This is a genomic window from Arthrobacter sp. 2MCAF15 (assembly GCF_052115605.1).
Taxonomy (GTDB): domain Bacteria; phylum Actinomycetota; class Actinomycetes; order Actinomycetales; family Micrococcaceae; genus Arthrobacter.
On the sequence record NZ_JBFRGZ010000006.1, the window covers coordinates 167814 to 215841 of the forward strand.

General features: G+C 67.0%; 39 protein-coding genes (1 of these 39 running past the window's edge). 15 read left to right on the plus strand and 24 right to left on the minus strand.

The genetic code is table 11. The annotated features are described in order from the left end of the window. On the minus strand, window positions 1–441 hold the 5' end (the start) of the coding sequence (locus AB4089_RS09515; protein WP_441409035.1) for a DUF222 domain-containing protein. Its footprint begins 1116 nt before the window's first position; the window shows 441 of its 1557 coding nt (coding positions 1–441); the start codon lies at window positions 439–441; its stop codon lies beyond the left edge, outside the window. Window positions 442–1563: 1122 nt separating this feature from the next. Between AB4089_RS09515 and AB4089_RS09520 the strand changes: the two genes are divergently transcribed. From AB4089_RS09520 to AB4089_RS09540, 5 genes are all read left to right on the plus strand, one after another. After that, window positions 1564–4077, plus strand: coding sequence for a galactose oxidase-like domain-containing protein (locus AB4089_RS09520; RefSeq protein WP_441409036.1), 2514 nt, complete (start codon window positions 1564–1566; stop codon window positions 4075–4077). Further along, complete coding sequence (locus tag AB4089_RS09525) at window positions 4074–4805, plus strand: hypothetical protein (RefSeq protein WP_441409037.1); 732 nt, start codon at window positions 4074–4076, stop codon at window positions 4803–4805. The genes AB4089_RS09520 and AB4089_RS09525 overlap by 4 nt, the downstream gene beginning before the upstream one ends. Window positions 4806–4947: 142 nt before the next feature. Continuing rightward, window positions 4948–6237 carry a glycosyltransferase gene (locus AB4089_RS09530; protein ID WP_441409038.1) on the plus strand — a complete coding sequence of 430 codons (1290 nt, stop codon included), beginning with the start codon at window positions 4948–4950 and terminating at the stop codon, window positions 6235–6237. A 37-nt stretch (window positions 6238–6274) separates the two neighbouring features. After that, window positions 6275–7915: an ArnT family glycosyltransferase gene (locus AB4089_RS09535; protein WP_441409039.1), complete on the plus strand. Its 1641-nt coding sequence runs from the start codon at window positions 6275–6277 to the stop codon at window positions 7913–7915. Between the two features lie 25 nt (window positions 7916–7940). Beyond that, a complete protein-coding gene (locus AB4089_RS09540; RefSeq protein ID WP_441409040.1) occupies window positions 7941–9194 on the plus strand; it encodes a glycosyltransferase in 1254 nt (417 codons plus the stop codon). A 19-nt stretch (window positions 9195–9213) separates the two neighbouring features. Here the strand turns inward: AB4089_RS09540 and AB4089_RS09545 are convergent, their stop codons facing one another. Both AB4089_RS09545 and aspS read right to left on the minus strand, forming a co-directional pair. Then, window positions 9214–10107, minus strand: coding sequence for a GNAT family N-acetyltransferase (locus AB4089_RS09545; protein ID WP_441409041.1), 894 nt, complete (start codon window positions 10105–10107; stop codon window positions 9214–9216). A gap of 92 nt (window positions 10108–10199) precedes the next feature. Then, window positions 10200–11984, minus strand: coding sequence for an aspartate--tRNA ligase (gene aspS / locus AB4089_RS09550; RefSeq protein WP_441409042.1), 1785 nt, complete (start codon window positions 11982–11984; stop codon window positions 10200–10202). 126 nt (window positions 11985–12110) lie between these two features. Here aspS and AB4089_RS09555 point away from each other — a divergent pair, with 126 nt between their 5' ends. Beyond that, the gene (locus AB4089_RS09555) at window positions 12111–13457 is read left to right on the plus strand and encodes an APC family permease (protein ID WP_441409043.1); all 1347 of its coding nucleotides are present in this window, start codon (window positions 12111–12113) and stop codon (window positions 13455–13457) included. A gap of 15 nt (window positions 13458–13472) precedes the next feature. Here the strand turns inward: AB4089_RS09555 and hisS are convergent, their stop codons facing one another. After that, entirely contained in the window at window positions 13473–14816 is a 1344-nt protein-coding gene (hisS, locus tag AB4089_RS09560) for a histidine--tRNA ligase (RefSeq protein ID WP_441409044.1), read from the minus strand. A 275-nt stretch (window positions 14817–15091) separates the two neighbouring features. On the opposite strand from hisS, the gene AB4089_RS09565 reads away from it, so the two are divergent. The 3 genes from AB4089_RS09565 to AB4089_RS09575 all read left to right on the plus strand — a co-directional run bounded on the left by AB4089_RS09565 (window position 15092) and on the right by AB4089_RS09575 (window position 18532). Beyond that, entirely contained in the window at window positions 15092–15898 is an 807-nt protein-coding gene (locus AB4089_RS09565) for a peptidylprolyl isomerase (RefSeq protein ID WP_441409045.1), read from the plus strand. Between the two features lie 61 nt (window positions 15899–15959). Continuing rightward, window positions 15960–17744 (plus strand): DUF349 domain-containing protein, encoded by a 1785-nt coding sequence (locus tag AB4089_RS09570; protein ID WP_441409046.1) that lies wholly within the window; start codon window positions 15960–15962, stop codon window positions 17742–17744. 275 nt (window positions 17745–18019) lie between these two features. Beyond that, window positions 18020–18532 (plus strand): hypothetical protein, encoded by a 513-nt coding sequence (locus tag AB4089_RS09575; RefSeq protein WP_441409047.1) that lies wholly within the window; start codon window positions 18020–18022, stop codon window positions 18530–18532. Here the strand turns inward: AB4089_RS09575 and AB4089_RS09580 are convergent. The 9 genes from AB4089_RS09580 to pdxT all read right to left on the minus strand — a co-directional run bounded on the left by AB4089_RS09580 (window position 18529) and on the right by pdxT (window position 28677). Then, complete coding sequence (locus tag AB4089_RS09580; RefSeq protein ID WP_441409077.1) at window positions 18529–20847, minus strand: RelA/SpoT family protein; 2319 nt, start codon at window positions 20845–20847, stop codon at window positions 18529–18531. The two genes, AB4089_RS09575 and AB4089_RS09580, sit on opposite strands and share 4 nt — an antisense overlap. 271 nt (window positions 20848–21118) lie before the next feature. Further along, window positions 21119–22138, minus strand: coding sequence for a protein translocase subunit SecF (secF, locus tag AB4089_RS09585; RefSeq protein ID WP_441409048.1), 1020 nt, complete (start codon window positions 22136–22138; stop codon window positions 21119–21121). Continuing rightward, window positions 22139–23914: a protein translocase subunit SecD gene (secD, locus tag AB4089_RS09590; protein WP_441409049.1), complete on the minus strand. Its 1776-nt coding sequence runs from the start codon at window positions 23912–23914 to the stop codon at window positions 22139–22141. A 105-nt stretch (window positions 23915–24019) separates the two neighbouring features. After that, complete coding sequence (gene yajC, locus AB4089_RS09595) at window positions 24020–24442, minus strand: preprotein translocase subunit YajC (RefSeq protein ID WP_441409078.1); 423 nt, start codon at window positions 24440–24442, stop codon at window positions 24020–24022. Window positions 24443–24702: 260 nt separating this feature from the next. Then, window positions 24703–25851, minus strand: a complete 1149-nt coding sequence (ruvB, locus tag AB4089_RS09600) for a Holliday junction branch migration DNA helicase RuvB (RefSeq protein WP_441409050.1) — start codon at window positions 25849–25851, stop codon at window positions 24703–24705. Continuing rightward, window positions 25844–26497: a Holliday junction branch migration protein RuvA gene (ruvA, locus tag AB4089_RS09605; RefSeq protein WP_441409051.1), complete on the minus strand. Its 654-nt coding sequence runs from the start codon at window positions 26495–26497 to the stop codon at window positions 25844–25846. The genes ruvB and ruvA overlap by 8 nt, the downstream gene beginning before the upstream one ends. 106 nt (window positions 26498–26603) lie before the next feature. Then, a complete protein-coding gene (ruvC, locus tag AB4089_RS09610; RefSeq protein ID WP_441409052.1) occupies window positions 26604–27182 on the minus strand; it encodes a crossover junction endodeoxyribonuclease RuvC in 579 nt (192 codons plus the stop codon). A gap of 34 nt (window positions 27183–27216) precedes the next feature. Next, entirely contained in the window at window positions 27217–27972 is a 756-nt protein-coding gene (locus tag AB4089_RS09615) for a YebC/PmpR family DNA-binding transcriptional regulator (RefSeq protein ID WP_390202728.1), read from the minus strand. Between the two features lie 3 nt (window positions 27973–27975). Next, a complete protein-coding gene (gene pdxT, locus AB4089_RS09620; protein WP_441409053.1) occupies window positions 27976–28677 on the minus strand; it encodes a pyridoxal 5'-phosphate synthase glutaminase subunit PdxT in 702 nt (233 codons plus the stop codon). Between the two features lie 103 nt (window positions 28678–28780). Between pdxT and AB4089_RS09625 the strand changes: the two genes are divergently transcribed. Genes AB4089_RS09625 through AB4089_RS09635 form a run of 3 tightly spaced genes read left to right on the plus strand, consistent with a single transcriptional unit; the run spans window position 28781 to window position 31358 of the window. Next, window positions 28781–30070 (plus strand): MurT ligase domain-containing protein, encoded by a 1290-nt coding sequence (locus tag AB4089_RS09625; RefSeq protein WP_441409054.1) that lies wholly within the window; start codon window positions 28781–28783, stop codon window positions 30068–30070. Then, window positions 30067–30864, plus strand: coding sequence for a type 1 glutamine amidotransferase (locus AB4089_RS09630; RefSeq protein WP_441409055.1), 798 nt, complete (start codon window positions 30067–30069; stop codon window positions 30862–30864). Before AB4089_RS09625 ends, AB4089_RS09630 begins: the two co-directional genes overlap by 4 nt. 5 nt (window positions 30865–30869) lie before the next feature. Beyond that, a complete protein-coding gene (locus AB4089_RS09635) occupies window positions 30870–31358 on the plus strand; it encodes a GNAT family N-acetyltransferase (protein WP_441409056.1) in 489 nt (162 codons plus the stop codon). Between the two features lie 45 nt (window positions 31359–31403). Here AB4089_RS09635 and AB4089_RS09640 read toward each other — a convergent pair whose 3' ends face one another. Together AB4089_RS09640 and AB4089_RS09645 are read right to left on the minus strand one after the other, a co-directional pair. Then, complete coding sequence (locus AB4089_RS09640) at window positions 31404–32174, minus strand: alpha/beta fold hydrolase (RefSeq protein WP_441409057.1); 771 nt, start codon at window positions 32172–32174, stop codon at window positions 31404–31406. Window positions 32175–32249: 75 nt separating this feature from the next. Further along, window positions 32250–33143, minus strand: a complete 894-nt coding sequence (locus AB4089_RS09645; RefSeq protein WP_441409058.1) for an alpha/beta fold hydrolase — start codon at window positions 33141–33143, stop codon at window positions 32250–32252. A gap of 144 nt (window positions 33144–33287) precedes the next feature. Between AB4089_RS09645 and AB4089_RS09650 the strand changes: the two genes are divergently transcribed. Then, window positions 33288–35300: a M3 family metallopeptidase gene (locus AB4089_RS09650; RefSeq protein WP_441409059.1), complete on the plus strand. Its 2013-nt coding sequence runs from the start codon at window positions 33288–33290 to the stop codon at window positions 35298–35300. A 138-nt stretch (window positions 35301–35438) separates the two neighbouring features. Here AB4089_RS09650 and pdxS read toward each other — a convergent pair whose 3' ends face one another. The 6 genes from pdxS to AB4089_RS09680 form a co-directional block, all read right to left on the minus strand. Continuing rightward, a complete protein-coding gene (gene pdxS, locus AB4089_RS09655; RefSeq protein WP_441409060.1) occupies window positions 35439–36365 on the minus strand; it encodes a pyridoxal 5'-phosphate synthase lyase subunit PdxS in 927 nt (308 codons plus the stop codon). Between the two features lie 208 nt (window positions 36366–36573). Continuing rightward, entirely contained in the window at window positions 36574–37212 is a 639-nt protein-coding gene (gene pgsA / locus AB4089_RS09660) for a phosphatidylinositol phosphate synthase (protein WP_441409061.1), read from the minus strand. Next, complete coding sequence (locus tag AB4089_RS09665; protein ID WP_441409062.1) at window positions 37205–37825, minus strand: HIT family protein; 621 nt, start codon at window positions 37823–37825, stop codon at window positions 37205–37207. The genes pgsA and AB4089_RS09665 overlap by 8 nt, the downstream gene beginning before the upstream one ends. A gap of 19 nt (window positions 37826–37844) precedes the next feature. Then, window positions 37845–39854, minus strand: coding sequence for a threonine--tRNA ligase (gene thrS, locus AB4089_RS09670; protein ID WP_441409063.1), 2010 nt, complete (start codon window positions 39852–39854; stop codon window positions 37845–37847). Between the two features lie 106 nt (window positions 39855–39960). Next, complete coding sequence (locus AB4089_RS09675) at window positions 39961–43461, minus strand: DNA polymerase III subunit alpha (protein ID WP_441409064.1); 3501 nt, start codon at window positions 43459–43461, stop codon at window positions 39961–39963. Continuing rightward, complete coding sequence (locus AB4089_RS09680) at window positions 43458–43793, minus strand: DUF6504 family protein (RefSeq protein ID WP_441409065.1); 336 nt, start codon at window positions 43791–43793, stop codon at window positions 43458–43460. The genes AB4089_RS09675 and AB4089_RS09680 overlap by 4 nt, the downstream gene beginning before the upstream one ends. Window positions 43794–44013: 220 nt before the next feature. Between AB4089_RS09680 and AB4089_RS09685 the strand changes: the two genes are divergently transcribed. Beyond that, window positions 44014–44400: a hypothetical protein gene (locus AB4089_RS09685; protein ID WP_441409066.1), complete on the plus strand. Its 387-nt coding sequence runs from the start codon at window positions 44014–44016 to the stop codon at window positions 44398–44400. 163 nt (window positions 44401–44563) lie between these two features. On the opposite strand, the gene AB4089_RS09690 is transcribed toward AB4089_RS09685, so the two are convergent. Together AB4089_RS09690 and AB4089_RS09695 are read right to left on the minus strand one after the other, a co-directional pair. Next, a complete protein-coding gene (locus AB4089_RS09690) occupies window positions 44564–46075 on the minus strand; it encodes a GMC family oxidoreductase (RefSeq protein ID WP_441409067.1) in 1512 nt (503 codons plus the stop codon). 141 nt (window positions 46076–46216) lie between these two features. Next, on the minus strand, window positions 46217–46543 hold the full coding sequence (locus tag AB4089_RS09695) for a chorismate mutase (protein WP_441409079.1): 327 nt from the start codon (window positions 46541–46543) through the stop codon (window positions 46217–46219). A gap of 14 nt (window positions 46544–46557) precedes the next feature. Here AB4089_RS09695 and AB4089_RS09700 point away from each other — a divergent pair, with 14 nt between their 5' ends. Further along, the gene (locus AB4089_RS09700; RefSeq protein WP_441409068.1) at window positions 46558–46980 is read left to right on the plus strand and encodes a VOC family protein; all 423 of its coding nucleotides are present in this window, start codon (window positions 46558–46560) and stop codon (window positions 46978–46980) included. Between the two features lie 67 nt (window positions 46981–47047). Here AB4089_RS09700 and AB4089_RS09705 read toward each other — a convergent pair whose 3' ends face one another. Further along, window positions 47048–47794, minus strand: a complete 747-nt coding sequence (locus AB4089_RS09705) for an SOS response-associated peptidase (protein ID WP_441409069.1) — start codon at window positions 47792–47794, stop codon at window positions 47048–47050. Window positions 47795–48028: the final 234 nt, after the last annotated feature.

Genomic DNA, 48028 nt, shown 5'->3' on the forward strand with positions numbered 1-48028 from the left:
CTTGGCCCGGAACCTTGACGCCACGAGGTCCCCGGCCCGGCACCCGCGGGCGGGGTTCGGTGCGGCTGGGTCCAGGAAGTGAGCCTCCAGCCCGGCGGCCCCGGCCTCCTCCAGGCCGGCGGTTTCCTCGACGATGATCCGGGCGTGTTGCCAGGAGATCGTCCCGGCCTGCAGGGCGGCCAGGGTCAGTGGCAGGGCCGTGGTCAACGCCAGGGCATCGGAGAGCAGGGCGCCGGCGCTTCGTTCGCTGACGGTCAGGACACAGCCGACCTCGGCAACCAGCGCCATGGCCTGCGCGGCGCGGTCCTGCGGGGATGCCTCCGGCGGGACCAGTGCCCCGGCGGACCGGGCATAGCCGGCGGCCAGCTTCGCCTTCAGCGCGGCCGTCCGGGCCTCCAGCCGGGCTACCTCGGCCAGCCCGTCCAGGCAAGCATCCGCCATACAACGCAACGGATCCGCGCCACGCAACCGGTCCGCCCCGGACTGAACTGGGCGGGCTGAAACCGTGCGGGCATGAACAGTGCGGTCAGCCTCGTCGCCCGCGAGGGCAATACACGCCGCGGCAGATGCGGCGACGGCCTCCACGGCCTCTCGAAGGTCCCCGCTCCAGCTTTCCGCGCTGCAGGTTTCCGCACTGCAGCTTTCTGCACTGCAGGTTTCCGCACTGCAGGTTTCCGCACTGCAGCTTTCTGCACTGCAGGTTTCCGCACTGCAGGTTGCCGCACTGCAGGTTGCCGAACTGCAGGTTTCTGCGCTCCTGCTTTCTGCGCTCTGCGCTGTTGCGCTTTCCATACCCAAAGCATCGCAGGAGGCTATGACACTTTTGAGTTGAGCAGGATGCGGGGCAACTCCGCGACTGGCTGTTTGGCCGGCCGGCGGCGGCGGGCTCACGGCCGTCGTCCCCCAACACCGCTTACACAGACACACAGACACACAGACACACAGACACACAGACACACAGACACACAGACACACAGACACACAGACACACAGACACACAGACACACAGACACACAGACACACAGACACACAGACGATCATGTCTCCAGAACGCCGCTGGCCACATCGAGACAGACCGCCCCCACCGCCAATGCAGGGCCGCCGGCCCCGAGATCGGCGTCGCCTCCCGGTTCCCGCCTTGACGGAAACCGGTACTTTGCCGCAGTTTCTGCCATTTTCGCTGCGTTCCCGCCGTTTTGCTGTGCCCCGGCCGTTCCCCGCCGTTGCGCTGCCCGCCAACGCCGTCCGGACGCCGGCCAGCCGGACGGGCCGCTGACCTTGGCCTCCACAAAATATCCAAGTAGTTCAGCAGCTTCGGCCGCCACCACCTGAGTACCCGCCGCTGTCCGCGCCTGGGGAATTCGAGTAATTCCTACTCGTTTCCCCTGCTTTTTGCCGCCCATAGACTCGGGCACATCCCTTGCCACTGACATCAATCGCTATTGGGGAATTCAATGTGCAACATTGACCAACCGGTTCCCAGAATGACAAATACGGAATCACCACTCGCCGCAACCCACATCGGCAGCAGAAGAATATGCAACGCACAGAATGCGACCGACGGTGGATAACCAAAAAAGCACCCGGCGATTCATTGCACTCATCCTGGCGCTCCTTATTCCCCTGAACTTCTTAGTGGGCGCTGTTGCCGTGGCGGCAGACGCCGTCAACCTCGTGAAGAACCCGTCTCTGGAGGAGGGTACCGTGGACGCGACTTGCTTCAAGCGGGCCGGCTGGGGAACTGAAGGGAACTGGAATTTCGTCGCCGGGCGGCTCGGCGGCCGGGCGGCCTCTGTCACGCTCCAGGGCCACACTGCAGGCGACCGGAAGCTGCTCCAGGAGGAAAGTGCCCAGTGCGCTCCCTCCGTGGTCGCGGGCCACGGCTACACCATTCAGCTCTGGTACAAGTCCACGGCACCCGCATCACTCACGCTGTTCCGTCATTCCGCCCAGGGATGGAGCTACTGGGGCGACATCGCGCAACAGGCACCGGCACCGGACTGGACGCTGGCCACTGCCCTTACACCCGCAATCCCGGACGGAACGGACTACATAAGTTTCGGGCTTTCACTTGGAACCGACGGGACCCTGGCCACGGACGACTATTCCCTGACTGAAATTCCTGCACCGACACAAAACACCAGCGAATTGATAATAAATGGGAATCTCGCCGACGGCACCCCAACACCGGATTGTTTTATGCTCGCCGGCTGGGGAAACCGACAAATGGCGACCTCACTCTCAAATGATGTTCCGCCAAATTCATCCGCCGGAACCAGGTCCTTCGCCGTTAATGTCACGAATTATCAGTCCGGGGACGCAAAACTAATCCAGTCTGACGGGCCCGGTTGCGCACCCGCCGTCACGCCAGGGGAACAATACGACCTAAAAGTCGACTACAAGTCCACCGCGGCGGGCCCCTCCGGCCTGACTGTCTTCAGCCACACCGCCGCCGGCTGGCAGTACTGGACCGACCTCAAGGAACTGCCGCCCGCCCCCGGCTGGACCACAGGTCAGGCGCGAACGCCTGCGATCCCCAGCGGCGTCGACCGGATTTCCTTCGGGGTATCCATCGCAGGCAACGGCACGGTCTCGACCACTCACTACTCGCTGGTCAAATACGACGCAGCAGGACCGCCCCCTACCGGCGGCCCGGACGCCGTCGGATCCTGGGAGACCCTTTCCTCGCAGCTGCCCATCCGGGCGCTTCACTCGACCCTGCTCCACGACGGGCGCGTGCTGCTGATCGCCGGTTCGGGCAACAACGAGCCGAACTTCAACGCGGGCACCTTCCGGGCCGTGGTCTGGTCGCCCACAACCAACGTCTTCAAAGACATCCCCGTGCCCTACGACATGTTTTGTGCCGGACACGTGACCCTGCCGGACGGGAAAGTCCTCCTGGCCGGCGGTACCCAGGCGTACCCCACCTCCAACGCGGGGCCCACGACCTTCCAGGGATCCAAGAAGAGCTACTACTTCGACCCCGCTGACGACACCTTCCATCCGCTCTCCGACATGGCCGGCGCGCACTGGTATCCGTCGCTGACGAAGCTGGGCAATGGCGATATCTGGTCCGCCGGCGGGCTCGATGAAAAGGCCCAGGGCACCGTGTTGACCGAGATGTTCGACACCTCGGCCATGCGGTGGCTGCCGCAGAACCAGGTGCCGCAGACGTGGAGCTTCTGGGGCACCTACCCGCACATGTTCCTGCTCGAAAACGGAAGGATGTTCTACTCCGGTGCCCACACCTTCGGCAACGGACTGCCGGGGACGGGATCGTCGATCTACGACTGGACCACCGCGCAGATCTGGGACGTTCCCGGGCTGCGGCAAAAGGATCTCAGGGACCAGGCCGGCTCCGTGTTCATTGGTCCGGTCCAGGACCAGAAACTCATGATCGTGGGCGGCGGAAATGCCGACGGCAACACGCCGGGCATCAACCTCGTGGACCTCATTGACCTCAAACAGCCCAGTCCGCACTACGTGCCCGGACCGGACCTCCCCGGACCCGGCAAGATGTACGTCAACGTCCTCAACCTTCCCGACCGTACCGTGCTGGCCGCCAACGGCGCACAGCTGAACCGTTCGGGAAACATCCAGACTGCTGCCATCTACACGCCGTCGACGAACTCCTGGAAGACTGTGGCGGCGGATCCTGTTGGCCGGAACTACCACTCGACGTCCATCCTTCTGCCGGACGGCCGTGTGGCGGTCCTGGGCTCCAATCCGCTGGATAATTCGTTCGAAGCCAGGATCTCGGTCTACAGTCCCCCGTACCTGTTCAAGGGTGCCCGGCCCGTCATCACTGCGGCCCCCAGCCAGATTGGCTACGGCCAGAATGTGCAGATCGGTGTCACGGGCAATGTCACGGCCGCCTCCCTCATACCGCCAATGTCACAGACGCATCAGACAGACACCAACGCGCGCGTCGTGGATCTGCCCCTGGCGGGCACAGGTGCGAACCGCACCGCCCAAATTCCCAGCAATCACAATCTCGTGCCGCCAGGGCCGTACATGCTCACTGTCTTGTCCGCCGACGGAATCCCGAGCGTCGCCCGTTGGGTATGGGTTTCATGAAACGCGTCACCGAAGCCACGGCAGGCTCAGCACGGGGAGGACGCGGGGCACGCGTCGTCGTCGCCCTCACAGCGGCGGGCCTGGCAGCGACGGCGGCCATGGTGTGGGGCGGGATGTCCGCGATCGCCACTGTCAGCGCCGTCAACGCCGGTCCGCGCGTGAGCCAAGGGCCATCGGCCGCCGAACAGGCCGCCGGGTCCGCAAGCGCCCGGCCGGGGCAATCCGCTACAAAGGACGCCACAAAGGACTCCCCCAAAGACGCCGCCGGCTCAAGCAAAGCGCCGCAGCTTGGGCCCATGCCACCGGCTTCTGCGAACCAGGCGTCCACGGCAGCGGGCGACACACCGGAAGTCTCCCTGGCTGAGGCGGCGCGGACACAAACCGGTTCGGCCGCCACGTCGCCGGAGGGCGGCAATTCCACGGGCCTCAAGCAGCGGGGCCCCGTTGACCCGGCGGCGGTGCTGTCCGGCGCGAGCGTATCCCTGGGCGGCTGTCTCCCCCAGTACGGCGCGGACGGACAGTGCCTTCCCGCCATTCCGCCGAGCATGAGCCGGCATCTGAAGGAGATGAAAGACGCGGGCCTCGATCCCGGGTCCATGCCACATTCCTGGACCTGCACCGAGGTCCGCACTTACTTCAAGGGCGGACTGCCAGTGCGCAAAGCGCATGTAGATCCGCAAAGGCTCGACGCCAACCATGACGGCGTCGCCTGTGGCGCGGCCGACTAACCGCCCGCCAGATGCCGGACGCTCCCGCGGTCCGGCTGACTATCTACCCGGCTGACTATCCACCCGACTGACTATCCACCCGACTGGGGATCCCGCCCGCTTAGGCGATCCCCTGCGTCCGCCCACCCATTGGAGTTCCGACATGTCCGCTACGTTGCTGGCCAGCGCCCTGGTCCTCATCATCGCCATGGCGCTCTTTGCCATCGCCGTGTCCACCCTCTACCTGAATACCTACGCGTGGTGGGACCCCCAGACGCAGGTCAGGACCTCCTACTCCGGCCTTCAGCCGACGGAGGGGCATTCGTTTTCCCTGATCATGCCGTGCCGCAACGAACGCGAAGACGTCATGCGTGCCACGCTGGCAGCGCTCCTGGCACAGACGCATTCCAGCAAGGAGATCATCATCTCCGTCGGACATGACGACACGGAGACGGTGGGGATCGCGCACAAGCTTGCGCGGGAGTTTCCGGAGTTCGTGCGGGTCAGCGTCGACGTCAGCGAGAAGAAGAACAAGCCGCGGCAGCTGAACAAGGCGCTGTCGATGTGCCGCAACAGCGTGGTCGGGGTCTTCGATGCCGAGTCGATCGCCGCCGAGGAGTTGCTGGCCCATGTCGACAGTGTCTTCACCACCAAGAACGCCGACGTCGTCCAGGGCGCCGTGCAGCTGATCAACTACAAGGACACGTGGTACTCACTGCGGAACTGCCTGGAGTACTTCACCTGGTTCCGGTCCAGGCTGCACGCCCATTCCCGGCAGGGATTCATTCCCCTCGGCGGCAACACCGTGTTCATCAAGCGTGAACTGCTCACGGCCGTGGGCGGCTGGGACGGCTCCTGCCTCGCCGAGGACTGCGATCTCGGGGTTCGACTGTCGACGCTTCGCAGGAAGATCGTGGTGGCGTACTCGCCCCAGCTGGTCACGCGTGAGGAAACGCCGGACAGCCTGGCCGGGCTGATCCGGCAGCGCACCCGCTGGTCCCTCGGCTTCATGCAGGTCTTCGCCAAGGGCGACTGGAAGGCCCTGCCGTCCCGGCGGATGCGGACCATCGCCTGGTGGACACTGATGCAGCAGCATTTCATGGCGCTGGCCGGGGTCTGCATCCCCCTCGCAATCGCCGCCGCGATCTGGGGCAAGTTCCCCCTTGTGGTCACGCTGGTCACATTCCTTCCGCTGATTCCCACGCTCGTGACTGTCGCGTTCGACGTCTGCATGCTCCACGAATTCGGCCGCGACCATAAGTTCGCCATCAGCTGGTACGACTACTTCCGGCTCATTGCCGGCACTCCCCTCTACCAGATGGTCCTGGCCTTCGCCGCCCTGCGGGCCCTGTTCAAGTTCGTGCGGCGCGACTTTGCCTGGGAAAAGACCGACCATTCCGGATCCCACTTGGCCTACCTCCTCCCCGGGGCCGCGGAGCCGGCCCGGCAGTAGCAACCACCTTCGTTTCAACAGCCCCTAGGAGGCAGTCATGGCAGCCACGGAACTGAAACCCGGTCCACGCACAGCACCCACAGCGCCACCGGCATCTGCCGGCCAGTCGGATACTTCGGCCGTACGGACCCCCAAACACCGCGGCACGGCGCATGGCGCTCCGTTCAACGTGAGGTACCTCCCGCTGTGGGACCGGATTGCCCTGGCTGCGCTCACCGTCACCGCGGCCGCACTCAGCCTGTGGAATCTCGATGGGGCGCCAAGCTACCAGGACGACGAGGGCACCTACACCTCCCAGGCCTTCGCCGTCCACTCCGGCTCCCTCGCCCCGTACACGTACTGGTACGACCACCCGCCGCTGGGCTGGATCCAGATCGCGGCGCTGAACTGGCTTCCGGGTCTCCTCAGGCTCGGCGACGGCACCACCATCGGCGCCACCAGGTACGTCATTTCGGTGTACTTCGTCGCCAGCGCAGTGCTGCTCTACATGGTGTCCCGCCGCTTGAACCTGCGGATTCCGTTCGCGGCCCTGACCACAGTGCTCTTTATCCTGTCCCCACTCTCGCTCGTGCTCGGGCGGCAGATCTACCTCGACAACATCGGCGTGCCGTGGCTCCTGCTGGCCTTCTACCTTGCACTGTCATCGCGGGACGCGCTGTGGCACCACGTGGGCGCCGGGCTCTGCTTCGCGATCGCGGTCCTCTCCAAGGAGACCCTGTCCATCTTTGGCCCCGCCCTGCTGCTCGCCCTGATCTACCGGCCCAAATGGAGCAACAGGTCATTTTCGGTGGTTGGCTTCCTCACCGCCGGCGGACTGCTGCTGGCCTTCTACCCGCTGTCGGCGCTGCTTCGCAATGAGCTGCTCTCGGGGCCCGATCACGTCTCGCTCCAGGACGCCCTCGCCTACCAGCTCCTGAACCGGTCCGGCTCCGGCACCATCTTCCAGGCCGGTTCCAGCCGCGCGGAGCTGCTCTCAGGCTGGCTCTACTTTGATAAGTACCTCATCGCCGCCGGGCTGGCCGCCGCCGTCGTCTGCCTGCTGCGCCGGCGGTCCCGGATCCTGTTTATCGCCATTGCCTCCTTCGCCACCCCGATCGTGCTGGGCCAGGGCTATCTCCCCGCGATGTACATCATCGGCGTGATCCCGTTCCTGGCGCTGGCATGCGGGTCGGCCGTGGACATCGCCTGGAGCGGCGTGGAAAGACTCGTGCACCGCGCGCCGCGCCTGGCCCGGCCCCTGCGGGCGGGGTTCGTCGCCGTCCTCTCGGCATCGCTGCTCCTGATGTCGCTGCCGCAGTGGTTTGAGCAGGACAGAACACTCCTCACCGCCGAGACCAACTCCAACTGGCGCAGCACCATGACCTGGGTCCAGGACAACGTCTCACGCAGCGACGTCGTTCTCGCCCCCTATTCCATGTGGCACGACCTGAATTCCAGCGGCTGGAACAACGCATGGACCATGATCGCCACGGAGAAACCCGACCTCGACAAGCAGTTCGAGATCGAACGGCCAGGCGGGTGGAAGGAAATCCGCTGGATCATCGTGGGCCCGTCCGTCACCGCCAACATCGATTCCCTGGGGCTAAGCCGGGTGAAGATGGCCCTGCAGAACTCCGAGCAGGTCCAGACCTTCGGCGAATGGAGCGTACACCGCGTCATCAATCCCCCGTCCACCTAGGACGCAGACCAACAGGACGGCAGCCATGAAGCTTTCAGTCATCGTCCCCACCCGCAATGAGGCCCCGAACGTCCAGCAATTGATCGGCCGGGCCACGGAGGCCTGCCGCGACATCGACGCAGAGCTCGTGTTCGTTGACGACTCAACGGACAACACCCCTGAAGTCATTGCGGCCGCCGCGGCATCGCAGCCCATGCGGATCCGGGTGATCCACCGCGAGGCCCCCACCGGTGGCCTGAGCGGCGCCGTCGTGGACGGCGTGCGTTCCAGTGCCGCCGAATTCTGCATGGTGATGAGCGGCGATCTCCAACATCCACCCGAGCTCATCCCCGTCCTGCTTGCGAAGCTTGAAGGCAACGACGCCGACGTCGTTGTCGCCTCGCGCTACGGCGCCCGTGGCACAAGCGACGACGACGCCAACTACGGCGCTAGACCCGCCGACGGCGGTAAGGAAGACGGCGGTAATGACGGCGGCGGCGGCGCGGCCACCTGGTCCCGCCGGGTTGTCTCCGTCGGGGCCACGCGCATCACGCTGGCTCTGTTTCCGCTGCGCCTGCGGGGCTGTTCGGATCCCATGACGGGGTACTTTGGCCTGCGGCGCTCCGCCATCGAGTGCAGCGCGCTGCGTCCCAGCGGGTTCAAGATCCTGCTGGAAATCCTCGCCCGGCACCACCTCACGGTTTCCGAGGTTCCGTTTACGCCCGGGCCGAGGACCGCGGGCAGGTCCAAGGCGGGCGTAGGCCAGGGACTGCGTTTCCTCCGGCAGCTCGGCGAGCTGCGCGCGGGAACGGCGATGCTGTTCGCCGGGGTGGGGGCTGTGGGCGCCGTCCTGAATCTTTTGATCATGGCGTTCCTGCTCTCCACCGGCACCAACTTCGTCGCGGCGGCCATCGTTGCCGCTGAGCTGACGATTGTCTCGAACTTCCTGATGCAGGAAAACATTGTCTTCGGCACCCTGCCGCAGAAGGCCAACGGGTTTCGGACCCGGTTTGCCCAGTCGTTCTGGTTTAACAACCTGGAGGCCCTGGCCCGGCTTCCCGTACTGATGCTTGCCGTCAACGTCCTGGTCATCGACGCCGTCCTGGCGCAGGCTGCGACGCTCGCGGCGGCGTTTGTGGTGCGGTATTTGTACCACTCGAGGATCGTCTACTCGGCCAGGCCGGCGCCTGCACCCGGCGCAGCACCGGCCGCGAACGGCGGCTTGAGGTTCACCCGCGGCCGCATGCGCCTCCGCCGGCAGCTCCCGCGCAGCCTCGGGACAGGCCGGCCGGGAACGTGACGGCTGCCGGCCCGCACAGCTAGCAGCCGGTCAGGTGCCGCTTCGGCTTTTCCTGCCGGTAGAGGTACCGGCAGGCCTCGCGGAAGCCGGCGTGGGCGTACAGGGCCCGGGCTCCGGCATTCGATGCCATCACCAACAGCCAATACCCCTCCACGCCGCGGGCGCCGCCCTCACGCAGCAGGGCCCGGACTATCCGGCCGCCGTAACCCCGGCGCCGGGCATCCGGTCGGGTCGCCATGCAGTACAGGCCACCCCAGCGCGGACCTGTGGGGCCCGTGTCCGGCAATGCCAGCCGGGCGACGGCGACGGGCGCACCGACGTCGTCGCGAACGAGGGCGTACAGGGCCGGGCAGCCCTCGAGGATGCGGCGGGCCACGGCGAGCTCGGCCGCTCCGCCGCGGCCGTCGACGCTCCACCACAGCTCCAGCCATTCAGCCGACGGACTGGCCGAGACTTCCACGGCAGGATCGGCTGGTCCGGGTGCTGCGGCGGGTTCTGCGGCGGGTGCTGCTCCGGGTTCGTCCCCGTCCCGACGGACCAGGACCAGGGTTTCGGACTGCCGGGTGAATCCTTCTTCGTCGAGCACAGCATGCAGCGGTGCATGGCCCGGGCCGTCGAAGATCTGGAAGATCAGCGGCAGCCGGCGGTTCCGGTACCAGAGCCGCGCGTCCCGGAGGGCGGCCAATTGCCGGTGCGGGTCGCCATCGCCGGGGTCCCGCACCCAGACCGAGTTCGCCCGCTGCGTCACGCCGGAGGCGGCCCGCAGCACCCAGCCGCCGGACTCTTCCCGGTCAGCGGCGGGCCACGCGGCATCCATCAGGGCCTCCAGCCCGGGGATGGCTTCGAAGTTGGCTTCGGCATGAACTGCAGGGCTCGATTTGGGGTTCGCTGCGTGGCCCGGACCCAGGTCCATCAAAGTCTCTCCGTCCCGAACACGATGCGGCCGATTATGACAGCAGGGGCTCTCCGGTTGCCCGGGGAGCCCCTGCTGCTGATGCTGTCAGGCTAGTTTTTGCCGTCCGAGGCCTTCTTGGCCTCGGGCTTGAAGTCGACGCCGGCTTCCTTGCGCTGGTGCGCCGTGATGGGAGCGGGAGCCTGAGTCAGGGGGTCGTAGCCGCCGCCGGACTTCGGGAAGGCGATGACGTCGCGGATGGACTCCACACCGGCCAGCAGGGCAACCACGCGGTCCCAGCCGAAGGCGATGCCGCCGTGCGGCGGGGCACCGAACTTGAAGCCCTCCAGCAGGAAGCCGAACTTGGTCTGGGCGTCTGCCTTGTCCAGGCCCATGAGCTCGAACACCCGCTCCTGGACATCGCGCTCGTGGATACGGATCGAGCCGCCACCGATTTCGTTGCCGTTGCAGACGATGTCGTAGGCGTAGGACAGTGCCGACTCCGGATCCTTGTCGAAGGAGTCCATGAACTCGGGCTTGGGCGAGGTGAACGCGTGGTGCACGGCGGTCCACTGGCCCGCACCGACGGCGACGTCACCGGAGGCGACTGCGGCGGCGGCCGGTTCGAACATCGGCGCGTCAACGACCCAGCAGAAGGCCCAGTCGGCGGGGTTGATGAGGCCGGTACGGTGGCCGATCTCCACGCGGGCGGCGCCGAGGAGCGCGCGGGACGGGGTCTTCTCGCCGGCTGCGAAGAAGATGCAGTCACCGGGCTTGGCTCCGACGGCGTCGGCCAGGCCCGCACGCTCGGTGTCGGTCAGGTTCTTGGCCACAGGACCGGCGAGCTCGCCGTCTTCCTTGTACAGGACGTACGCCAGGCCCTTGGCGCCGCGCTGCTTGGCCCATTCCTGCCACGCGTCCAGCGCGCGGCGGGCCTGGGAGGCGCCGCCGGGCATGACGACGGCACCGACGTAAGGTGCCTTGAAGACGCCGAAGTTGGTGTCCTTGAAGAATTCGGTCAGCTCAGTCAGTTCCTGGCCGAAGCGCAGGTCCGGCTTGTCCGAGCCGTAGCGGGCCATGGCGTCGTGGTAGGTGATGCGCTGGATCGGGGTCGGGATCTCGACGTCGATCAGCTTCCACAGGGCCTTGACGATGTTCTCGCCCAAACTGATGATGTCGTCCTGGTCCACGAAGCTGGCTTCGATGTCCAGCTGGGTGAATTCCGGCTGGCGGTCCGCGCGGAAGTCTTCATCGCGGTAGCAGCGGGCGATCTGGTAGTACTTTTCGAAGCCGCCCACCTGCAGGAGCTGCTTGAACAGCTGGGGGGACTGCGGCAGTGCGTACCAGGAACCCGGCGCGAGGCGGGCCGGGACCACGAAGTCGCGGGCGCCTTCCGGCGTCGAACGGGTCAGCGTGGGGGTTTCAATCTCCACGTAGCCGTCCTGGTGCAGCAGCTCGCGGGCCACGCGGTTGGCCTCCGAACGCAGGCGCAGGTTGCGGGCGGGGCCGGGGCGGCGCAGGTCCAGGTAGCGGTGCTTCAGGCGCGCTTCCTCGCCCACCTCGACGTGCTCGTCGATCTGGAACGGCAGCGGATCCGAGGTGTTCAGGATGGTGACCTTTTCGGCCATGACCTCGATCTCACCGGTGGGCAGCGCCGGGTTCTCGTTGCCCGCGGGGCGCTGGGACACGGTGCCGACGATCTGCAGCACGTATTCGTTGCGCAGCCCGTGGAAGACCTCTTCTTCGCGGACCACAACCTGGGCGACGCCGGACGCGTCGCGCAGGTCAACGAATGCGACACCACCGTGGTCACGACGCCGGCCGACCCAGCCGGCGAGGGTTACGGTTTGTCCAATGTGCTCGGAGCGAAGAGATCCGAGGTCATGTGTGCGCAGCACAGCATTCCTTTCAGCGGAAAATCAAAAATGACGTTTAAACGTAGCGAGGTTGGAAACTGAAGTTCAATATGATCGCTTCAGGAACGATCCCGTTCGAGTTTACCCGGTGGAAAGGCCCCTCCTGCCATGACAACCCGGCACAACGGAACCCGGCCCGGTGACCGCAGCGGCCGGGCGCCCGGTCACAGGCGCGGTCACCGGCCCGTCCCGCCGCGGCCGCACGAGCGCCTGCAGCGCCGGCTCGGCGTGTTTGATTCCACGGCAATCGGCCTGGGTTCCATGCTCGGCGCCGGCGTGTTCGTCGTGTTCTCCCCCGCAGCGGCCCTGGCCGGGCCGCTGCTGGCACTGGCGGTCGCCGTGGCCGGCGCCATCGCGTACTGCAACGCAGTCGCGTCGGCACAGCTGGCGGCGAGGTACCCCGACAGCGGCGGCACCTATGTGTACGGGCGCCGGCAACTCGGCGAGTGGCCCGGCTTCATTGCGGGCTGGGGCTTCGTGACGGGCAAGACGGCGTCCTGCGCGGCGATGGCGCTCACGTTCGGTCACTACGTTGCACCTGCGTACGCGACGCCGCTGGCGGTCGCTGCCGTCGTGGTCCTCACCGGGGTCAACCTCCTCGGGATTACGCGGACCGCGCTGCTGACCAGGGTCCTGCTGGCCGTTGTGCTGGCCACTCTCGTGTTCGTCGCCGCGGCGTCGCTGCTGGGCCCGCACCCGGCCGGCGCCCCCGCCGCCCACGGGGCAACAACACCCCTGTCGACGCCGGCCGGCGGCTGGGGCGTCCTGCCGGCGGCGGGGCTGATGTTCTTTGCCTTCGCCGGCTATGCGCGGATCGCAACCCTGGGCGAGGAGGTCAAGGACCCCGCGCGCACCATCCCGCGGGCCATCCTGGCCGCACTGGCCGGCGCCTTCGTGATCTATCTGGGCCTGTCCGTGCTGCTGCAGTGGCACTTACCGCCCGAGCAGCTGGCGGGCTCGACGGCGCCGCTGCTGGACGCGGTGGAGGCCAGCGGCCTCAGCGGCGGCGTCCCGTTCGTCCAGGCGGGAGCGGCGGCCGCCTGTCTTGGCGCATTGCTGGCACTGATCACCGGCGTCGGCCGGACCACCCTGGCCATGGCGCGGGAACGGGACCTGCCCGGCCCACTGGCCAGGGTGGGCCGGGCCCACACGGTCCCGTTCATCGCGGAGCTGGCGGTCGCCGCCGCCGTCGTCATCCTGCTGCTAAGCACCAACGTGCTGACCGTGGTCGGATTTTCCAGCTTCGGCGTACTGATCTATTACGCCGTGACCAATGCCGCGGCCTTCACACTGGACGGCCGGCCCTGGCACGCGCCGCGCTGGCTCAATGCGCTGGGCTTCTTGGGCTGCCTGGTCCTGGCCGCCACCCTGCCGCCGGCCTCCGTGCTGGTCATGGCCGCGGTGCTGGCCGTCGGAGTGGCCGCGCGGTTCCTCGTCGTGCGGTCACGCAGGTAACTAGCGGGCAGGTAGTCAGCCGGCGGCGGTTACGCGCACATGCAGGTCCTCCTCGGAGGGCATCCACGTGTCCGGGTCGGCATCGTACTGCTCGCCCGTGCGGATGTCCTTGACCTGGTGCTTGCCGTCGTCGTCGGTGAACCAGACAAACGGAATGCCGCGCCGGTCGGCGAACTTGATCTGCTTGCCGAACTTCTCGGCCTTCGCGGCGACCTCCGTGGCGATGCCTCGGCTGCGCAGCTGCGCCGCGACATCCTGCGCCGCGCCCCAGCTGTCGTCGTTGTTGAGCGTAACCAGCACGGCCGTGGGCACGGAGCGCGTGGCCTTGGCAAGGTCCTGGCTCAGGATCCGCGACACCAGGCGGGTCACGCCGATCGAGAGGCCGACGCCGGGGAACTTGCGGTTGCCCTTGCTGGCCAAGGCGTCGTAGCGGCCGCCCGAGCAGATCGAGCCCAGCTGTTCGTGTCCCACCAGGACGGTTTCCACAACGGTGCCCGTGTAGTAGTCCAGGCCGCGGGCGATGCTCAGATCTGCCACCACCCGCCCGGGAGCGTGCAGGACGGCGGCCGCAATGACCTGTTCCAGCTCGTTCAGGCCCTCTTCCAGCAGCTCATTGGTGACGCCGAGCGCCCGGACCTGCTCCACGAAGGACGTGTCCGTGGTGCGGATGCCGGCGAGCTTCAGGGCAGCCTGAGCCTGGTCGTCCGTGGCGCCGAGCTCTTCCTTGAGCAACTCGGCGACCTTCGCGGGCCCGACCTTCTCGAGCTTGTCGATGCTGCGCAGGACGCCCGGGGTGTCTGTGAGCCCGATCCCGGTGTAGAAGCCCTCGGCCAGCTTGCGGTTGTTGATCCGCAGCAGGAAATCCGGGATGGGCAGCGCGTTGAGCGCCTCGGCGATCACGAGCGCGATTTCGACGTCATAGCGGAACGGCAGCTCGCCGTCGCCTACGACGTCGATATCCGCCTGGGTGAACTCGCGGGCGCGTCCTTCCTGGGGACGTTCGCCGCGCCAGACCTTCTGAATCTGGTAGCGGCGGAACGGGAACGCCAGGTAGCCGGCGTTCTCCACGACGTAGCGGGCGAAGGGCACCGTGAGGTCAAAGTGCAGCGCCAGGGCATGCGGGTCGGCCTTGGCGGCGCTGTCCCCCTCGTCGTCCTGGAGCCGGCTCAGGCCGTAGACCTCTTTGTCGATTTCGCCCTTGCGCAGCAGCTGCCCCACAGTTTCCACGGCGCGGGTCTCGATCGAGGAGAACCCATGGAGTTCGAACGTCCGGCGCAGCGTGTCCAGCACATGGAGTTCCACCAGCCGCTCCTCGGGAAGCCACTCGGGGAATCCTGACAGGGAGGCTGTGCGTGCCATGGTGAAATTTTCTCCTCTGGTTACCACTGCAGTACTTGGTTGCTACTGCAGTATCTTCGGGCGCAGGCGTCACGCGGCATTCTCTGTCGAAACGTAACGAAGATAAGCGGCAGACCGGCCAGTCGTGCATAAACTGTGTGCGGCAGTCAGTTTATGCGTTCGGCGCCCGCTTCTTCCAACGGAGGCGGCCCGACGGGACTGCCGGCAGCTTGCTGCTGCTGCCGCGACGGCGCCTCCGGCCCGTCACGGCCGCGGCCATACAACCAGGAGGACCATTGGCGGCCAGTTCACGCAGCGCACGTGAGGCGAAGCGGCGCGTCCAGCAGATGGAGGCCAGGCGCGGCCTGCGCCGTGACCAGGACAAGCGCCGCAAGCGCGATAACGTCATTGCCATCAGCGCCGGCACAGCGGCGATCGGCCTGGCCCTGGTCCTGCAGCTCACCGTCTTTGCGTCCAACCCGACCGAAGAACAGTTCGCGGCCGTGCAGGAGGGGTTGCAGAGCCCCTCGGCGTCCGCCACACCGACCGCTGCCCCCACCAATGCCACGAACATCCCCAAGCCCGAAACCGCCGCGGGCAAGACGTTCACCGGTGAACTCAAGCTGAACCGCGGCACGCTCGGCGTCGAACTGGACGGCACGAAGGCCCCGCAGGCCGCGGCCGTCTTCAAGTCCCTGGCCGACCAGAACTTCTACAACAACGTCAGCTGCCACCGGCTGACCACGGCCGATAACTTTGGGGTCCTCCAGTGCGGCTCCAAGGCCGGGGACGGCAGCACCGACCCGAACTACACGTGGGGCCCGCTGGAAAACACCCCGGCAGACAACAAGTACCCTGCCGGAACGATCGCCGTGGCCCGGACCGGCGGGAACGCCAACGGCAACGGTACCCAGTTCTTCATTGTGTACAAGGACACCGTCATTCCGGCAGATGCTGCCGGCGGCTATACGGTTGTGGGCAAGGTGACCTCGGGGCTCGATGTGGTGAGCGGCATTGCCGCCGCCGGACTGAAGCCCGGCGGCAACGCCACCGACGGCGCACCTGCGGAACCAGTCACGATAGACTCGTTCTCACTGAAGTGACCAGCCGCGGCCCTGAAGGCCGTGGTCCCGGTATTTCCCTCCAAGCGAAAGACTTCTAGCGGTGACAGACAGTCAGAAATCCGACGAAACATTGGCAGCATCAGCTGCCAACGAAACCGAAGCCGAGGCAACCCCGGCCCAGAGTGCCGGCAATGCCGTAGACGCGGCCGGCGACACAGCCGTATCCGCAGCCCCGGCTGCGGCAGGCGAGGACGCCGCCGAATCAGCAGAGCCCGCGGCATCCGCTGAGCCGACGGAGCCCGCCGTGGCACCGTCGGAAGAGACACCGGCCGAGCCTGCGGCTGAGGCAGTTACTGAGCCCGTGGCCGAGGCCGCACCCGTGGAGATCCCGGCCGAGCCGGCGGCTGAGACCGCTGCTGAGGCAGTTGCTGAGACCGCTGCTGAGGCAGTCGCCGAGACCGCCGTCGAGCCCGTCGCCGAGGCCGTGCCCGCTGCTACCCCGGCGCCTTCACCGGCTCCCGCGCCGGCCGCCCGGCCTGCGCCGAGCCCGGCCGCATTTGCTGCCCGGCCGAAGGCCAAGCCCTCTGCTGCCGCCCCGGCGCCCGCGCCGGCCGCCGTGTCTTCAGCCGCCTCACTGGCGGAAGCGGCCCGCTGGGGCCGCGTCGAAGGTGACGGCCACGTCTTCCTGACCGTAGACGGCACGGAATATCCCGTTGGCCAGTACCCGGGCGTCAGCGCCGACGAGGCCCTGGGCTACTTCGCCCGGAAGTTCGAGGACGTCGTGGCCCAGATCGACCTGCTTGAACAGCGGGTGAGCTCCAAGGCGCCCACCACGGACATGCAGAAGACCGTCACGCACCTGCGCGAGCAGCTCGCCGAACGCAACATGGTGGGCGACTTCCGCTCCGCCGAGGCCCGGCTGGACGCACTGGTGACCCAGATCGGCGAACTCGAAAAGGCCGAGAAGGCCGAACACGACGCCGTCCGGGCAGCTGAGCTTGCCGCCCGCGAGGCCATCGTGGCCGAGGCCGAGGAAATCGCCGGCCACGATCCCGCGCAGATCCAGTGGAAGACCTCCAGCGCGCGGATGAACGAACTCTTCGAGAGCTGGAAGACCGCGCAGAAGAGCGGCGTCCGGCTCGGCCGCAGCAACGAGGACGCGCTGTGGAAGCGGTTCCGCGCCGCCCGCACCGTTTTCGACCGGCACCGCCGCGCCTACTTCTCGCAGCTGGACAGCAACAATTCGGCAGCCAAGGCCGCCAAGGAGAAGCTGATCGCCGAAGCCGAGGCCCTTTCGTCCTCGACCGACTGGGGATTTGCCGCGGGCGAGTACCGCCGCCTGATGGATGAATGGAAGGCCTCCCCGCGCGCCAGCCGCAAGGACGACGACGCCCTGTGGGCCCGCTTCCGCGCCGCGCAGGATGTCTTCTTCACCAACCGGCAGGCAGCCAACGACGAGATCGACCAGGAATACGGTGCGAACTTGGTGGTGAAGGAAGCGCTCCTCGTGGAGGCCAACGAGCTCCTGCCGATCAAGGACCTCGCGGCCGCCAAGAAGGCGCTTCAGTCCATCCGGGACCGCTGGGAAGAAGCCGGCAAGGTTCCGCGCGCGGACATGGGCCGCATCGAGGCCGGCCTGCGGAAGGTGGAGGACGCCGTCCGCCACGCCGAGGAAGAAAACTGGAAGCGCTCCAACCCGGAGACCAAGGCGCGCACCAACAGCGCCCTGACCCAGCTCGAAACCGCCATCGCCGGCCTCAAGGAAGACCTGGCCAAGGCGGAGAAGGCCGGCGACGAGCGCAAGATCCAGGCAGCCCGGGAGGCCCTCGAGGCACGCCAGGCCTGGCTGGAGCAGCTCGAGCGCTCGGCGAGCGAACTCTCCTAGCCATACGGCCCACCAGCAAGCCTGTCCAGGCCCCGTTTCGGTTATCCACATGACCGGACCGGGGCCTGTTCTATGCCCGCGGAACGGGCAACGATGGCTGAATGGTACTCACGCCCCGCACCCCCGGCGCCTTTCCGGGGCCGCCTGTTCACGGGCCGCCTGTTTCGGGACCGCCTGTACAGGGGCCGCATGTTTCGGGGCCGCCTGCGCGGGGACCGGAGCCCGGCGAACTCTACTCTCCCGGCGCCCTGTTCTCCTGGCCGGAGCTGCAGGCCATGGCCGCCGACGGCGTGCTCACGCAGCTCTATCAGCGCGGCTACCTGCCACCTGGAGCACACCCCAGTCCGCAGCTCCGTGCCCGCGCCGCGTCCCTGGCGGTGGCGCCGGCGATCAGGCAGCGCGTGGTGGCGGGGCGGATGACCGCGGCGTGGATCTACGGGTGCGCGGCAGAGCCGGACCGTCTTGCCCTGCTGGTTGACGCCAACCGGCGGATTTCCAGCCTGAGGTCCGTGCGCGGCTGCACGTTCCACGAAGTTCGGTTGGGGCCGTTCGACGTCGTCAGCATGGGCGGCCTGATGGTCTCCAGCCCGCTGCGCACGGCCCAGGACATAGCGCTGCACGTCGACGCGGACCGGGCCGTTCCGGCCCTGAGGGCCCTGTTGGCCCGGCCCGAACTGGGCGTTCGCCTCCGGCTGCTCAGGCTTGCCGTCGACGCGAGCCCGCGCCTGCCGCACAAACGGGCGGCGTTAGCGAAGCTCGCCGCCCTCGCTGCGCCGCCGGCGGGCTAGCTGCGGCGGCGGTTTCCGGTGGTGCGGTACACGTCGAAGACGCCGTCGATCCGGCGAACAGCGCTCAGCACGTGGCTGAGGTACTTCGGGTCGCCCATTTCGAAGGCAAACTTGGAGATTGCCACCCGGTCCGTGGACGTGTGGACGCTCGCCGCCAGGATGTTGACGTGGTTTTCGGAGAGCACCCGGGTGACGTCGGAGAGCAACGACTTGCGGTCCAGCGCCTCGACCTGGATCTCCACGAGGAACACGCTGGACTGCGTCGGCGCCCAGTCCACTTCGACGATCCGGTCCGGCTGGTCCATCAGGCCGCTCACGTTGGTGCAATCGGTCCTGTGCACGGAGACACCGGAACCGCGGGTGACAAACCCGAGGATCGGGTCCGGCGGGACCGGAGTGCAGCATCGGGCCAGCTTCACCCACACATCGTCCACGCCGCGGACAACAACACCGGAATCGGAGAAACGGGCCTTGCTGACCTGGGTGGGGATGGACACCTCGGCGAGGTCATCGTCCGGTTGTTCGTTCCCGCCGAGGCTCTCCACCAGGCGTTCCATGACGGACTGCGCGGAGGTGTGTCCGTCGCCCACGCCGGCGTAGAGCCCGGAGATGTCGGCATACTTGAAGTCTTCCGCGATCGCCGCGAGGGCGTCGTGGGTCATGAGCCGCTGCAGCGGGAGGTTCTGCTTCCGCATCGCCTTGGTCAGCAGGTCCTTGCCGCGGTCGATCGCTTCCTCGCGGCGTTCCTTGCTGAACCACTGCCTGATCTTGTTCCGGGCCCTGGCGCTCTTGACGAAGTGCTGCCAGTCCTGGCTGGGGCCGGCGCCTTCGGCCTTGGAGGTAAAGATCTCAACCCAGTCGCCGTGGTTCAGTTCGCTGTTGAGCGGGACAAGCTTGCCGTTGACGCGGGCGCCAATGGTCCGGTGGCCCACCTCGGTGTGCACGGCGTAGGCGAAGTCCACGGGCGTGGATCCTGCCGGGAGGGCCATGACCTCGCCCTTGGGGGTGAAGACGAACACTTCCCGGGCGTTGATTTCAAACCGCAACGAGTCAAGGAACTCGCCGGGGTCCGAGGTCTCCTGCTGCCAGTCCACGAGGGAGCGCAGCCAGCCCATGTCGCCGTCGCGCGGGCTTCCGGGGCCGGCGGCCGTCCGGTTCGGCTGGTCCTTGTACTTCCAGTGCGCGGCCACGCCGTATTCGGCGCGCCGGTGCATTTCATGGGTGCGGATCTGGATTTCCACCGGTTTGCCGCCCGGACCGATCACCGTGGTGTGCAGCGACTGGTACATGTTGAACTTGGGCATCGCGATGTAGTCCTTGAACCGCCCGGGCAGCGGGTTCCAGCGCGAGTGCATCGCGCCCAGGGCCGCGTAGCAGTCCCGGACCGAGTCGACCAGGACGCGGACGCCCATGAGGTCGTTGATGTCGTCGAAGTCTTTGTCGCGGACGATCATCTTCTGGTAGATCGAGTAGTAGTGCTTTGGCCGCCCAGTGATGGTGGCCTTGATTTTCGCCGCCCGCAGGTCCTCGGTGATCTGGTTGCGGATGACGGACAGGTTCTTTTCACGCTCCGGGGTCCGGTCCCCCACCATGCGCACGATTTCCTCGTACACCTTCGGATACAGCGCGGCGAAGGACAGATCCTCCAGTTCCCACTTGATGGTGTTCATGCCGAGCCGGTGGGCCAGGGGTGCGAAGATTTCCAGGGTTTCGCGCGCCTTGCGGGCCGAGGACTCCGCCGAGACGAAGCGCCACGTCCGGGCGTTGTGGAGCCTGTCGGCGAGTTTGATCATCAGGACCCGGATGTCCTTGGCCATGGCGACGACCATCTTGCGCACGGTCTCGGACTGGGCCGCCTCACCAAAGCTGACCTTGTCCAGTTTGGTGACACCGTCCACCAGCATGGCCACTTCCGGGCCGAACTCGGCCTTCAGGTCAGCCAGCGTGTAGGAGGTGTCCTCGACAGTGTCGTGCAGCAGGGCTGCGGCCAGCGTCGTGCCGCTGAGGCCGAGCTCGGCGAGAATGGTGGCCACCGCTACCGGGTGCGTGATGTACGGGTCCCCACTCTTGCGCTTTTGGCCCCGGTGGCAGCGCTCGGCAACCACGAAGGCGCGCTGGATGAGGTCGAAGTCCTCTTTGGGGTTGTTGGCACGGACCGTGCGCAGCAGCGGTTCGAGAATCGGTGAGTATGCGGGGGCGCCGCGGCCCGTCAGCCGGGCGAGGCGTGACCTCGTGCGTTCGCGCCGGCCCGGAAAGGTCGGCCGGGCGCCCGAGTTGTCGACGGGCACGGGAACATCGGGACGTCCGTGAACCACAAGGTCAGTCTGAGAACCCTGGCCTTGGGCCTTGTCCGCTGGCGCCTCCGGCACCGGCGTCGAACGTTCTTCCAATGGAGCACCTCTCGCGACGGTCAATTATTCAAGTGTATTCCCGCAGCAGGATACTTCGATAACCGGCCGTGATACGGCGACGGGCCGGAGTCCGTCACAAAGGACGGTCTCCGGCCCGCCTGCTGTCCGCTCAGGGCGGTCCAGGCATTGGTCCCGGCATCACCGAGGCATCACAGCAACGCGGTAGCGCCTGCGTTCAGGCTGTGGCAGGCGACGCCAGAGACGTGGCCTTCGCTGCCGCGTCGGCGCGACGCTGTTCCACCCGCTTGGCCTGCTTGAGCAGGTCAGGTTCGCCCTGCCGCAGGGCGGCGTACAGCGGCGCCGCGATGAAGATCGTGGCCGCGGTGCCCACCAGGATGCCCACGAACAGCGCCAGGGACAGGTCCCGCAGGGTTCCGGCGCCCAGCAGCCCGGCACCGATGAAGAGGATCGCGCCGACCGGGAGGATCGCCACCACCATGGTGTTGATGGAGCGGACCAGGGTCTGGTTGATGGCGAGGTTGACCTCCTCGGCGAAGGTCCGCCGGGTGGAGGCCTGGATGTCCGAGGTGTTCTCGCGGATCTTGTCGAACACCACCACGGTGTCGTACAGCGAATAGCTGAGCACCGTCAGGAAGCCGATGATGGCCGACGGCGTCACTTCGAAGTCACTGAGGCCGTAGACACCGGCGGTGATGAACATCGTGACGGCCATGCCGACAAGTGCCGAGACGGACATCTTCCAGGTCCGGAAGTACAGCGCCATGAGGACGGCGGCCAGGCCCACGAATATTGCCAGGCCCATCAGTGCCTGCTTCGTGACGTCAGCGCCCCAGGTGGGGCCAACAAAGGTCGACGTCACTTCGTTATCCGTCACGCCGTAGGCCGTGGTGAGGCCTTCCTTGATCTGCAGCGTCTCGTCGTCGCTGAGCTTGTCCGTCTGGATACGCATGGTGGTGCCGGCGACGTTGGCCACGCGCGGCACAGACCCCGCCACGACGTCCTTGACGGCCTTCTCGCCGAGGGACGCGTCGGTGGTCTTCACGTTAGAGACTGTGAACTCGGACCCGCCACGGAATTCGATGCCGAGGTTGAAGCCGCCCTTGGCTATCGGGATCAGGATCGAGAGGGCCACGGCAATCCCGGCAATCAGGAACCAGATCTTCTTTTTAGCGACAAAGTCGTACGAGCGCTTGCCCGAATACAACTCATTGCCGAACGTTGAGAAGTTGACCATTTACTTGCCCTCCTTGGACGCGCTCTTGGAGGAACCGGCGAGCTGCTCCTGTTGTGCCTGCTCCTGCCTTTCGGCGAGACGGCGTTCTGCAATGGTCATCCGGCGCTCGGCCTCGGCGGCGGCGCCGGTGTTCTTTGCGCGCACCACCGCCACGGGCTTGTCTTCCGGAGTGCGGACCCGGCCGGCTCCGCGGTACAGCGGGACGGCGCCCAGGCGCTTCGGGTCCAGACCCGAGAACCTGTGGCCTTCGCCGAAGAACTTGGTCCGGGCCAGCAGCTGCAGGGTCGGGTGGGTGAACATGAAGACGACGATGAGGTCGGCGATCGCTGTAAGGCCAAGGGTGAACGCGAAGCCGCGGACGTTGCCCACAGCCACGAAGAACAGCACCACGGCCGCGAGGAGGTTCACGGCCTTGGAGGCGAGGATAGTGCGCTTGGCCCGCTTCCAGCCGTTTTCGACGGCCGAGACCAGGCCGCGGCCCTCACGGAGCTCATCACGGATGCGTTCGAAGTAGACGATGAACGAGTCCGCCGTTTGGCCGATGGCCACGATCAGGCCGGCCACACCGGCGAGGGACAACCGGTAGTTCTCCGTCCAGCCGAGGATGGCGATCGCCAGGAACGTCAGCACACCGGCAATCACGAGGGACGCCACGGTCACCAGGCCAAGGGCCCGGTACTGGAACAGCGAGTAGACGACCACCAGGAGCAGGCCGATCAGGCCGGCGAGCATACCCATGCGCAGTTGCTCCCCGCCGAGGGTCGCAGAAATCTGCTGCTCACTTTGGATCTCGAAGCTGATCGGCAGGGCACCGAAACGCAGCTGGTCGGAGAGGGCCTTAGCGGATTCCTCGGTGAACCCGCCGGTGATCTGCGGCCGGCCGTCGGTGATGACGGCGAGCGAACGCGGGGCGGAGATGACCTGGTCGTCCAGGACAATCGCGAACTGGGCCTTGGGGTCGGAGCCGCTCTGGCCGCCGCCGGCGGCATAGAACTGGTACAGGCGCTCGGTGACTTCCTTGAACTTGGCGGTGCCGGCGTCGTCAAACTGGATGTTGACGGCCCATTCATTGGTCACGGCACCCTGGGCGCCGCGCTGCAGCTGGAACGAGGAGGACTTGATGTTCGAGCCCTTCACCTCAACCGGACCGAGGATGTACTTGATGGCAGGCGATTTCGCTGTCGCGGGCTCACAGGTCACCAGCGGCTTGGTCGGGTCTGAACGCTTCTGCTTGTCCTGGGAAGGGTTGTCGCAGTCGAGGGCCTGAAACTGCTTGTAGACCTCGGGGGTAATCCAGTTCTCGTCGCTGCTGTTGGCCGGCGCGGCCGTCGGCTTGGGCAGCTGGGCGTCCGGGGTCCGGGACGCCTCGGGGACGGCTGCGCCGGCGCCCGTCTGGATCACGGGACGGAAGTTCATGTCGGCGGAGGCCTGGATCAGGGCGCGGGTTTCCTTGGCGGGAGTTCCCGGCAGGCTGACCACGACGTTGCGGCCGGACTGCGTGCTGATTTCAGCTTCCGCGACACCCGAGCCGTCCACGCGCTGACGGATGATCGCCACGGCCTGGTTGAGCTGGTCTTCGGTGATGCCCGAACCGCCCTCAACCTTGGGCGCCAGGATCATCTGTGTGCCGCCTTCCAGGTCCAGGGCGAGCTTTGGAGCCCAGCTGGCCTGGCCGGCAATGGTGCCGCCCGCCAAGACAGCCGTCATGGCGGCGATGAGTACGCCAAGCCAGACCAGCATCCTGATGGCTGAGTTTTTGGGGCCAGTTCGTGCCATTGTCGATCTTTCTTTTATTTGCGGCGGATCCGCCGGCGCGGGCTCTGGGCCCCCGCCGGCGGATGCCCGCAACCGTTGCTTCGCGGGATAGCTCAGGTAGGCAGACTAGCTGTCTTTTTTACCTTCGTCATTGAGGCGGCGCAGGGTTTCCTCGGGAGTTTCATTGCGGGGTGCGTCGCTGAGCGGGGCGGTGCCCTCCGTGCCCTCGGCGCTGAGCTTGTCGGCAGTCAGCGAGGACGCGTCGTCGGGAACAACGGTCGGCTCCTCGGCGGCGACAACCGGCTCCACAATTTTGGTGACGGCCTGGCGGTGCACGGTGGCCGTGTTGCCGGGGGACAGTTCCAGGGTGACCTTGTTCTCCGCTTCATCGATCTCGACGATCCGGCCGAACAGGCCAAAGCTCGTCATGACCTCGACACCAGGTTCGAACTTGGACTGGAGCTGTGCCTGCTGCTGCTGGGTCTTCTTGTTGCGGCGGAACATCATGAAGACGAAAAGTCCGAGCAGGACGAAGAGGAGAATCGTCATGATGTCGATGCCGCCGCCGGCCTGCGGCTGGGTCTGGGCAGAAATAAGTCCGAACACAGGGATTGTTCCGTTCTGTACTTGCATAGCTGTTTTTCAGCAACGTCCGTTTGCTCCGGGCGGCGCGGGCAGGGGTCTGCGCAGCAAGCCGGCAGAGAGACCATCCCCAGCCGCCGGCGGCTACCTGCTCTCCGCCCACGGAAACAAAACCCGAACGTGCCGAGCGTCATTCCAGTCTAAAGGGAAAAGCTGAAGGAAACGTGCTAGCGGCCGTTTCGGATCCACTGGGGACTGGTTTCTTCACCGAGATCGCCGCCGGACCCGCCCGGCTGGCCCTCGCTGGGCTCACCCTCCGGGTCCCCGCCCAGCTCATCGGCCTGGAACAACTCCAGCGGATCCTGCCCGAAGACGCCGGCCGGAACGGCGAAGCCCAAATGGGTCCACGCCGGCGCCAGGGCAATGCGGCCCCGCGGGGTCCGGCCCAGCAGCCCTTCACGCACCAGGTAAGGCTCGGCGACCGTTTCCACGGTCTCCGTTTCCTCACCGACGGCGATCGCGAGGGTGGACAGGCCCACGGGCCCACCGCCGAATTTCGTGATAAGGGCTTCGAGGACTGCACGGTCCAGCCGGTCCAGGCCGCGCTTGTCTACCTCATACATGTCCAGTGCCGCGGACGCCGCCCGGGCATCAATTTGCTCGATACCGTGCACGAGCGCCCAGTCCCGGACCCGGCGCAGGAGCCGGTTGGCGATGCGCGGCGTGCCCCGGGAGCGTCCGGCGATCTCGCTGAATCCCGCCGAATTGACCTTCAGGTCCAGGAGGCCGGCCGAACGGCGCAGGACCAGTTCCAGCTCCTCCACGGAGTAAAACTCCAAGTGGCCGGTGAAACCGAACCGGTCCCGCAGCGGCCCGGGGAGCAGGCCGGCCCGCGTGGTGGCGCCCACCAGCGTGAAGGGCGGCAATTCCAGCGGGATGGCCGTGGCGCCGGCGCCCTTGCCGACGACGATGTCGACGCGGAAGTCCTCCATCGCCATGTACAGCATTTCCTCAGCCGGCCTGGACATGCGGTGGATTTCGTCCAGGAACAGGACCTCACCCTCCGAAAGGGAGGACAGGATGGCTGCGAGGTCGCCCGCATGCTGGATGGCCGGGCCACTGCTGATCCGCAGCGGGACGTTCATTTCGGCTGCGATGATCATGGACAGCGTCGTCTTGCCCAGGCCGGGAGGGCCGGAGAGCAGCACGTGGTCTGCGCTGCGGCCGCGCATGCGTGAGGCCTCCAGGACGAGGGAAAGCTGCTTGCGGACCCGGTGCTGGCCCACGAAGTCGTGCAGGTTCTTGGGCCGGAGTGCGGCTTCGATGACGCGCTCCTCCGGCTCCTCTCCCCCGGCGACGATCGACTGCTCAGCCACGCGCGCCTACCCGGTTACCGGCGCGGGCGCCGTCCTGGCCCAGCCACCGCAGGGTTGCGCGGAGGATTTCGGCCACGTTGCCGTTCTCGGCCAGGTCCGGGGAATCGGCCAGGGATTTCTCGATGCTGGCGGTGGCATCCTTTTCGGACCAGCCAAGGCTGGTCATCGCGGCGACAACCTGCGGCTTCCAAACGGATTCCGCGGAAGCCAAGGGGAGCGGCGCGCCGGGCGCACCCGCAGTGCCGTGCGGGACGAGTTTGCCGGCGAGCTCCAGCACGATCCGGCCGGCCACCTTCGGCCCGATTCCGGGGACCTTCGTGAAGGCCTTGCCGTCGCCGGAGTGGGCGGCCACCCGAATGGCTTCCGGTTCGTGGACGGCAAGCACAGCCAGGGCGAGGCGGGGACCGACACCGCTGACGCTGAGCAGCACGTCAAACACTTCGCGCTCGTCGTCGCTGCCGAAGCCGAACAGGGTCAGCGAGTCCTCCCGCACGATCAGCGAGGTGAAGAGCTTCCCCTCCTCGCCCACCCGGAGCCCGCTGAGGGTCTGCGGCGTGGCATTGACGCTCATGCCCGCACCGTTGAGGTCGATCACGGCGGAGGACAGGCCAACATGCGCAACGGTTCCGCGAAGAAAACTAATCAAGGCCGGGCTCCTGGGTCTGCAGCCGGCCAAAACACAGATGGCAAGCCGGCTATCCGAACATATCTACGAATACCCTACCAAGCCCAGCGGCGGCACAGGCGGACATTTAGCGCGCACGGCGCGCTTTTGCCTCCGCGTCCGCCCATGCCCGCTGGGCCGGCGTGAGCGACTGGCTGCCCGGCCCCGTCGTCGACACAGCGGCGCCGCTGCCGGCCCGCCAGGCGTGGGTGATTGCCAGTGCCAGGGCGTCGGCGGCGTCGGCCGGGCGCGGTGGCGCATCCAGCCGGAGGATCTTCGTTACCAGTTTGGTCACGGCGTCCTTGTTTGATGTTCCACTGCCAGTGACCGCGGCCTTGACCTCGGACGGGGTGTGCAGCGCCACCGGGATGCCGCGGCGCGCGGCGGCGGCAATCACCACGCCAGAGGCCTGCGCCACCCCCATGACCGTGCTGACGTTGAGCTGGGAAAACACCCGCTCCACGGCGAGGACGTGGGGTTCGTACTTGTCCAGCCATTCATCAATGGACGTGGCAATGACCAGCAGCCGCTGGTCCAGGCTCTCCTCGGGGGAGGTTCCCACGACGCCGAAGGCCACCATGGTGGCCCGCCGGTTCTTTTCGACGTCGACGACGCCGATCCCGCAACGGGTGAGGCCCGGGTCAACCCCCAGGACGCGCAGGGTCAAGACCGGGCCTCAAAATCACGGCTAGGTGAGCGTGTCACTCGGCTTCCAGTGCGGCCTGCACTTCGTCGCTGAGGTCGGCGTTGCTGTAGACGTTCTGGACGTCGTCGAGCTCTTCCAGGGCGTCCACGAGCTTCATGAACTTCTTGGCGGCATCGAGGTCCAGCGGCACCTGCATGGACGGCACGAACTCGGCCTCATCGGTGTCGTAGTCAATTCCGGCTTCCTTGAGCGCATCGCGGATGGCCTGGAGGTCGGTCGGCTCCGAGTGGATCTCGAAGGTGTCTCCGTTGTCCTTGACTTCCTCGGCGCCGGCGTCGAGCACTGCCATCAGGACGTCGTCCTCGCTCAAGCCGTTCTTGGGCAGGGACACGACGCCCTTGCGGCTGAAGAGGTAGCTGACCGAACCGGGATCGGCGATCGTGCCGCCGTTGCGGGAGATGGCGAGCCGGACCTCGGAGGCGGCACGGTTCTTGTTGTCCGTGAGGCACTCGATCAGCAGCGCGGACCCCTGCGGGCCGCGGCATTCGTACATGATCTCGGTGTAGTCGACGACCTCGCCGGTGAGGCCGGCGCCGCGCTTGATGGCGCGGTCGATGTTGTCCGCGGGCACCGAGGTCTTCTTGGCCTTGGTGACAGCAAGTTCCAGGCTCGGGTTGCCGGAAAGGTCCGGGCCGCCCATGCGCGCGGCGACTTCGATGTTCTTGATCAGCTTGGCGAACGACTTGGCCCGGCGGCTATCAAGGATGGCCTTCTTATGCTTGGTCGTCGCCCATTTGGAGTGGCCTGACATGCTTTACGCTTCTCCTCTGATCATTCGAATAAACAGTTCATGCACGCGCTTTTCCCCCGTCACTTCCGGGTGGAAGGAGGTGGCCAGCAGCTTGCCGGAACGCACAGCAACAATTCTAGCCGTCCCGTCCAATGATTCGGGGTGGCCGGCTTTGGACGGTTCCACCTGGGCGAGGACCTCCACGCCGTCGCCGACGCGCTCCACCCACGGCCCACGGATGAAGACGGCATGGACAGGCGCCACGACGCCGGCGTCGGCGCTGAAGCCGAGCCCCCGGAAGTCAAGGTCCGTCTCGAAGGACTCGCGCTGCCGGCCAAAGGCGTTGCGGCGCACGGTGATGTCCAGCCCGCCGAACGTCTGCTGCGGGTTGCCGGCAAGGTCCGTGGCCGCGTCCGCGATCTCGTCCGCCAGCAGGATCATGCCGGCGCACGAGCCGTAGACGGGCAGGCCAGCCTGGATGTGTTTGCGCAGCGGATCCCGGAGGCCGAAGATCCTGGAGAGCTTGTCGATCGTGGTCGATTCGCCGCCGGGGATGATCAGGCCGTCCAGGCCGTCAAGTTCGGCGGGGCGTCGGATCCCGACGCCGGTTGCACCGGCGGCTTCGACGGCGTGCAGATGCTCCCGGAAATCGCCCTGGAGCGCCAGGACGCCGATCCGGAGACCCGAACCCACGCGGGATTCAGGGAGGAAAGAGGGGGTGGTCATCCCCACAGCATAATGCTCTGCGCCCGCGCGGTACGCATGGAGGTCGCCTGCACGGGCCCCCTGCGTCCGGGTTCCATGCCTCTGCTGGGATATATTACAGAGCATGCTTTACTTCAGCGTTCCGCTCGGCAAGCTCGTCCGCCGGGTCTCCCGGCTCAGGGGCGGAGGCTCGGCCCTTCCCGGGCTTGTGGTCGAAAAAATCGATCCCGGTTTCATGCAGCGGACACTGTCCGAGCTGCCGCTGGGGGTCGCCGTCGTCAGTGGCACGAACGGAAAGACGACCACCACGAAAATGGTGGTGGAGCTGCTCGAGAGCCAGGGGCTGAAGGTCTTCACCAACCGTACCGGGAGCAACTTCACCCGCGGCGTCGCCGCGGCGCTCCTGGGCGAGGTGGACTGGCGCGGCCGGCTCGATGCCGACGTCGCGGTCCTGGAACTGGACGAGGCGCATGCGGTGCACTTCGTCAACAAGGTCCCGCCGCGCTACAGCCTCCTGCTCAACGTCCTCCGCGACCAGCTGGACCGTTTCGGCGAGATCGACAAGACCGCCGACCTGCTCCAGCACATCGCGTCCAAGACCACCGGGACCGTGGTCCTGAACCGGGAAGACCCCCGCGTCGCCCGGATCGCCCAGACCCTGGACGGTCCCGAGGTGCTCTACTTCGGGCTGGACGATTCGCTGCTGAGCACCTTCCCCAACGATGACGACATGCGCGCGGCGCCGGGGAGCCCGGTGCCGGCAGCCCCTGCCCGGGCGGACGCCGACGTCGTGCTGCGCCGCGTGGGCGCCGATGACGCCGATTTCGAGTACGACGGCGCGACGGTCACCACGGCCATGAAGTTGCGCGGTGTCTACAACATCTTCAACGCCGCCGCCGCACTGACCCTGGCGCGGGCGATCTCTGGTGCCCGCGGCACGGGCACCGACCAGGCGGGCCTGCTCACGGCCCTGTCCAAGGTGGCTCCGGCGTTCGGCCGCGGCGAAAGCCTGGTGGTCGACGGCCTGCCGCTGGAACTGGTGCTGGTCAAGAACCCCAGCGGCTTCCGGCTCGGCCTGAAATCCTTCCCGGCCGCCGGATACGCCACGATGATCGCGATCAACGACAACTACGCGGACGGCCGGGACATGTCCTGGCTCTGGGACGTCGAATTCGACACCCTTCGCGACGACGGCGTGGACCAGCTCACCGGTTCCCGCGCCTACGACATGGCGCTGCGGCTGCAGTACGACGACGTCGCCATCGGCGCCGTCGACACCGAGATCGCGCCGGCGCTGGCGGCCTTCATCCGCGGCGGCCAGGGCAAGCCAAAGAGGATCTTCTGCACCTACACGGCCATGCTCGCCATCCGTCGCGAGCTGTCCAAAATCACCACAGTGGAGGTGGTCTCATGACCCCCCGGTCCCCCGAAGCCCCGCACGAGCCCTCCTTCGGGCACGAGCTGCCGCCCGAACATTCCGCGGCCCCCGGCAAGGGAACCATCCGGGTCCTGCAGCTCTACCCGCGGGACATGAACATCTACGGCGACTGGGGCAACGCCCTGGTCCTCGCCCAGCGGCTGCGCTGGCATGGCTACACGCCGGAACTGCTCGAATACAACGTTGGTGACGAGTTCCCGGCGGAGGTGGACCTCATCGTCGGTGGCGGCGGGCAGGACAGCGGCCAGCTCGTCATCCAGGACGATCTCCTTTCGCGCGAGTCCGCGCTGAGGCAGCTTGCGGATGACGGCACGCCGATGCTCGTGATTTGCGGGCTGTACCAGCTCTTCGGGAAGTTCTTCAAGACCCGGCTCGGCTCGGTCCTGCCGGGCATCGGCATCCTGGACGTGGAGACCCACGGCACCGACGAGCGCCTGATCGGCAACGTCACCGTCTCCTCCCCCGAGTTCGGCAGCATCCTGGGCTATGAGAACCACAGCGGGCAGACCACGCTGGGACCCGGCGTCCAACCGCTCGGCACCACCTCCAAGGGCACCGGGAACAACAGCACCGACGGCCAGGAAGGGGCCCGTTACAACAACATCGTGGCGAGCTACCTGCACGGGTCGTTGCTGCCCAAGAACCCGGCCCTCGCGGACTTCCTGATCCGGACCGCCGTCGAACGCAAGTACGGCAGCTTCACGCCGGGCGCTCCGGACGATTCCTACGCTGTGCTGGCGCGGGAACATGCCGCCCGCCGGCCCCGCTGACCCGGATGGCAGGCACTCCCGAAGGGACGATCCTGATCGGGCGCGACACCCCGGAGCGTCCGGACGTCCTGCAGCTTCTGGACGAGCACCTCGCCGACATGTACGCGACCTCCCCGCCGGAGAGCGTCCACGCCCTTGACCCCGCGGCACTGGCCGGGCCGGGCATCAGCTTCTGGACCGCCCGGGATGACACGCGGCTGTTGGGCTGCGCAGCGCTGAAACACCTCGCTCCCGGCGACGCCGAGATCAAGTCCATGCGCACCGCGGCAGCAGCCCGCGGGCGCGGCGTTGCCTCGGCACTGCTCCGCCATCTCCTGGCGGAGGCCCGGCACAGTGGGTGCCGGCGGTTGTTCCTGGAGACGGGGAGCCAGGAATTTTTCGCTCCCGCCCGGCGGCTCTACGAGCGGCACGGCTTTGTGGAGTGCCCGCCGTTCGCCGGCTACCAGCCCGACCCCAACAGCGTCTTCATGATCCTGGAGCTCGACGCCGGATAACTTCCGCGCAGACCGCTGGGGACAGCGACCCCGGGTTGGGGCCCGCTACCGGCTCCGGACAAAGGCCAGGACGTCCCGCGGCACCCGCCGGCTGGATCCCGCCCGGACGTGCCCCCACCGCTCATAGATGATCAGGGTGCAGTCCGGAATCAGCCGGGCCGTCTCCTCCGCCACTGCCCTCGGGAAGAACGCGTCCCGGCCGCCGCAGAGCAGCAGGACCGGCGGCCGGATGAGCGGCAGGACCGACCGCGCGTCGAAGGCCAGCCCGGCCCGGGCTTCGGTGAGCACGTCCGCGGCCGGGCAGCCGGGCCGCCCCAGCACGCGCCTGCCAACGACGAGTCCCAGCAGCTCCCGAAGCCAGCGGGTCCGCTGACCCGGGAGGACGTACTCCGTCAGGGCGGTCCCGGCGCGGCTTGGGTCTCCGGCGGCGACGGCGGCGGCCATCCGGTGATCCACGTCCTTGCCCCACGGGCTGAGCTCGGCTGCCGTGACCACTAGGGCGATGTGCCCGAAGGATTCCGGATGGCGCGCGGCCAGGCACTGCCCGATCATCCCGCCGAAGGACTTGGCCAGCACCAGATCGATCCGGCCGCCGAACTCCTCCGCAATCAAGTGGGCGTAGTCCTCGGCCATGTCGGCGCTGGTGTGCGAGGCCGGCATGTTCCGCCGGCGGGTGACAATCCAGATGGCGTAGCCGGCCTCCAAGTAGGCATCAAACTCCCGCCGGAACAGTTCCCCCAGCAGCCCGTGCGGCACAACGCTCCCCGGGCCGCCCTGGACGTAGAGCAGGGACTTGGCACCCCGGCCCCACGTCACGTATTCCATCCCGTTGCGGAATACCCCGCTCCGCGGTGCCCGATCCTGCCCGGATGCCCCCGCCATGGCGCCGCCCTACRGCGTTTCCTCCGACTGCCGCAGGAGTGCCACAAAGTCGGCCGGCCGGGTTGCTGGCCACCAATGGCCGCTGTCAACCCTCGTCACGGTGAGATCGTCCACCCACGCTTCGAGCCCCTCGACAAGGGCGGGCGCGAGGAACGGATCCTTCAGGGGCACCACCACATGGACGGGCACGGTCACCCGGCCCGGGGCGGGCCGGGTGCGCCGGCCGCGGAAGTTGATGCGGAAGTTGCTGCGGTACAGGGCCAGGCCGCGGACCGGATCGTTGCCGACGTCGCGCTTGGCTGTCTTCTCGTAGCGCCGGGTGAGGATCAGCCGCCAGGCGGCTTCCGGCAGGACGGGGAGGAGGAACGCGCCGATGTACCAGCTGCGGAGCAGTTGGCCGGCAACCTGCGGCCAGGCCCCAGGCATCCGGACGCGTCCACGGATCCAGCGGGAGAAATGTCCCAGGTCGGGGCCGGAAATACTGGTGTACCGGGCGATCCGGCCGCCGGCCCTGGGGTCCTGGACGATGGCCCAGCCCTGGATCGACCCCCAGTCGTGCCCCACCAGGTGGACAGCCGTGGCGCCCACCCCGGCCAGTACGGCGAAGGCATCGTCCACCAGGGCTTTCATGGAGTAGTCCCCGCCCGGGCCGTGGACGGCAGAGGCGCCCGCGTTCCGCGTGTCATAGGCCACTACGTGATGGGTCCGGGCGAGTTCGCGGATGGCCGGAAGGAACACCCGGTGATCGTCCGGGTAGCCGTGCACCAAGAGCAGGCTTGATACCTCCGGGCCCGGTTCCGGTCCAAACTCGTAGACGGCCAGCTGCGCGCCGGGCACGGTGACAGCCCGGCGCCGTTCGTTCAATGTCTCCATGAGCTCCGTCTCCATGCGCTCCGCTTCCATATGCCCTCCTACGGTCCCCGGAATCCAGCAGGTTCCCCATCCTACGGCGGCGCCATCACAAACCGGCACCATCACAAACCGGCGCCATCACAAAACACCGAAGTGATCGTTGAGAACCCGGGCCGTGCATGAAAGAGTCACTTCATGACCAATCCCCTCCTGAGCCCCAGCACCCTGCCCTACGGGCTGCCTCCCTTCGCGGACATCGAGGACGCGCACTACGCCGAGGCCGTTGAGGCGGGCCTGGCCGGGCACCTCGCCGAAATCCAGGCCATCGTCGACGACCCCGAGGCCGCCTCCTTCGAGAACACCGCCCTGGCCATGGAACGCTCCGGCCGGCTCCTGGAACGGGCCGCCGCGTCCTTCTTCACGCTCGTTTCCGCGGACGCCTCCGATGCCATCCAGGAGCTCGAGACCCGGCTGTCCCCGCTCTTTGCCGCCCATCAGGACGCCGTCTACCTCAACCGGGGCCTCTACGAGCGCTTCGCGGCCCTGGACACCGCCGTCCTGGACGCGGAGTCCGCACGGCTTGTGGAGGAATACCTCAAGGAGTTCCGTGCCTCGGGCATCCAGCTGGACGACGCCGGGCAGGAACGGCTCAAGGACGTCAACGCCGAGCTTTCCCGGCTCGGCACCGAGTTCGGGCAGCGGGTCAAGGAAGGCATGAAGTCCGCCGCCCTCCTGCTGGACGACGCCGCCGACCTCATCGGGCTGCCCGCCGACGACGTCGCCAGTGCCGCCGAGGCTGCCCGCACCGCCGGGCACGAGGGCAAGTTCCTGCTGACCCTGATCCAGCCAAGCAACCAGCCGGCCATGGCCGCCCTGGCGAACCGGGATGTCCGCCGGCGGCTCTACGAGGCCTCGATCGGCCGCGGCAGCGACGGCGGCAGCCTCGACGTTCTCGATTTGGTCAAGGACATGGTCCGGCTCCGCGCCGAGAAAGCCACCCTTCTGGGGTTCGCGAACTTCGCCGAGCTCAGTGTGGACCGGCAGACGGCACCGGACTTCCAAGCGGTCCAGGCCATGATGAGCCGGCTTGCCCCGGCCGCCGTCCGCAACGCCGACGCCGAGGCGGAGGCGCTGGCCAAGGCCGCCCGCCACCCGCTCGAGGCCTGGGACTGGGCGTATTACTCGGCCCAGGTCAAGCGTGAGCGGTATGCGGTGGACGAGCAGGCCCTGCGCCCCTACTTCGAGCTGGACCGGGTCCTGAATGATGGTGTGTTCTTCGCGGCGAACGCCCTGTACGGGATCACGTTCCACGAACGCGCCGACCTCGACGGCTACCACCCGGACGTGCGGGTCTGGGAAGTGAAAAATTCGGACGGCACGGACCTGGGCCTGTTCCTGGGCGACTACTACACCCGCGACACGAAGCGGGGCGGGGCGTGGATGAATTCCCTCGTCGAACAGTCCGGGCTGCTGAACGCCCGACCGGTGGTTATCAACAACCTGAACATCTCCAAGCCGCCGGCGGGCGAGCCCACGCTGCTGACCCTGGACGAACTCCGCACCACCTTCCACGAGTTCGGCCACGCCCTGCACGGGCTGTTTTCGGCCGTCACGTATCCGCGGTTCTCCGGTACCAACGTGCCGCGGGACTTCGTGGAGTACCCGTCGCAGGTCAACGAAATGTGGATCATGTGGCCCGAGGTCCTGGCCAACTATGCCCGGCACCATGCCACCGGAGAGGCCCTGCCGCAGGAAACGGTGGACAAACTCACCGCTGCGCAGCTCTGGGGCGAAGGCTTCGCCACCACCGAATACCTCGGCGCGGCCCTGCTGGATCTGGCGTGGCATGTCCTGGACGGCTCCGATATCCCCGAGGACGCGGTCGAGTTCGAGGCGAAGGCCCTGGCAGCGGCCGGCGTCGCGCACAGCCTGATCCCGCCGCGCTACCGCACCGGGTACTTCCAGCACATCTTCGCGGGCGGCTGGTACGCCGCCGGGTACTACTCCTACATCTGGAGCGAGGTCCTGGACGCCGACACCGTCGAATGGTTCAAGGACAACGGCGGCCTCAGCCGCGCCAACGGCGATTTCTTCCGCGCCGAGCTGCTGTCGCGCGGCAACAGCCGTGATCCGCTGGAGTCATTCCGGACCTTCCGGGGCCGGGACGCCGACCTCGGACCGCTGCTGAAGCGCCGCGGCCTGGACTAACCCTTCATCGGTTGCTCCGTAGACGCCCTTTAGGGCCTGATAAAGGCAGATACGGAGCAATCGACGGGGAAACGACGACGGCGGCGAGTCACCGAAGAATGGTGACTCGCCGCCGTCGCGGTTATGGCTGTGCTGGTGTTACCAGCCGCGCTCGGCGAGGCGGTGCGGCTGCGGGATCTCGTCGACGTTGATCCCGACCATGGCCTCGCCCAGGCCGCGGGAGGCCTTGGCGATCTCGTCCGGGTCGTCGTAGAAGGTAGTGGCCTTCACGACGGCGGCGGCACGCTGGGCCGGGTTGCCGGACTTGAAGATGCCGGAGCCGACGAACACGCCATCGGCGCCGAGCTGCATCATCATCGCGGCGTCAGCCGGGGTGGCGATGCCGCCGGCGGTGAACAGCACCACCGGGAGCTTGCCGGTGGCGGCAACTTCCTTGACCAGTTCGTACGGGGCCTGCAGTTCCTTGGCCGCGACGTAGAGCTCGTCCTCGGGCAGGGAGGCGAGCTTGAGGATCTCGGCGCGGATCTGGCGCATGTGCGTGGTGGCGTTGGAGACATCGCCGGTGCCGGCCTCACCCTTGGACCGGATCATCGCCGCGCCCTCGTTGATGCGGCGCAGGGCCTCACCGAGGTTGGTCGCACCGCAGACGAAGGGAACGGTGAACTTCCACTTGTCGATGTGGTTGGTGTAGTCGGCCGGGGTCAGGACCTCGGACTCGTCGATGTAGTCCACGCCGAGGGACTGCAGGACCTGCGCCTCGACGAAGTGGCCGATCCGGGCCTTGGCCATGACCGGCACGGACACGGCGGCGATGATCTTGTCGATCATGTCCGGATCGGACATGCGGGACACGCCGCCCTGCGCGCGGATATCGGCCGGAACGCGTTCCAGAGCCATCACTGCCACGGCACCGGCGTCTTCGGCGATGCGGGCCTGCTCGGCGTTGACGACGTCCATGATGACGCCGCCCTTGAGCATCTCAGCCATGCCGCGCTTGACGCGGTTGCTGCCCGTGACGTTCTTCGCGGACGCGCCGGCTTCGCTGCTTACATCAGGTGTAGACACAAAAACCCCTATGGGTAGATAGATGACCTCGCCGGGGCGCGGACGGCACGTTCATGCCGTGTCTCGCACACACCGGATTACCGGATCCATTGGCCGGTAAAGCTAATACTATCCCCCGGCCGGGGCGCCGCAGAATTCGGGTTACAGCAGCCGAATCCCGCGCAGTGCCGGGCGTTCCGAGTGTCCGCAAAAGGGGCCTGCGGCGCGGTCAGCCGGCCCGTTCCGGGGTGGTGCCCTCGGGTTCCTCCAGAGACTGGCGGTGGACGGTCACGATGCGCTGGATTACTGTCACCAGGCTTGCGGCCGCGAGGAGGCACAGCGTCACGAAAAGTACGACGACGGGCAGGCCAAGTCCCGTGAATCCGGTGACCACCAGCACGGACACGAGCCGCTCGGCGCGCTCGGCGATGCCGACGTTGGCGTGAAAGCCCAGGGCTTCGGCCTTGGCCCGCGCGTAGGAGACCACCATCCCCAGTACGAGGCAGACGATGGCGGCGATGGCGATGGGCGGGTTGGCGCCGCCGGTAAAGAACCACACGGCGAGGCCCGCGAACAGGGCGCCGTCGGCGACGCGGTCCAGGGTGGAGTCCAGGAAGTTGCCCCACCGGCCGCCGCGGTGCTGCATCCGGGCCATGATGCCGTCAATGACGTCGGAGAAAATGAACGCCGTGATGAACAGGGTCCCCCACCAGAGCTGCCCGAGCGGATAGAACACCAGGGCGCCGATCACCACGCCGAGCGTGCCGACCACCGTCACGGCGTCCGGAGACACCCCGATCCGCAGTAGCCAGCGGGCAACCGGGGAGAACAGGGCGGTGAAGAACCCCCGGGCGTGCCTGTTAAGCATCCTTCTCCCCGGCTGTTTCCTGCGGCGCTGGCATTTCCTGCGGCCAGGCGTCGGCGACCTGCTGGCGAACCTCGCCGAGGGTCTGCGTGATCGCCTTGGTCTGGGCGATGATGGGGAAGAAATTTCCGTCCCCGCCCCAGCGTGGCACCACGTGCTGGTGCAGGTGCCCGGCGATGCCGGCCCCGCCGGTGACGCCCTGGTTCATGCCCAGGTTGAAACCGGAGGGGTTGGCGACCTTGCGCAGCACCCGCATGGCCGTCTGGGTCAGCTCGGCGAATTCCGCCGTCTCCTCGACGGTGAGATCCGTGTAGTCAGGGATGTGCCGGTAGGGGCAGACCAGCAGATGTCCCGGGTTGTACGGGAACAGGTTCAGCACGACGTAGCTGGTCCTTCCCCGGTACACGATCAGGGAGTCCTCGTCCGCCCGGTCCGGGGCAGCACAGAACGGGCAGTCGTCCGGGTTCTTGAACTGCTGCTGGCCGCCCTTGATGTACGCCATCCGATGCGGGGTCCACAGGCGCTGGAAAGCGTCCGGGACCCCGGCCAGGCCGAAGTCGTCCGTCACGGCGTGGTCGCCCGGATACTCCGGCCCGGCCCCTGTGGAATCCTGCACGCGCTGCCCTTCCGTCTGCCTAGCTGGTCCGGTTCCGGACAGCGTCGACAATCCGCTGGACGGCCTCGGCCACGGGCACGCCGTTGTCCTGGCTGCCGTCGCGGAACCGGAAGGATACGGCTCCGGCCTCGGCGTCGTCTCCGCCGGCGATCAGCACGAACGGGATCTTGTCCTTGCTGGCCGTGCGGATCTTCTTCGGGAACCGGTCCGAGGAAATATCCACCTCGGCCCGGATGCCGGCCGCCTTGAGCTGGTCCACGACGTCGAACATGTAGTCGTTGAAGGCCTCCGCCACCGGGATGCCTACCACCTGAACGGGAGCCAGCCAGGCCGGGAAGGCGCCGGCGTAGTGCTCGGTCAACACGCCCATGAAGCGCTCCACCGAGCCGAACAGGGCGCGGTGGATCATCACGGGCCGCTGGCGGGTGCCGTCGGCCGCCTGGAACTCGAGCTCGAAGCGTTCGGGCAGGTTGAAGTCCAGCTGGATGGTGGACATCTGCCAGGTGCGGCCGAGCGCGTCCTTGGCCTGGACGGAAATCTTGGGGCCGTAGAACGCGGCCCCGCCCGGATCCGGAACGAGTTCAAGCCCGGAAGCCTCGGCCACCTCGGCGAGGGTGCGGGTGGCTTCCTCCCACGTGGCGTCGTCGCCGACGAACTTGTCCTCGTTCTTGGTGGAGAGCTCGAGGTAAAAATCGTCCAGGCCGTAGTCCTTGAGCAGGCCCAGGACGAAGTTCAGCGTAGTGGTGAGCTCGTCCTTCATCTGCTCGCGGGTGCAGTAGATGTGGGCGTCGTCCTGGGTCATGCCACGGACGCGGGTCAGGCCGTGCACCACGCCGGACTTCTCGTAGCGGTAGACCGAGCCGAACTCGAAGAGCCGCAGCGGCAGTTCGCGGTAGGACCGTCCCCGGGACCGGAAGATCAGGTTGTGCATGGGGCAGTTCATCGGCTTGAGGTAGTAGTCCTGGCCGGGCTTGCGGACAGTGCCGTCCTCATTCAGCTCCGCGTCGATGTGCATCGCCGGGAACATGCCCTCGCGGTACCAGTCGAGGTGCCCGGAGACTTCGTACAGGTGGCCCTTGGTGATGTGCGGGGTGTAGACGAAGTCATAGCCGGCATCCACGTGGCGCTGCCGGGAGTAGTCCTCCATGGCCTTGCGGATGATGCCGCCCTTGGGGTGGAACACCGGCAGGCCGGAGCCGAGCTCGTCCGGGAAGGAAAACAGGTCCAGCTCCGCGCCGAGCTTGCGGTGGTCGCGGCGCTCGGCCTCGGCAATGCGCTCCTGGTAGGCCTTGAGCGCATCCTTGGTGGGCCAGGCGGTGCCGTAGATGCGCTGCAGCTGCTGGTTGTTCTGGTTGCCCAGCCAGTAGGCGGCCGAGGACCGGGTCAAGGCGAAGGCGTTGGAGATCAGCTTGGTGTTCGGCAGGTGCGGGCCGCGGCACAGGTCGCACCAGAGGCTGTCGCCGCTCTTGCGGTCCACGTTGTCGTAGATGGTGATGTCGCCGGCGCCGACCTCGACGTTGACGCCCTCTCCGACGTCGGCGGCCTCGTTCTTCTTGCCCAGGAGTTCGAGCTTGTAGGGCTCGTCCTTCATGGCCTCGCGGGCCTCGTCCTCGGAAACCACGCGGCGCACGAACTTCTGGTTCTGGTTGATGATCTTCAGCATCATCTTTTCCAGGGTCTTCAGGTCTTCCGGGGTGAACGGTTCGGCGACGTCGAAGTCGAAGTAGAAGCCGTCCGTGATGTAGGGGCCGATGCCGAGCTTCGCGTCGGGGCGCAGCTGCTGCACGGCCTGGGCCATGACGTGGGCCGTGGAGTGGCGCAGGACGTTCAGCCCGTCCGGGGAGTCGATGGTGACGCCCTCGACCGCGGCGTCCTCGGGAAGGGGCTGGTCCAGGTCCTTCAACTCGCCGTTAACGCGGGCCACAACGACGTCGCGGCGCTCAAAGAAGAGTTCCGCGCCGGTGGTCCCGGTAGTCACCTTGGTCTCTTCGCCGTCGACGAGAATGGTGATCTGCTGGGCATCTGACACGGGTGTCTCCTATTCAAAGTTAAGGCTTCGTAGCTTGTGGCGTACGGGGACCACAGCCAGCCTTGTCCATGCTATCTGTTTACGAAGGGGCCAACCAACGCGCCACTCAGCCGCCCAGCCCGGTGATGGCGAGGTTCCTGCTGATCCCGTCCAGGGGACCGGGCAGCTCCGGCTCGCGGTAGGCAGGGGCGCCCCGCACCGGCTCCGGGAACGGCAGGGTTTCCGTTCTGCTGAGGTCCCAGGCCATGCTGGCGCTGATGCTGATGCCCCGCGGCCCGGTCCGGCGGGTGGTGCCGCGGATCAGCAGCAGCCGGGTGCCGAACAGCAGGGATCCGGACTGCTCCTGCGCCTCGTGGAAGAAGACGGAATCCACGCAGCCGGTACCGTCGTCGACGCTGATGAACACCACCCGGCGGCCGCCCCGCATGGGCGGGGTCTGGGTGGCCACCCGCACCCCGGCAACCAGCACCTCCGTGCCGTTGCGCAGTCCCAGCAGCTTGTCCGCGGTGGTGACGCCCAGCCGGTCCAGCAGCGGCCGGTGGCTGGTCATCAGGTGCTCCGTGACGTCCACGGCCATCAGGTCCAGTTCAGCCCGGACGTTATCCACCATGCTCGGCGCCGGCAGAACCGCCTTCAGGTTCTTCAGTTCAACGTCCCCCAGCGGCAACGCCAGCTGGCCTTCAATGACCTCCACGCCCTTCCGCGAGGAACGGCCCTGGAGCTTCTGCAGATGCTGGACCAGATCCGCCCTGTTGGCCGCTCCCCCGGACGCCTTATGCAGCGAATCGAAGGCGCCCAGCTGCGCAAGGCGTTGGATGCTGGGCCTGCTCAGCCGTGACCGGGCGCGCAGGTCTGCCAGCGAATCGTAGGGCTGGCCGGCCACAATCCGCTTCAGCTCGGCACCGGAAAGCCCGAAGATGCCGTTCAGGCTCAGCCTGATGCCCAGCCTGCCCCGGTCCGGCCCGGATTCCACCGGCTCCACCCGGTACTCCGCCTGGCTCCGGTTGATGTCGAGGGGCAGGATGGGGATGCCCAGCCGGCGGGCCTCGGCCACGAGCAGGCGTTTGGGGTACATGCCGGGGTCGTGTTCCCAGAGCCCGGCGAGAAAGGCCTCCGGGTGGTGCGTCTTCAGCCAGGCCGACTGGTAGGTGGGCACGGCGAACGCGGCGCCGTGGGCCTTGCAGAACCCGAAGCTGCCAAAGGCCTTCAGCGTGCCCCAGACCTTGTCCACCACCTCGGGACTGTAGTTTCGTGCCCGCGCCTCCTTCCGGAAGAACTCCTCCACCCTGGCCTCCAGCACCTCGTTGCCCAGCGCCCGGCGGAACTCGTCCGCGCGTGCCAGCCCGCACCCGGTCATCACGTCGAAGGTCTTAAGGATCTGTTCGTGGAAAACGGTGACCCCGTGGGTCTCCTTAAGGACCGGCTTGAGGTGGGGATGCGGGTAGACCTCGGGGGCGAATCCGTGCCGGTGCTCCAGGAAGGGCCGGACCATGTCGGATTTCATCGGGCCGGGCCGGAACAGCGATATGTCAATGATGAGGTCGTTGAAATCCCGAGGCGCCATCTTCCCGATCAGTTCGCGCTGGCCCGGGGATTCGATCTGGAAGCAGCCCAGTGTGTGGGTGCTGCGGATCAGTTCAAAGGTTGGCTCGTCATCGAGCGGGACCGCGTTGAGGTCGATGCGCCCGTCCTCGGCGATGTAATCCGGGCCGGCCCCGTCCGCGCCTGCCGGATGTGCGCCGGCGGCAACCACCTCGGCCTTGGAGGGGTGGAGCCGGATGACTTCCCGGACGGCAAAAGCCATGGCGCTCTGCATCCGGACGCCCAGGACATCGAGTTTGAGCATGCCCATGGGGTCCATGTCGTGCTTGTCGAACTGGCTCATGGGCAGGCCAAGGCCGCTGGGCTGCACGGGGGTGCGGTCCAGCAGGGTGGCATCGCCGAGGATGACCCCGCACGGGTGCATGGAGATGTGGCGGGGCAGACGGTCCAGCCGTTCCGTGAGGTCCACCAGCAGGTCCAGCTGCTGGTTTTCGGTGAAGCCGCGCTGCTCCACCCGGTCCGCAAACTCCTTCAGTTCGGGTTTCTCCACGAGGGCTTCACGGAAGTGCCTTGCAGAGAACCGCCACAGCTGCTTGGCAATCTCCCCGACCTCGCCGTCGTCCATGCCCAGGGCCAGGCCGGCGTCGCGCACGGCACCGCGAGCGCGGTAGCCGTTCTGCATGCTCATCAGCGTGACGCGCTCGGCGCCGAAGCGTTCAAAGATCTTCCGGTAGACGTTGTGCCGTTCTGCGCTTTCGACGTCGATGTCGATGTCGGGCAGGGTGGCGCGGTCGCGGGAAAGGAAACGTTCAAAGATGAGGTCGTGCTGGAGCGGGTTCACCTGGCTGACGTCGATCAGGTAGTTGACCAGGCTGGAGGCGCCGGAACCGCGGGCGGCCGCCCGGACGCCCAAGTCCAGGATCATCCGGGAGACCTCTGCGACGGTCAGGAAGTAGGAGGCGAACCCCAGCGAGTCGATAATCCGGAGCTCGTGCGCCAGCCGGGTCCGCATCTGTTGTTCCTGCCGCCCGGAAATTCCCGGGAAACGGCGGCCGATGCCGGACTCACAGCGCAGGGTCAGCTCTGCGAGCGCGTCGCCGTCGATCCCGATCACGGAGGCTTCCGGAACCACGGGCTGTTTCCAGCCCATGTCTGCCACGGGATCCATGCGGCAGCGGTCCGCGAGCGCCTCGGTCTGGGCGAGTAGCCGTTTGAGGTCCGCAGTGCCGTAGCCGGCGGCATGGATGATCTCCTTGCCCAGCTGCAGCATCTGGGCCGCCGATTTGAGCCAGCCCTGCCCGTTGGGCTGCAGCAGAGGGGCGGCGGAGAGCTCGGGGAGTGATTTGAGCGTCCGGGCCGAGTCCAGCACATCGGCGGTCGCCGCGCCGTCCTCGGCCACATACCGCACGGCGTTGCTCAGCACGGCGGGCACCCCGTGTTCTGCCGCGAGCTTCAGCATGCGCACCGCGTGGGCGGTGCTCATGGGTTCCCCGGGCGGGCTGAGCTGGGACACTGCTTCCGCGGCGAGCGTTCCGGGAGGCATGGCATCCAGCCAGCGTTTGAACAGGGTGCGGGGCCGCAGGTACCGCCGGCCGCCCATGGCACGGCCGACGTCGGAGTCCGGGCCGATCAGCACCGTCAGGACCGGCTGCAAGGTTTCCGGGTGCAGGGTGCGGGAGGCCAGTTCCGCCCGGGTGACGGCCACCGGTACTGCTCCCCCGGCCTTGCCCGTGGTGCGGGCATGGGCGTCGGAGATCAGACGGCACAGCGCCCTGTAGCCTGCGCCGTTGTTGTGCCCGTGCGCCAGCACGACGACGCGTCCCCCGAGCTGGGTGCGGAGGTCGCCGTCGTCGTCAAAGACCGCGAGGTCCACGCCGACGATCGCATCCAGGCCGGCGGCCATGCACGCCTTCAGGTGCTTGACGGTTCCGTAGAGCCCGTCGCGGTCCGTGCAGGCCAGGGCAGTGGCGCCGTCGGCGGCGGCCGCGGCGGCCAGCTCATCCGGCCAGGAGACGCCATAGTGGGCGCTGAAGGCGGTGGAGACGTGCAGATGGGTGAAGCTCATGCCGTCTCGGGCTTCCGGAGGGGCTGCAGCGCGTCGTGGATCCTCAGGAGCCGCCAGCGGCCGCTGCCGATATGCCGGGTCAGGTCAAGGGTGAGGGTGGAGGCCGCGGCGTGGTCACCGGCGGCACGGACCTGGACGCGCCAGATCTCGTGATCCACCAGTCCCGGCCCGCTCCCGAGCGGCGCCCGGCTTTCTTCCGCCCACCACTGGCGGCGTTCAAACCAGCGGACAGGTTCGGCGCAGACCGTGTAGCGACGTCCGGCCCAGTCGAGGCGCAGGGGCTGGCCTGAGGGCGTGCAGGCGACATCCACAGACTCGCTGAACATGCCCACGTTGCCTCCCGACCCAGTCCGGGCTGGAGCCGGCCCAGTCCCCGCTTCGACTTTCCACGTCTACTTCAAGTTCCAGCTACTTCAAGGTCCAGCGCTTCTGCATTGATTCGAATCTGAATTTATTCGAACATATCTTCGAATAAAATCAGTCTACGTCGAAGAGGCGACAAAACCCAGATCGGGGGTGGACGGACGATGGCACAGGTAGCAGGATTGAGCCATGAGCTCCCATATCGCACTCCTGAAGCACGTAAAGGTCGCCGCCAAGAATTCAACCTTGGTGGCGACCTTCGATATAGACGGCAATATCCCGGGGCAAGGCGCCTACGTGGTGGGCCTGCTGGCAGCCGAGCCGGACTACTCCCATCAACGCAGACTGGGTATTGAGTTCATGAACGGCGAGGCGGTCTCCTTCTACTTCTTCAATCATGACGGCACGGAAGAGAACTTCGACCTCAAAGGCGTGGAACACTCAGGAAACACCATCACCGGAAACTTCCCCATCGCGACTGTGCTGGGCCTGCCCAAGGGCCACCTCATGACCGCCTTCAGCGATTGTGACGGCCGGGACTACCAGGCCAACGTGCCTGTCGAAGAGGCCCTCTAGCCGGCAGGAACCGACCCCGGCCGTGCGGAAGTGGCGGCTGCGCGGGCCTTAGTCCGTCCAACAGAAATCTGTTGCACTCGAAGCCGTGGCGGCACGCTTTCGGCCGCTTTCCCGACGTCTGCGGAGACAATGCCGACGAATGTGGCATACCCCCTTACCCGCCTCAGGATCCCGCCCCGACCCCTCGACGCCGGGCCGCGATGTGCTCGGCGACCATGATCGTGGGGATGTTGATGTTAGCCGACGGCGGTTCAGGAAGGATCGAGGCGTCGACTACCGAGAGGCCCGGCACTCCGTACACCCGTCCCGAGGTGTCGACCACAGCGCCGGCCCGGGGGTCCGTTCCCATCGCACAGGTACCCACGGGGTGGTGGTAAGTCGTGGCCGTGGCCTTGATCCAGGTGCGAACGGCGACGGCGTCGGCCACCAGGTCCTTCTGGGGCGCGAGCCGGGAACCGCCAGTGATCCGGGTCAGATGAGGGTGGGCCACGGCGGCGTCCGCGAGCTGCAGGCCCTCCACCAATCGATCGATGTCCACCGGATTGCGGAAGTACCCGAGGTCGATGGCCGGTGCGGCAGTCGGGTCGAGTGTGAGCACCCGCACCTCGCCGCGCGACGCCGGCTTCAACAACGCCGCGGCGAGCATGCAGCGGTACCCGTCCCCGAGCCGGTACGGTCCGCAGACCATGAGCTGGAGATCCGGAGGATCCGCCGCGGAACTCCGGCTGCTCCGGGCTGTCGCCAGCATCTGGAAGATCGGAGGGTCTCCGAGTGGTTGGAGACAGGGCAGGTCGATTGCCACCCACGGGTGGTCGGCGAGATTCGTCCCCACACCCGGCAGGTCGATCGTGACGGGCCTGCCCAATGCGGCTACGTCCGCGGCGGGGCCGATGCCAGAGCGGATGAGCAGCGCGGGCGAGTGGTAGGCGCCAGCGCAGACAATTACCTCATCGGCCGCGATGATCTCGCCCTCGGAGGACCGGACACCTATCGCACGCCCGCGACGTAGCACGACCTCGGCGATCGGACAGGTCGCGCGGATCGTCAGGTTGGGCCGGGAGCGGACGGGATCCAGAAAGGCCAGCGCCGTACTGACCCGGAGGCCTCGCACACAGTTGACTGGCAGCGCCGAGAGACCGACAGCCCCCGGGGCGTTGTGGTCTGGAATTCGCGGGATCCCAACCTCCGCGATGGCGTCCTCCATCGCAAGCGTGAGCTCGGACTGTTCGTCCCCCTGATAGCGGCGGATCGGCACTGGGCCGTCCGTCCCGTGATAGGGCGACGACCCGAAGTCCTGGTCATGCTCAAGGCGGAGGAAAGAGGGCAGCACGTCCGCGAAAGTCCATCCCGGCAATGCCCAGCCGTCGTAATCGGCCGGATGCCCGCGCAGGGCGAAGGTGGCATTGACGGCCGACGAACCCCCGGTCACCCGCCCCTGTGGAAGGTCCAACGGCGGACCTCCGGCGACGCCTGTTCCATGTAGCCCCCAGTCGTGCGAGGCCGTGCTGGTGCCATGGATGCCGTCCGCGAGGTCGGCCGGAAGCCTCGCCGCCGGGTAGTCCGGCCCCGCTTCGAACAGCACCACCTCGCGGTCGGCGTCCTCGCTGAGCCGCGAAGCCAACACGCAGCCTGCACTGCCCGCACCCACCACGGCCACGTCATACCGGCTCTTCATCGCTTGCCCTCGCTTCCAACTCCAGTCTCGGCCGGTGGCGGGGGTTTTGCTAGTTCAGAATTCGAACGGGCCCAGAGAGGTCCCAGGGCCGCCATCAACGCCGACGGCGCGGGTACCAGTCGGTCTGGACATTCAGGAGGATTAGCTGCCGGCTTTGTACACTTCCAGCTCGAGCGTGATGAAGGCGTCGATCATCGCCCGGTAGGTCTTCTCGACAAGTTCGACGTCGATGTCCTTCTTTTCCGCCGTCGCGCGGACGTGTTCGATGACCCGCTCCACACGGCCGGGCGCACGGACCTCGGCGCTGTCCGCCTTGAGGGTCCCGGCGATCCGGATCAGACGCTCACGGCGCCCGATCAGGGACACAATCTGCTCGTCCACCTCGTCAACAGCCACCCGCACGGCGGCGAGCTGTTCGCGGTCGGCCTGGGCGGCCTTGTCGTCTGCGTGATTTGTGGGCATGTGCATGACAGTATCGAAAGATGCAGCCACGAGTCGACTTCATATCACTAGGTGTCCGCAGTGTTGACGCCTCACACCGCTTCTACGTCGATGGCCTCGGATGGCCGGTCCACCGGGAAGTGCCCGGGGAGGTGCTCTTCATCCAGGTCAACCACGGCCTCATCCTCTCCCTCTGGGACGCGGCCCAAATGCAGGCCGAAGCGGCCACCGACGCCCCTGCCGGCATTGCCACCATCACCCTGAGCCACAATCTGGCCAGCACGGCAGAAGTCGACTGGGTGATGGCCGAAGCAGAGAGCGCCGGAGCGGCCATCATCGCCGAACCAAAGACCCAGTCCTGGGGCGGTTACACGGGATACTTCGCCGACCCCGACGGCTACCGCTGGGAGGTCGCCTTCAACCCAGACTGGGTGGTCGACGGCGGCGGCAAAGTAACGCTGTAGCCCAGGCTGTTGTAACCCAGGGCGCTGTAACCACAGGAGGCCAGCTCCGCTTGCGGCCAGCCAACCCCTAGAACAGGCTCCCCACCGGCTCGATGAGTTCCGGCGAGTCATTCCTGACGTTCCCGACGGCGGTGCCGACGGCGTCGATCGTCCAGCCTTCCGCGACGTCGTGCGCCCCGGCCCGGACCAGGTCCACGAGTCCGGCCGCGTCATCGGCCTGCGGGTCCAGCCACGTCTGCATCGTCTCGCGGTTCATGGGCAGCGGAACCCTGTCATGCAGCGCGGTCAGCTCCGCCAGCATTCCCCCGGCGTAGCCCTCCGGCGGGGAGTCGGTGGTCATGATCGAGGTCGAGAGCATCCAGCGCTCCGGGTCGCCCTCGGCCTTGGACGGGTCCCTCCACCATTCATAGAGTCCTGCGAAGACAATGGGGTGTCCGTCCGTGGGATGGACGTAGTAGGGCTGCTTGCTGCGGCCCTCGCCCTTCCACTCGTAGTAGCCGTCCGCGGGGACGGCACAGCGGCGGGAGCGGGTCGCCTTCCGGAAGGCGGGCTTCTCCAGCACGGTCTCGCTGCGGGCATTGATCATCTTGGACCCGATGCCCGGGTCCTTGGCCCATGAGGGCACCAGACCCCAGCGCGCAATGTGCAGTTGGCGGACCGGCTCGCCGTCCACCAGCCGTTCGAGCAAGATCGGCACATCAGCTGTCGGGGCCACGTTCCACGACGGYGGAATCGCGATCTCATCCTCCAGCCCGGCATCGAATTCGGCCAGCAGGTCCCCGACGGCCCGGGCCATCACGTAGCGTCCACACATGGCACCAGCATGCCACCGCACCCATTCCGTGTCATCCGCGCCTTCGTGAATCCCGGCTCAGCCCGGCTCAGTCCGCCGAGGTCGCCGGAAACGTGCGAAGTCGCCGGAACTTCCCTGTGTGTCAGGCTGTTGTGTGACAGGTTCCCTGTTGCTGGAGCCGGTGCAGTGCGGGGGAAGGTCCATCATGGATTTCGTTATGCCTGTTCGTGTTTCGAACCGGAAGCACTTCACTAC

Coding starts and splice junctions, on each gene's coding strand:
- AB4089_RS09685 (WP_441409066.1), top strand. CDS start 44,014: ATGAGCTCCCATATCGCACTCCTGAAGCACGTAAAGGTCGCCGCCAAG.
- AB4089_RS09700 (WP_441409068.1), top strand. CDS start 46,558: ATGCAGCCACGAGTCGACTTCATATCACTAGGTGTCCGCAGTGTTGAC.
- AB4089_RS09630 (WP_441409055.1), top strand. CDS start 30,067: ATGACCCCCCGGTCCCCCGAAGCCCCGCACGAGCCCTCCTTCGGGCAC.
- AB4089_RS09615 (WP_390202728.1), bottom strand. CDS start 27,972: ATGTCAGGCCACTCCAAATGGGCGACGACCAAGCATAAGAAGGCCATC.
- AB4089_RS09695 (WP_441409079.1), bottom strand. CDS start 46,543: ATGCACATGCCCACAAATCACGCAGACGACAAGGCCGCCCAGGCCGAC.
- AB4089_RS09555 (WP_441409043.1), top strand. CDS start 12,111: ATGACAACCCGGCACAACGGAACCCGGCCCGGTGACCGCAGCGGCCGG.
- AB4089_RS09535 (WP_441409039.1), top strand. CDS start 6,275: ATGGCAGCCACGGAACTGAAACCCGGTCCACGCACAGCACCCACAGCG.
- AB4089_RS09525 (WP_441409037.1), top strand. CDS start 4,074: ATGAAACGCGTCACCGAAGCCACGGCAGGCTCAGCACGGGGAGGACGC.
- secD (WP_441409049.1), bottom strand. CDS start 23,914: ATGGCACGAACTGGCCCCAAAAACTCAGCCATCAGGATGCTGGTCTGG.
- hisS (WP_441409044.1), bottom strand. CDS start 14,816: ATGGCACGCACAGCCTCCCTGTCAGGATTCCCCGAGTGGCTTCCCGAG.
- pgsA (WP_441409061.1), bottom strand. CDS start 37,212: ATGCTTAACAGGCACGCCCGGGGGTTCTTCACCGCCCTGTTCTCCCCG.
- AB4089_RS09530 (WP_441409038.1), top strand. CDS start 4,948: ATGTCCGCTACGTTGCTGGCCAGCGCCCTGGTCCTCATCATCGCCATG.
- AB4089_RS09690 (WP_441409067.1), bottom strand. CDS start 46,075: ATGAAGAGCCGGTATGACGTGGCCGTGGTGGGTGCGGGCAGTGCAGGC.
- AB4089_RS09625 (WP_441409054.1), top strand. CDS start 28,781: ATGCTTTACTTCAGCGTTCCGCTCGGCAAGCTCGTCCGCCGGGTCTCC.
- AB4089_RS09545 (WP_441409041.1), bottom strand. CDS start 10,107: ATGGACCTGGGTCCGGGCCACGCAGCGAACCCCAAATCGAGCCCTGCA.
- AB4089_RS09635 (WP_441409056.1), top strand. CDS start 30,870: ATGGCAGGCACTCCCGAAGGGACGATCCTGATCGGGCGCGACACCCCG.
- yajC (WP_441409078.1), bottom strand. CDS start 24,442: ATGACGATTCTCCTCTTCGTCCTGCTCGGACTTTTCGTCTTCATGATG.
- AB4089_RS09575 (WP_441409047.1), top strand. CDS start 18,020: ATGGCCGCCGACGGCGTGCTCACGCAGCTCTATCAGCGCGGCTACCTG.
- AB4089_RS09540 (WP_441409040.1), top strand. CDS start 7,941: ATGAAGCTTTCAGTCATCGTCCCCACCCGCAATGAGGCCCCGAACGTC.
- secF (WP_441409048.1), bottom strand. CDS start 22,138: ATGGTCAACTTCTCAACGTTCGGCAATGAGTTGTATTCGGGCAAGCGC.
- pdxT (WP_441409053.1), bottom strand. CDS start 28,677: ATGACCACCCCCTCTTTCCTCCCTGAATCCCGCGTGGGTTCGGGTCTC.
- AB4089_RS09675 (WP_441409064.1), bottom strand. CDS start 43,461: ATGAGCTTCACCCATCTGCACGTCTCCACCGCCTTCAGCGCCCACTAT.
- AB4089_RS09650 (WP_441409059.1), top strand. CDS start 33,288: ATGACCAATCCCCTCCTGAGCCCCAGCACCCTGCCCTACGGGCTGCCT.